This window comes from Pseudomonas sp. 273 (genome assembly GCF_029201425.1).
In the GTDB taxonomy this organism is placed as follows: Bacteria; Pseudomonadota; Gammaproteobacteria; order Pseudomonadales; family Pseudomonadaceae; genus Pseudomonas; species Pseudomonas delhiensis.
The window spans coordinates 3,600,391-3,658,061 of the sequence record NZ_CP116775.1; the positions used below are offsets into that span (position 1 = coordinate 3,600,391).

Here is a 57,671-nt window from a genome sequence, read left to right on the forward strand (position 1 = left end):
AAGAGAACACCATCCTCAATGGCCAAGTCCCGGCCGCCAGCGATGTCGACGGCACCATTGCCAGCTACCAGCTGACTACCGATGTCGGCACCGGCAACGGCACACTGACCTTCAACTCCAATGGTGGCTATACCTTCGATCCGGGCCACGACTTCGACAGCCTGCCTGCCGGTGTCAGCCGCGACGTCACCTTCACCTACCAGGCCAAGGACGACAGCGGCGCACTGAGTGCCCCGCAGACCATCACCATTACCGTCACCGGCACCAACGATGCGCCGGTAGCTCAGGCGGCCACTGCAGTGGTCAACGAGGACAGCCAGATCAACGGCCAGTTGCAGGCCACCGATGCCGACCAAGGAGCCCAACTGCAATTCGGCTCGGACAGCCCGCTTCCCGCCGGCTTCACCCTGGATCAGGACGGCAAATGGACCTTCGACGCCAGCAATCCCGCCTACCAGCACCTGGCTGAGGGAAAAACCCAGGTCATCAGCATTCCGGTGGTCGTCACCGATGACCAGGGCGCTACCAGTGGCAGCACCCTGACCATCACCGTCACCGGCACCAACGACGCCCCTGTCGCCCAAGCCGCCAGCGCAGCGGTCGACGAAGACCAGGTGAGCACCGGCCAACTGACGGCCACCGACGCCGATGACGGCGCGGTCCTGACCTTCAGCATCGACGGCAATGCGCCCGCAGGCTTCACCCTGCAATCCGACGGCAGCTGGACCTTCGATGGCAAGGACCCGGCCTACCAGCACCTGGCCAATGACGAAACCCAGGTCATCAGCATCCCAGTAATCGTCACCGACGATCAGGGCGCCACCAGCTCCAGCACCCTGACTCTGACCATTACCGGTACCAACGACGCACCGGTCGCCCAGGCTGGCAGCGCTACGACTGAAGAGAACACCATCCTCAACGGGCAGGTCCCGGCCGCGAGCGATGTCGACGGCACCATCGCCAGCTACCAACTGACTACCGATGTCGGCACCGGCAACGGCACGCTGACCTTCAACCCCAATGGCAGCTATACCTTCGATCCGGGCCAGGATTTCGACAGCCTGCCGGCCGGTGTCAGCCGCGACGTCACCTTCACCTACCAGGCCAAGGACGACAGCGGCGCGCTAAGTGCTGCGCAGACCATCACCATTACCGTCACCGGTACCAACGACGCGCCAGTGGCCCAGGCCGGTGCCGCCACCACCGAAGAAAACACCGTCCTCAACGGCCAGGTACCGGCTGCCAGCGATGTCGATGGCATCATCGCCAGTTACCAGCTGACCAGCGACGTCGGCACCGGCAACGGCACCCTCACCTTCAACGCCGATGGCAGCTACCGCTTCGATCCGGGCCAGGACTTCGACAGCCTGCCGGCCAACGTCAGCCGCGATGTCACCTTCACCTACCAGGCCAAGGATGACAGCGGTGCGCTGAGCCCCCCGCAAACCATCACCATCACTGTCACAGGCACCAACGACGCCGCCGTCATCACCGGCGCCCAGGTCAGCGTCAACGAGACCGACACCCCGGTCAGCACCGGCGGCCAACTGAGCATCACCGACGTCGACAGCCCGGCCACCTTCGTCGAGCAAACCAACGTCGCCGGCCAGTACGGCCACTTCACCCTGACCGCCGACGGTACCTGGAGCTACACCGCCGATTCGGCCTATAACGAACTCAGCGCCAGCCAGTCCCTGACCGACACCTTCACCGTGACGAGCGCCGACGGCACTACCTCCAGCGTCACCGTGACCATCCAGGGCACCAACGACGCCGCCGTCATCACCGGCGCCCAGGTCAACGTCAACGAGACCGACACCCCGGTCAGCACCGGCGGCCAACTGACCGTCACCGACGTCGACAGCCCGGCCACCTTCGTCGAGCAGACCAACGTCGCCGGCCAGTACGGCCACTTCAGCCTGGCTGCCGACGGCACCTGGAGCTACACCGCCGATTCGGCCTACAACCAGCTGAACGTCGGCCAGTCGCTGACTGACACCTTCACCGTGACGAGCGCCGACGGCACCACCTCCAGCGTCAGCGTAACCATCGACGGCACCAACGACGCCGCCGTCATCACCGGCGCCCAGGTCAACGTCAACGAGACCGACACCCCGGTCAGCACCGGCGGCCAACTGACCATCACCGACGTCGACAGCCCGGCCACCTTCGTCGAGCAGACCAACGTCGCCGGCCAGTACGGCCACTTCAGCCTGGCTGCCGACGGCACCTGGAGCTACACCGCCGACTCGGCCTACAACGAGCTCAAGCAGGGCGAGACACTCACCGACACCTTCAGCGTCCAGAGCGCGGACGGCACGCCGTCCAGCGTCACCGTCAACATCGTCGGCAGCAACGACGCGCCGGTGGCCCAGGCCGCCAGCGCCAGCGCCGTGGAAGGCGGCAGCCTGCAGCCGGGCGCCGTCGCCAATGCCACCGACGGCTCGGCGCTGACCCTGACCATCACCACCACGCAGCCGGGCGAGACCATCGGTTTCAACTGGACGTTCAGCACCCAGGACTACGCGCCCTTCAACGACTTCGCCTTCGTGCAGGTCAACGGCCAGGTCGTCACCCTGCTGAGCAGCGTCGCCGCGGTGGGCGACTACGGCACTTCGGGCCCGCAGGCCTTCAGCCATACCTTCGACCAGCCGGGCACCTATACCCTGGTGATCGGCGTGGCGGACAGCGGCGACAGCTCCGTCGACTCCACCCTGGTGCTGAGCAACCTGCCGCCGCAAGCCAGCGTCGTCGGCACGGTCGGCCAGGCGGTGCAAGGCGGCACCGGCTGGACCCTCACCAGCAACGGTGCGAACAACCAGGCGCTGGTGAACCAGCTCAAGCCGGTCAGCGAGATCACCGGCCAGCTGCAGGCCAGCGACGTCGACCATGGCGCCCAGCTGAGCTACTCCGTCGACGGTACCGCGCCGGCCGGCTTCACCCTGCGCAGCGACGGCAGCTGGGTGTTCGACGCCAAGGACCCGGCCTACGACAGCCTGGCCGCGAACCAGGTGAAGGTGCTGCAGATCGGCTACACGGTGACCGATGAATACGGCGCCACCGGCAGCAGCACCCTCACTCTGACCATTACCGGCACCAACGACGCACCGGTGGCCAACGCCGACCAGGCGCAGACCCCGATCAACGTGGCGCTGCCGAGCATCGACGTGCTCGGCAACGACACCGACGTCGACGGCGATACGCTCAGCGTCAGCAAGGCGGTGCTCGCCGACCCCAGCCAGGGCAGCGTCAGCATCAATCCCGACGGCACCCTGAACTTCGTGCCCGGCCAGAACGTCAGCGGCAGCGTGGTGATCCACTACGAGATCAGCGACAGCCATGGCGGCAGCGCCAGCGGCAGCCTGACCGTGGAGGTGGGCGGCAACACCCCGCCGCAGGGCGCCGACCGCACCGACAGCATCGCCGAGGACAGCAGCCGCAGCTTCAGTGCCGCCGACTTCGGTTTCAACGACGCCGATGCCGGCCAGCACCTGCAGGCTGTGCGCATCGACAGCCTGCCGGGCGCCGGCAGCCTGACCTTCGACGGCGTCGCCGTCGTCCAGGGCCAGGTGATCGCCGCCGCCGACCTCGGCAAGCTGCTGTTCACCCCCGACGCCAACGGCAATGGCGCACCCTACGCCAGCTTCGGCTTCAGCGTGCAGGACAGCGCCGGCGCCTTCGACAGCACTCCGCACACCTTCACCCTGGACGTCACCCCGGTGGACGATCCCTCGGTACTGGCGCCGAACTACGCGAGCCTGGACGAGGACAGCGGCAGCGTGAGCGGCAACGTGCTGACCAACGACGTCGACATCGACGACATCCTGAGCGTGAGCAGCTACAGCGTCGCTGGCTTCAGCGGCAGCATCGCCGCCGGCACCAGCACCACCATCGTCGGCGTCGGCAGCCTCGTCATCAACGCCGACGGCAGCTACAGCTTCACCCCGGACGCCAACTACCACGGCGCCGTACCGCAGATCACCTACACCACCAACACCGGCTCCAGCTCGACGCTGGACATCACCGTGAACTCGGTGAACGACGTGCCGCTGGCCGATAACGGCAGCAAGACCACGCTGGAGGACACGCCGGTTTCCGGCCAGGTCGTGGCCAGCGACGTCGATGGCGACACTCTCACCTACACCCTGAAGTCGGGCGGTGAGCCGGCACACGGCACCCTAGTCCTGGATCCTGCGACAGGCAACTACACCTATACGCCGAACGCGAACTACCACGGCGACGACAGCTTCATCGTCGTGGTCGACGATGGCCACAACGGCACCACCGAATCCGTCGTCAACATCACCGTCACCTCGGTGAACGACAACCCGACGACCAGCGATGACAGCAAGACCACCGCCGAGGACACCCCAGTTTCCGGTCAGGTCGTGGCCAGCGACGTCGATGGCGACACTCTCACCTACACCCTGAAGTCGGGCGGCGAGCCGGCACACGGCACCCTGGTCCTGGATCCTGCGACAGGCAACTACACCTATACGCCGAACGCGAACTACCACGGTCCGGATAGCTTCACCGTGGTGGTCGATGACGGCCATAACGGCACCACCGAGTCCACCGTCACTCTCACTGTTACCTCAGTGAACGATGACCCGGTGACCAGCGACGACAGCAAGACCACCGCTGAAGACACTCCGGTCTCCGGCCAAGTCGTGGCTAGCGATGTCGACGGCGATGCCCTCACCTACACCCTGAAATCCGGCGGTGAGCCGGCCCACGGCACCCTGGTGCTGGATCCTGCGACCGGCAGCTACACCTATACGCCAAACCTGAACTACAACGGCGACGACAGCTTCACCGTCGTAGTCAGCGATGGCCACAACGGCACTACCGAATCTACCGTCACCCTCACCGTTACCTCGGTGAACGATGTCCCGGTAACCAGCGACGACAGCAAGACCACCGCTGAAGACACCCCGGTTTCCGGCCAGGTCGTAGCTACCGACGTCGACGGTGACGCTCTCACCTACACCCTGAAGTCGGGCGGTGAACCGGCACACGGCACCCTGGTGCTGGATCCTGCGACCGGCAGCTACACCTATACGCCGAACGCGAACTACCACGGTCCGGATAGCTTCACCGTGGTGATCGATGACGGCCATAACGGCACCACCGAGTCCACTGTCACCCTCACCATTACCTCAGTGAACGATGATCCTGTGACCAGCGATGACAGCAAGACCACCGCTGAAGACACTCCGGTCTCCGGCCAGGTCGTGGCCAGTGATGTCGATGGTGATGCCCTTACCTACACCCTGAAATCCGGTGGTGAGCCGGCTCACGGCACCCTGGTGCTGGATACCGCGACCGGCAGCTACACCTATACGCCGAACCTGAACTACCACGGTCCGGATAGCTTCACCGTAGTGATCGATGACGGTCACAACGGCACCACCGAGTCCACCGTCACCCTCACCGTCACCTCGGTGAACGACGCCCCGACGACCAGTAACGACAGCAAAACCACCGCTGAAGACACTCCGGTCTCCGGCCAAGTCGTGGCTACCGACGTCGATGGAGACATCCTGAGCTACACCGTCAAATCCGGCGGTGAACCGGCCCACGGCACCCTGGTGCTGGATACCGCGACCGGCAGCTACACCTATACCCCGAACCTGAACTATCACGGTCCGGACAGCTTCACCGTAGTGATCGATGACGGCCATAACGGCACCACCGAATCCACCGTCACCCTCACCGTCACCTCAGTGAACGATGTCCCGGTGGCCAGCGATGACAGCAAGACCACCGCCGAAGACACCCCGGTTTCCGGCCAGGTCGTGGCTAGCGATGTCGACGGAGACATCCTGAGTTACACCGTCAAATCCGGCGGTGAGCCGACCCACGGCACCCTGGTGCTGGATCCTGCGACAGGCAGCTACACCTATACCCCGAACCTGAACTACAACGGCCCGGACAGCTTCACCGTCGTAGTCAGCGACGGCCACAACGGCACCACCGAATCTACCGTCACCCTCACCGTCACCCCGGTGAACGACGCCCCGGTCGCCGCCAACGACAGCAAGACCACCGGCGAAAACAGCGTGCTCAGCGACCATGTACCGGCCGCCAGCGACGTCGACAGCACGGTCAACCCCAACGGCTACACCCTGGTCAGCGGGCCCGGCGCCGGCAACGGCCACCTGACCTTCAACGCCGACGGCACCTACGTGTTCAACCCGGGCAGCGACTTCGACAGCCTGGCCCCGAGCGAAAGCCGCCAGGTCAGTTTCACCTACACCGCCAAGGACACCGAAGGCGCCACCAGCGCCCCGGCCACAGTGACCATCACCGTGACCGGCGCCAACGACGCGCCCACCGGCACCGACGCTACCATCACCCTGGACGAGGACAGCAGCCGCAGCTTCAGCGCCGCCGACTTCGGCTTCCAGGATGTCGACCACAACGACGCCCTCAGCGCCGTGCGCATCGACAGCCTGCCCGGCGCCGGCAAGCTGACCCTCAACGGCGTGGCGGTCAGCGCCGGCCAGGTGATAGCCGCGGCCGACCTGGGCAAGCTGGCGTACACCCCGGCGGCCAACGCCAACGGCGACAACTACGCCAGCTTCACCTTCTCGGTGAAGGACAGCAACGGCGCCTTCGACAGCACGCCGAACAAGCTCACCGTCAACGTCACCCCGGTCAACGACGACCCCGTGGCGGTCAACGACAACTACCTGGTCGGCGGCCTGCAGGGCAACTACTGGGGCTACCGCGAAGGCACCGACGGCAGCAACCTGACCAGCCTGAGCATGATCAGCGCCTTCATCGCCAAGACCGCCCCCAGCGCCACCTTCACCGCCACGGCGCTCAACTACGGCAACGGCGTGAGCAGCGACCTGGGCGGCGACCAGCAGTTGCAGAAGTTCCTCGGCAGCGACGCCACCTCGCTCAGCACCGACCCGGCCAATACCTCCGACGCCATCGTCCAGCTCACCGGGCTGGTCAACCTCGCCGCCGGTAACTACACGTTCAGGGTGACGGCGGACGACGGCTTCAGCATCCGCATCGACGGCGTGGAGGTGTTCAAGTACGACGCCAACCAGAGCCCGACGGCCCGCGTGTCGGACAGCTTCACCATCGCCCAGGGCGGCAACCACCAGATCGAGATCCTCTACTGGGACCAGGGCGGCAACGCCCAGCTGAAGGTCGAGCTGGCCCCCGCTGGCGGCAGCTACAGCGTGCTCGGCGGCAGCAGCCTGAGCCACCCGCTGGCCGAACTGGTGACCAACGAGGACACCGCCCTGACCATCGCCGCCAAGACCCTGCTGGGCAACGACAGCGACGTCGACGACGACAGCCTGTCCATCCTCAGCGTGCAGGGCGCGGTCAACGGCACGGTGAAGCTGGAGAACGGCAATGTCGTCTTCACCCCGGCCAAGGACGTCAACGGCACCGGCAGCTTCACCTACACCGTCAGCGACGGCCACGGCGGTACCGCCACCGCCAGCGTGACCGTCGGCATCAACGCGGTGAACGATGCGCCGGTGGCCAAGGCCGACAGCGCCTCGACCCAGGAAGACAAGCCCGTCACCCTCAACGTGCTGGCCAACGACAGCGACGTCGACGGCGACACCCTGAGCGTCACCAGCGCCTCCGCGACCAATGGCAGCGTGACGCTGAACAGCGACGGCACCCTGACCTACACGCCCAAGGCCAACTTCAGCGGCAGCGACACCATCAGCTACACCATCAGCGATGGCCACGGCGGCACCGCCAGCTCGACTGTGGCGGTCAGCGTCACGCCGGTGGCCGACGTGCCGCTGCTCAACAGCGGCAGCATCTTCGCCCTCAACCCCGGCGCCACCAGCATCAGCACCACCCAGGCGATCAGCCAGGCCAACCTGGAGACCGAGACCGGCCTGAGCTCCGGGGCCCTGGACGGCATGAACCCACCCAGCGGCGCCCTCACCCATACTGGCAACGTCAACGTCATCGACGGTTCGCTGACCAGCTCGGATTACTCGCTCAAGGCCGGCACGCAGGTCAGCTTCGCCTGGACCTTCACCAACGGTGAAAACTCCAGCAGCGAGATCAGCAACGGCTTCAACGACATAGTCGCGCTGGTGGTCACAGGCCCCGACGGTGTCCGCCAACTGATCCAGGTGACCTCCTCCGAGCAGCGCGGCGCCAGCGTCAACGGCAGTGGCGTACAGACCTACACCGCCACCAGCAGCGGCGACTACCACTTCGACTGGCTGGTGCTCAACGGCGGCGACGCCGACAAGGACTCAAGCCTGAGCCTCAGTGCTCCCACCTTCACCCTGGGCGGCAAGACCTACGGCGCGCCGATCGACGTCGGCATCAACGCCGCCCTGAGCGACACCGACGGCTCGGAAAGCCTCTCGGTGAAGATCACCGGCGTGCCCAACGACGCCACCTTCACCAGCGGCACCCACAACGCCGACGGCAGCTGGAGCTTCACCGAGGCGCAACTGCACGACCTGCAGCTGCTGCCGGCCAGCGGCTACAACGGCACCCTGACCCTGGGCGTCACCGCCACCGCCACCGAGTCCGACGGCAGCACGGCCAGCGCCACGCAGACGCTCAGCATCACGGTCGCCTCGACCACCACCAACTCGTTCTCCGGCACCACCGGCAACGACCTGATGCACGGCTACGGCAGCACCGACACCCTCAACGGCGGCGACGGCCACGACATCCTCTACGGTGGTGCGGGCAACAGCACCCTCAATGGTGGCAGTGGCAACGACACCCTGTACGGCGGCCTGGGCAACGACACCCTCGACGGTGGTACCGGCAACGACCTGCTGATCGGCGGCAAGGGCAACGACACCCTGACCGGCGGCACAGGCGCCGACACCTTCCTCTGGCGCGCCGGCGATACCGGTAACGACACCATCACCGACTTCAAGCCCGGCGATGGCGACCGCATCGACCTGGTGGACCTGCTGCCGGATGCCGCGCACAACGACATCCTCAGCTACCTGAAGGTGGACACCGCGACCTCGACCCTGCAGATCAGCACCACCGGCCAGGTGAACAGCTCGACCGACGTGACCATCAAGCTCACCGGCGTCGACCTCAAGACCTACGGGGCGACCTCGGCGGACATCATCAAGTCGCTGGTGGCCGGCGCCGACCCGCTGGTGAAGACCGAGCACCACTGAGCCCGCGCGGCGGCGCCCCTCCGGAGCCGCCGCGTCCCCCACCCCCTGATGGAGACGAGGCGATGCCTTACATCCAGCGTGACGCCGAAGGCCGGCTGATACGCGTCGAGAGCGCCGCCTTCGCCGGCATGAGCGGCAGCCTGGCCGACGGCGACGAGGAAGTGCGCGCCTGGCGCGAGGCCGAATCCAGCCTGCACCAGCTGCAGCAGAGCGACCTGGAGATGATCCGGGTGCTGGAGGACCTGATCTCGGTGCTGATGGCCAAGGGCGTCATCCGCATCACCGACCTGCCCGAGGCGGCGCGCTCCAAGCTGCTCAGCCGCACCCAGGCACGCGAGGCGCTGGGCGGCCTGCACCGGCTGATCGACGAGGACGAGGATGGCGGGTTGATCTGACGCGCGAAATCGCGGACGGAGTCTGCTCCTACGACGGTGTGTCCTGGAACCGTAGGAGCGGACCTTGTCCGCGATTTGGCGGATAACGCCGCAGGCGTTATGCGCCCTACGGGGAACCCGGGAGCCTCGTGGTTCCGCATCGCGCCGGAGGGTCGCGGGAATGACGGAGGTGTGAGGATGACGCCGGCCTTTCCTCTCGCAGAGGACAGCCCCCTCTCCCGCTTGCGGGAGAGGGTTGGGGTGAGGGCGCTCTTGAGCCCAACGCCTATGTCATAGGATGGCCTGGGCGCCGGCCTTGCCGGCGAAATCGCGGATAAGATCCGCTCCTACAGGTTGCCGGGAAACACGTACGCGTAGGGCGAATAACCGTTCGCGGTTATCCGCCGTTGGCCGTAACACCGGAGCCCGGATAATGGCGGATAACGCCGTAGGCGTTATGCGCCCTACGGGTGCCGATACGCCGTGCCCTTGCAGGAGGCACGTACGCGGAGGGCGCATAACCGTTCGCGGTTATCCGCCGCCGGCCATAACACCGGGCTCACCCCTTCCCCCACGGCCTCGGCGCGCCGAACAGTTGCCCCTGCACGCCCTGGATGCCCATCCCCCGCAGCACGCGGAACTCCGCCTCGGTCTCGACGCGCTCGGCGATCAGCGGCAGGTCGATGCTGTGCGCCGCATGCTGCATGGCTTCGATGAACAGGCGCTTGTCGTTCTCCACGTCGATGGCGCGGATGTGGCTGCCGTCGACCTTCAGGTAGGCCAGGCCCAGGCGCGCCAGGTTGCCGATCATGCTGAAGCGGCCGCCGAAGTGCTGCAGCGCCAGGCCGTAGCCCAGCTCGCGCAGGCGCCGGGTCAGCGCCTCCAGGGCGGCCTGGTCGGGCAGTTGGTCTTCTTCCAGCTCCAGCACCAGGCGGCCGCCGTACTGCGGGTGCTGGCGCAGGCGTTCGAAGGCCCGGGCCAGGGCGCGTTCGTCGCGCAGCAGCGCGCCCGAGAGGTTCAGCGCCAGCACCTGGTCGTGGCCGGCCAGGTGCGCCAGGGTCAGGTCGAGCATCAGCAGGTCCAGCTGCGCCGACCAGCCGAAGCGCTCCAGCCAGGGCAGGAAGCGCCCCGCCGCCAGGCTGCCGCCCTGCCCGTCCGGCAGGCGCGAGAGCACCTTGTGGTGCAACACCAGCTCGGCGTCCTCGCAGGCCACCACCGGCTGGAAGTACAGCTCGAAGCGCTTCTCGCGCAGCGCCCGCTCCAGCAGCTGGTGCCAGCTGTGGCGCGCATCGGCCAGTGGCGTCGGCTCACCGTCCAGCCGCGCCCAGGCGCAGTGCTGCTGGCGCTCGGCCTGGGCCAGGGCCTGGTCGGCGCCCTGCATCAGGTTCGCCGGCGCCTCGCCGGGGTGGAACGGCACCAGGCCGATGGCCGCGACCCGCGGCTGGTCGCTGGCGCCGGTGCTGGCCAGGCTGGCGAGCATGCCTTCCAGGCGCGTGGCCAGTTGCTCGGCCTCCTCTTCCAGCAGCCCCGGTGCCAGCAGGGCGAACTCGCCGCCGCGGGTGCGCGCCAGGGTGCGCCCGGCGCCCAGGCCCTGGCTGGCGCGCTGCAGCTGCTCGGCCACCGCCTTGAGCAGGGCGTCGGTGCGCTGGCCGCCCAGGCGCTGGTTGAGCCCGGCGAGGTCGAGCACCCGCAGCAACAGCAGGTAGCCGCTGCTGACCTGGTCCTCGGCGCTCAGCCGCGCCTGCAGCTGCAGGTCGAAGAAGCGCCGGTTGCCCAGCCCGGTCAAGCTGTCCTGGTAGGCCTCGTCGCGCAGCCGCTCGCTGCGCTCGGCCTGCTCCTGGAACAGCGCCTTGAGCTTCTCCACCATCTGGTTCATCGCCTGCACCAGGCGGCGCAGCTCCGGGGTACGCGGCAGTTCCGGCAGGCTGAGGAATTCGCGGCGGGCGATGGCATGGGACTGCGCCACCATGTAGTCCAGCGGGCGCAACTGGCGGCGCAGCAGCCAGGCGCCGAGCAGCGCGCTGGCCACCCCGCACAGCAGCAGCCAGCCGAGGCTGCCCAGGGCGCTCTGCCAGAGCTTGGCGATGGCGAACATCGGGTGGCTCACCACCTCCACCCGCGCCGCCTGGGTCCAGCCGCGGCTGACCACGGCGTCGCCGCCGGCCGCGGGCAGGCCGATCAGCGCAACGAACCACTGCGGCGCGCCCGAGGCCACGGCGTCCGGCACGCCCTGGCGCTCCACCATCACCTTGCCGGTGGCCAGGTCGACCACGCGGATGCGCTCGAAGTAGCCGCTGTCGAAGATCGAGCTGACCATCAGCTCGACCATCGCCGGGTCGTCGATGTGCGGAGTGAGCGACAGCCCCAGCGCCGTGGCGGCGTCCTGGGCGTGGGAGCGCAGCTGGTTGACGTACTGCTCGCGGGAGCTTTCCAGGCCGACCATGAAGCTGCCGCCGAAGGCCACCACCAGGAACAGGCAGATGGCGACCAGGAGTTGTTTGAACAGGGACATCTCGACTCCGCTACTCGCGCGAGGGGAACCCCTCGGCCTCCATTTTCCGCAACAGGTCCTGCCAGCGCGACAGCCGCTTGCTGTCGCCCACCTGCTTGTCCGCGCCGGCGTTGGCCAGCCACAGCCCCTCGCCGTTGAAGGCGTACACCGGCTGCAGGTCGTCGCGCTGCGAGGCCGGCAGGATGCTGCCGATCAGATTGTCCAGCACCAGCGGCACCGCTTGCGGCCGCGGGTAGTAGGTCAGCACCATGTGCGCCTGGTTCAGGCGCAGCGCCTTGACGTAGGTGATGCGCAATTTCTGCGCCGGCACGCCGAGGTGGCGCAGGCTCACGTACTTGGCGATGGCGAAGTCCTCGCAATCGCCGGCCCCCTTGGACAGGGCCTCCACCGGCGTGGCCCAGTAGTCCACCTGGTGCCACAGGCCGAGGTCGTCGGTGAAGCGCAACTGGCGGTTGAAGAAGTCGTTGACCGCCCGCAGTTGCTGTTGCTCGTCGGCCCCCGCCTCGTCGGCCAGCATGCGCTGCCAGGCCTCGATGCGTGCCCGGCCGGGCCCCAGGGGGCCATACAGCGCCTCGGCGCGGCGGGCGATCAGGGTGAAGTCCCAATCCGCCGCAAGCCACCCCGGGAGCCATGCGAAGGTACCGCTCACGATCATGGCGGCCAGCCACGGCAACCGCCGCCGCAAGCCCCCCATTCGCCCGTTCGACAACATCGTCACTTCCTGCCAGCGGACCATCCGGCGCCCCATGGGGGGCCGGCGCCGCATGGTGCGGGCTGGCGCGGGAAAAGGCAATGGCAATATGAAATCATCCGTTCCCCGGAGCGTTCGCGCCAATGCCTGAAGAGCATGTTCGAGCCGCACCTGTAACAGCCCGGACAATACTTGTCGCCAAATGAAAACAGTCAGGCCGAGGCAACTTCCAAAGCCCTGTCCGCCCGACAGGAAAGCCCGTCCTAGAGGCCGCGGAGCAACATGACCATTCGGTCATGAAATACTTCCGCAAGCACTCATTCATCTAATGCATATACCTCAGAAACTTCCTTAAGGAATTGATGTAACAAATCTGAGCAACTTCACGATTCCTGACTAGGCTAAGGGCCAGGAAATGCTCGCGTTAGAAGTCCGGGCGTTGTTTTCGATCGCTGACGATTTCCGATGTGGGTATTCGTATGGACATGCCGAAACCGAGCCGCCCGGCTGCCGCTTTCCGTCCCCGTGGCCAGGCCCTGGCGCTGGAGCCCAGGATCCTCTTCGATGGCGCCGCCGCATCCGCCGCCGACCAGCAACACCACGACACCGACCCGGCCGGCCAGGCCGACGCCAGCCACACGCCCAGCACCCCGGACGCCCAGGCCGCAGCAGCCAAGGCCCCGGGCCAGTCGCGCACCCTGGTGGTGCTGGACAGCCGGGTGGAGAACCGCGAACAGCTAACCGCCAACCTCGCCGCCAACGTCACCACCCTGGTGGTGGACGCCGGCCAGGACGCCCTGGCTGCCATCAGCGCCACCCTGGCGCAGCTGGGCAAGGTCGACTCGATCCAGATCTTCTCCCACGGCGCCTCCGGCCAGTTCACCCTGGGCAACCAGACCTTCACCGCGGCCAACCTCGACCAGTTCGGCAGCACCCTGAGCGGCTGGCGTGGCGAGCTGCAGGCCGGCGCGGACATCCAGCTCTATGGCTGCGCCGTGGGCGCGGGCTCCGCCGGCCAGGCCCTGGTCGACCGCCTGGCGCAATGGACCGGCGCCGACGTCGGCGCCTCCAGCAACGCCACCGGGGCGGGCTCGGCCGGCGGCGACTGGAACCTGGAGGTACGCCACGGCGACCTGGACAAGAGCATCGCCCTGTCCGCCAGCACCCTGGCCAGCTTCCAGGGCCTGCTGGCCGACGCCGCGCCGACGGTGAGCATCGGCATGCCCGACAGCGACGTGCTGATCGGCGACCAGTTCACCTTCACCGTCGACCTGAGCAACGCCTCCAGCCAGGTCGGCTATGCCCCCTACGTCGACCTGTTCCTGCCGGCCACCGGCAAGGACGGCGACGACGGCATCAGCTTCGTCAGCGCCACCTACCTGGGGCAGCCGGTGAAATCCTTTGTCGTCACCTTCGACGCCAACGGCAACGCCACCCACCCGCTGGCCAAGGGCGCGGATGGCAACCCGCTGGTGATCACCGCCGCCAGCGTCGGCATGCGTCCGGGCGACCAGATGGTGGTGCTGCAGGTGCCCTACGCCAGCGTGTCCCAGGACCAGCCGACCATCTCCCTGCAGATCACCGCGCGGCTGAGCAACCTGGCCGACACCAGCCTCACCGGCGGCAACCCGGACCTGACCATCAGCGCCCGCGGCGGCTTCGAGTACGGCAACGACTCGCTGAACAACCCCACGGTCGACCCCAGCCTGGTGGAGGCCACCCTGCACCCGCTGCTGGTCCACCCGACCCTGGTCGACCTCACCCAGAGCATCGACATGACCGAGGGCGAGACCGCCACCGGCCCCAACTTCACCCACAACCAGACGGTCACCGTCACCCCGGCCAGCGGCCAGACGCTGCACAACGTGGTCATTACCCAGAGCGTGCCGGGCGACGTCCAGGTCACCGCCATCACCCCCGGCGCCGGCGGCACCCTGACCTCCATCACCCTGCTCGACGGCACGGTGCTGACCAACCCGGCGGCGATCGCCGCGGCCATCGCCAGCGACAGCATCTTCATCACCTCCTACAGCATCACCTACGCGACCCTGAGCGCACCGACCACCTCCACCGTCACCTTCTACGTGCCGGAAGTGGGCGCCGACGGCAACGCCGTGCTCGACCCCGCCACCGGCAACCCGGTGACCATCGACTTCGGTGCCCCCAGCGCCAGCGGCAAGTGGACGCCGCTGGACCCGCGCGACCTGACGCCACCGGCCACCGACGTGGACTTCAGCGCCACCGGCGACGGCACCGGCGGCGAGTTCGTCGCCAAGGCCATCACCCTGCAGAAGCAGGCGGTGCTGCAGACCGACGTCGGCACCACCGGCCTGAGCCCGGGCGACACCCTGCGCTACGTGCTCAACGTGGCCCTGTCGGACTACTTCGCCTTCGGCGAGAACATCCTCCGCGAAGGCCAGTTCACCATCACCGACACCCTCGCCGACGGCCAGACGCTGACCGGCCCGCTGACCATGGCCGTCAGCCAGAACGGCGCCACCGGCACCATCAACCTGCTCTACACCGCCACCGCCAACGCCGACGGCACCACCACCATCGTCATCGACATCGGCGAGTCGTTGCGCCAGGCCTCGGAGCTGCTCGGCGCGCTGTTCGGCGACCTGGCCTTCGACGACGTGCAGACCGCCGCCACCACCGCGGTGATCAGCTACAACGTCTTCATCAACCAGGCCTACACCTCGACCTACCCGCAGAGCGAGATCAACGAAGGCGACAGCTTCGGCAACAACGCCACCGTCACCGCCACCGTGCTCGAGGACGTGGTCAACATCGGCGGCGACCAGAGCGACGGCTCCAGCACCAGCAGCACCATCGCCACCAGCCAGGTGGACATCGACATCGTCCAGGTCAACGGTGGCACCCCGCCGGCCTCCGGCGAACTGCGCCCGGGCGACCTGGTGACCTTCCAGCTGTCCTACGACCTGGTCACCGGCGACTACGAGAACTTCCAGCTCACCGCCTACCTGCCGCTGCCGCTGCTGGACGTGAGCAGCCTTGGCACCCTGGTCCAGGGCAATGGCGTCAACCAGTGGAACTTCGGCGCCGGCGACAGCGACCCGGGACGGGCGGTCACGGTGTCCGTCGGCCCCGGCAACTCCATCGTGTTCGACTTCGGCGACTACCAGATCAGCCAGATCGCCGGCGGCAAGATCGTCGTCACCTTCACCCTGCGCGTCGGCGACCAGCCCTTCGCCGACCAGCGCTCGCTGGACGTGCTGGCGCAGTCCAGCCAGACCACCACCATCGACCAGACCCCGCTGCTGTCCTCGGACGTCGAGGAAGTGGTATCCATCGCCGAGCCGGTGCTGGACATCAAGCACGGCGTGGTCTCCAGCAGCAACGGCACGGTCACCGGCACCAGCGGCACCTGGACCGCGCCGGGCACCGGCGGCAAGCCCTTCAGCGGCAACGTCACCGACCTTGCGGCGATCAACGGCGACGTCAGCGGCATCGACGCCGGCGACACCCTGCGCCTGGCCACCGCCATCGAGAACAGCGGCGGCGGCGGCGCCTTCGACGTGGTCACCAGCATCACCCTGCCGCCGGACCTGGCCTTCGTCGGCGGCAGCCTGGCCGCGGCCAACCTGCAGATCTACCGCGGCGACGGCACCCTGCTGCAGTTGAACGTGGACTACAGCGTCTCGGGCAACACCATCACCTTCCTCGACGCCGGGGCCGTGGCCACGCTGCTGCCCGGGCGGTCCGGCACCGCCGCCGACAACAGCGGGCAGAACATCGTCGTCATCACCTACGACGTCACCGTCAACACCTCGGTGGCCGCCAGCCGCACCCTGCAGAGCACGGCGAGCCTGTCCCATTACGCCAGCGTCGAGGGCGGCAGCGACTTCCTCCCCGGCGCCGACCTCACCGAGCTGGCCAACCAGCAGGTGGCCGCGCCGGTGATCAGCAAGGTCTTCGCCGGCGGCAGCCTGGACGACGGCGACTCCAGCGCCAGCCACACCACCGGCAGCAACCTGGTGGTCGGCGAGAGCATGCTCTACGACATCGTCGTGCGCCTGCCCGAGGGCAGCACCAGCAACCTCAGCATCGACGACCTGATCCCGCCGGGCATGCGCCTGGACACCAGCTTCAACGGCGGCCTGGGCTACCAGCTGATCCTCACCGCCGCGGGCAGCGGAGGCAGCCTGGCCCAGGACTTCGCCGGCAACGTGGTGATCAGCGGCATCGCCGGCGTCGGCGGCACCCTGGGCGCCGACGGCGTCGACGCGCGCTTCAGCTTCAGTGCCTTCGCCACCAGCGCGGACAACAACACCGGCAACAACACCTTCGTCATCCGCGTGCAGCTGGTGGCCAGCAACGTCATCGGCAACCAGGCCAACAAGTCGCTGCAGAACAGCGCCAACCTGCACTACCAGGACCCCGACGGCGACACGCCCAACGGCGCCACGCCGCTGGACCGCCAGGTCGACCTCAGCGGCGGCGCGCCGACCGTCACCCTGCGCGAGCCCACCCTGCAGGTCACCCAGACCGTCGACACCACGCCCGACTTCGGCGGCTTCGACGAAGGCGACGTGGTGGACTTCACCATCACCATTCGCAACGGCAGTGGCGCCAACGACTATGCCGCCTTCGACATCAGCCTGCTGGACACCCTGCCCAGCGAGCTGGACGGCGTGACCATCACCGGTGTCATCTACTCGGGCGCCACCAACAACGGCGGCGTCGACTTCGTCATCCAGGGTGGCCAGCTGGTCACCGCCAGCGGCGCCAACATCGACATTTCCAAGGGCGGCAGCATCGTCCTGCACCTGCGCGGCACGGTGAACGCCAGCGCCGCCGGCCAGGCGGTGTTCAGCAACGTCGCCCAGGTGCAGTGGACCAGCCTCGACGGCGCCAACGCCGGCGAACGCACCGGCGCCGACGGCGTGCTCGATGGCGGCACCCTGAACGACTACCGGCTGAACTCCATCCTGCCCTTCCCGGTCAGCAACGGCATCCGCATCTCCCACGTCGGCGGCATGCAGGACACCCCGCCGCCCACCAACGGCAGCGGCGCAACCGACACCTCCGGGATCACCGAGACGGTGGCCGTGGGCGAGGTGATCCGCTACCGCGTGGCGGTGCTGGTGCCCACCGGCGACAACCCCAACTACCAGATCCGCATCGAGCTGGCCGCCGGGCTGGAGTTCATCCCGGCCGACCTGAACAACATCCTCATCGCCCTGGTGTCGAGCAACCTCAACGGGCTGTCCAGCGACGCCACCCTGGTCACCGGCGGCAGCATCTGGATGCAGGGCAACCAGAACAGCGCCGTGGCCCAGCCGCTCAACGCCGACCTCAGCGGCGTGGTGCCCAGCGGCCTGTTCGACGGCAGCCGCGTGACCATCGTGACCAACCCCGACGGCAGCCAGACGGCGACCTTCAACCTGGGCAACCTGACCAACACCGAGACCAGCGACGCCGACATCGAAGGCGTGGTGCTGGAGTTCAACGTGCGCGTCACCAACGTGGCCAGCAACCAGAGCAGCGCCAGCCTCGGGGTGCAGGCCTTCGAGCACGTCGGCCTGCCCGGCGAGGACGTCGACCGCGGCAAGAGCGACATCCTCTTCGAGCGCGTGGTGGAGCCGGGCTTCACCGGCCTGGACAAGCAGGTCATCGACATCCTGCCGGGCGTCGGCACCACGACCACCACGGTCTCGGTGAGCTTCACCCAGAACGGCGAGATACCGGCCTACAACGTGCACCTGCAGGACCAGTTCCCCAACGGCAGCAACTACCAGGTGCAGAGCATCCTGATCAACGGCGCGGCGCTGAACCTGGCCAGCCTGCCGGCGGGGGTCAGCGTCAGCGCCAACGGCGCCATCGCCATCGACTTCGACCGCCTGGCGGTGGGCGACAAGGTGCAGGTGATCTACACCGTCACCGTGCCCAACACCGTGGTCCCGGACAACGCGGCCAGCGCCGCGGTGCTGACCTGGACCAGCCTGCCGACCGCCTTCGAGACCGGCGGCTGGGGTGGCTCGCTGCCCGGCACCGGCGGCAGCGCCGACGGCGAACGCACCGGCCAGGACGGCACGGCCGGGCTGAACAACTACGTGCTCAGCGAAGGCGCCGGCCTGGGCCTGGTGCAGGGCACCCTGTGGGACGACACCCCGTCGGCGGACAACAGCACCACGCCCGACGGCACCGGCTTCGCCGGGCTGACCGTGCAGCTGACCTGGGCCGGCGCCGACGGTATCTTCGGCAATGGCGACGACCGCGTGTTCAGCACCCTCACCGACGCCAACGGCCACTACGAGTTCGCCCTGCTGCCGGCCGGCAACTACCTGATCGTGGTGCCGCAGAACTTCCAGCTCAGCGCCACCAACCGCTTCCACGTGCGCATCGATACCGACACCGGCACCAGCGCCAGCGGCCTGGGCAGCGTCAACGTTGCCCTGGGCGAAGGCGCCAGCGGCACCGCCGACGCCGGCTACGTGCACATCAACGAGGCACCGATCAATACCCTCGCCGGGCAGCACGGCCAGGAAGACACGGTGCTGCACCTGGGCGGCCTGGCCGTGGCCGACTCCGACGCCGGCAGCGGCATCCTCAGCATCACCCTCACGGTGCAGCACGGCGTGCTCTGGCAGAGCGCCACGACGCCGGCGCCGAACGCCACGCCGCCCGGCGGCGCCAGCAACACCCTGGTGCTCACCGGCACCCTGCAGCAGCTGAACGTGCTGCTGTCGCAGGTCTATTACAAGGGCAACCAGGACTTCAACACCTTCCGCGACGGCGAGACCCTGACCATGGAAACCCATGACCAGGGCAACTTCGGCGACGCCGACAACGATGGCATTCCCGGGCAGCCGGGGGACGACCTGGTCGACATCGACACGGTGCAGATCATCGTCGACCCGGTCAACGACGCGCCTGTCGCCAACCCCGACACGGCCGACGCCATCGAGGCCGGCGGCACCAACAACGGCACCCCCGGCAGCAACCCCAGCGGCAACGTGCTGACCAACGACACCGACGTCGACATCGCCACCAACAACGACGTGCTGCGGGTGATCAGCGCCGGGCCCCAGGGCGGCAACCAGCAGAGCGTGCCGGCCAACGCCTTCACCCTGGTCGGCGGCACCTACGGGACGCTGGTCATTTCCGCCGCCGGCGGCACCACCTACATCGTCGACAACAACAACCCGGCAGTGCAGGCACTCAGGCTGTCCGGGCAGACGCTGACGGAAACCTTCACCTACACCATCAGCGACATCGCCGGCGCCACGGCCACCTCGACCATCACCATCACCATCCACGGCGCCAACGACACCCCGGTGGGCGTCAACGACGACGCCACCGCGGTGGAGGCCGGCGGGGTGGACAACGGCAGCGGGGGCGTGAACCCCAGCGGCAACGTGCTGACCAACGACACCGACGTCGACAGCCCGGCCAACGGCGAGACCAAGGCCGTCACCGGCATCCGCAACCTGCGCGAGTCGGCCTCCGGCGGCATCACCGACGTCGTCGACGGCACCCCGACGGTCATCGCCGGTACCTACGGCACCCTGACCATCAACGCCGACGGCAGCTACACCTACGTGGTGGACAACGGCAACACCGCGGTGCAGCGGCTGGTGCCAGGCGACCAGCTGTTCGAATACTTCACCTACCGCGTCACCGACGCCGGCGGCCTGAGCGACCTGGCCGAGCTGCGCATCACCCTCAACGGCGACTACGACAACCCGGTGGCCAGCGACGACCAGGCCTCGGCCCAGGCCGCCGCCACCAACGACCCCACGCTGGAAAGCAACCCCAGCGGCAACGTCATCCTCTTCCCCAGCCGCCCGGGACCGGCCACCCAGCCCGGCGGCAACGGCGTGGACAGCGACGTCGACCGCGTCGACCGGCCCAACACCAACCTGCACGTCACCGGCATCAGCTCGGCCACCGAGCTGTCCAACCCCGGCATGACACTGGTGGCCGCGGACAGCACCTCCACCAGCAACGGCACCGTGATCCAGGCCACCTACGCCGAGCAGAACGGCGCCCAGGTCACCGACCCGGACTCCTTCGGCGCCCTCACCATAGGCGCCGACGGCTCCTTCACCTTCGACGTCAACAGCGACAACATCACCATCCGAAACCTGCCCGCCGGGCAGACCATCCAGGTCATCTACACCTACGAGATCACCGACACCGAGGGCCTCACCGACCGCGCCCAGCTGGTCATCACCATCCGCGGGGTGAACGACCCGCCGGTGGCCCAGGTGGTGGTGGCCACCGCCGTGGAAAAAGGCGGGGTGAACAACACCTCCCCCGGCAGCGACCCCAGCGGCGACATCACCCTCAACGCCACCGACCCGGATGGCGACCCGATCAGCGTGGCCACGGTGAACGGCACCCCGCTGTCGAGCACCGGCCCCACCATCATCGACGGCACCTACGGCACCCTGACCATCAACGTCGATGGCACCTACAGCTACGCCCTGAACAACGCCAACCCCGACGTCGAGGCGCTGCGGCTGGACACCGACCGCCTGTTCGAGGGCTTCACCTACACCCTCACCGACGGCGAGGGCGGCTTCTCCGAGCCGTCCTTCCTGCTGATCGTCATCCACGGCCAGAACGACAACCCCGTGGCCCGCGACGACAGCGCCGCCGCGGTGGAGGCCGGCGGCATCAACAACAACCAGCCGGGCGTCGACCCCACCGGCAACGTGCTGCTCACCGACCCGGCCGGGCCGGGCAACGACAGCGACGTCGACTCCCCGGCCAACGGCGAGACCACCAGCGTCAGCGCCGTGCGCACCGGCGCCGAGTCCGGCAGCGGCAGCGCCGGCAGCCTGGGCGTGGAGCTGCGCGGCCAGTACGGCTGGCTGACGCTCAACGCCGACGGCAGCTACCGCTACCGCCTGGACAACAGCGACCCAAGGGTGCAGGCCCTGCGCAGCAGCGCCGACCAGTTGGTCGACACCTTCACCTACACGGTGATCGACACCGCCCAGGCCACCGACCAGGCCACCCTCACCATCACCATCAGCGGCGCCAACGACACCCCGGTGGCGCAGAACGACAGCGCCACCGCCATCGAGGCCGGCGGCCTGAACAACGGCACGCCCGGCAGCAACCCCAGCGGCAACGTGCTGGGCAACGACAGCGACGTGGACGCCGGCGACGTGCTCAGCGTGGCCGGCTTCCGCCAGGGCGTCAGCATCGGCACCGTGGGCAGCGCCTTCGCCGCCACCTACGGCACCCTGACGCTCAACGCCGACGGCAGCTTCAGCTACGTGCTGAACAACGCCGACCCGCGGGTGCAGGCCCTGCGCACCGCCGGCGACACCCTGCAGGAAGTCTTCACCTACACCCTGCGCGACCTGGCCGGCGCCACCACCACCGCCACCCTGACCATCACCATCCAGGGTCGCGACGACAACCCCCTGGCGCTGGACGACAGCGCCGAGGCCGTCGAGGCCGGCGGGGTGAACAACGGCACCCCGGGCAGCAACCCCAGCGGCAACGTGCTGACCAACGACACCGACGTGGACGCCGGCGACAGCAAGACGGTCGACGGCATCCGCACCGGCACCGAGGCCGCCAACGGCACCTTCACCGCGGTCAACGGCAGCCAGGTGATCGCCGGCCAGTACGGCGTGCTGACCCTCGGCGCCAACGGCGCCTTCAGCTACGTGCTGAACAACCAGGACGCCCGGGTACAGGCGCTCAAGGCCGGCGAGACGCTGGTGGAAACCTTCAGCTACCGCATGCACGACACCGCCGGGGCCACCGACATCGCCCAGCTCACCCTCACCATCCGCGGCGCCTACGACACCCCGGTGGCCAACGACGACCTGGACCTCGCCCTGGCCGCCAAGCCGGACATCAGCGACGGCTTCGACCCCAGCGGCAACGTGCTGGACAACGACACCGACGTGGACGCCGGCGACAGCAAGAACGTCAGCGGCATCCGCAGCGGCCAGGAAAGCGCCGGCGGCACCCTGCAGGCGGTGAGCGCCGGCACCAGCAACGCCAACGGCACCATCGTCAACGGCCTCTACGGGCAACTGATCATCGGCGCCGACGGCACCTACACCTACCACGTCGACAACAGCAACCCGGCCGTGCAAGAGCTGGGCCTGCTGGAAACCCTCAGCGACTACTTCACCTACGAAGTGCGCGACGGCGGCGGCCTGGTGGACCTGGCGCAACTGCACATCGTGGTGTTCGGCCTCAACTCGCCACCGGTGGCCAACCCCGACAGCGGCGACGCCACCGAGGCCGGCGGCCTGAACAACAACGTCCCCGGCGTGGACCCCGGCGGCAACGTGCTGAGCAACGACACCGACCTGGAGAACGACCCGCTGACCGTCACCGAGGTACGCACCGGCACCGACACCGGCACCCCGCCCGACGGCGTGGTGGGCGTGCCGCTACAGGGCCGCTACGGCACCCTCACGCTCAACGCCGACGGCAGCTGGAGCTACCGGGTGGACAACGCCAACCCCGAGGTGCAGGCCCTGCGCATCGCCGGCCAGACATTGTCCGACGTGTTCACCTACACCATCGCCGACCGCTGGTTCACCACCAGCAGCACCCAGCTGGTGATCGTCATCCACGGCGCCAACGACACCCCCATCGCCCGGGACGACAGCGCCATCGCCGTGGAGGCCGGCGGGGTGAACAACGGCACCCCGGGGGTGAACCCCACCGGCAACGTGCTGGACAACGACCAGGACGTCGACGGCGTGGCCAACGGCGAGACGCGCCAGGTACTCACGGTGAGCAGCGAAACCGGCGCCGCGGCGAATGCCGGCAGCGTGCTGCAGGGCCGCTACGGCACCCTGCTGCTCAACACCGACGGCAGCTACCGCTACGAGGTGAACAACGCCGACCCCGTGGTGCAGGCCCTGCGCACCGCAGGCCAGACGCTGCGCGAGGTCTTCACCTACCGCATGCGCGACACTGCCGGCGCCACTTCCGATGCGCGCCTGACCGTGGTCATCCAGGGCGCCGACGACAACCCGGTGGCGCGCGACGACGGCAACGTCGCCAGCGACCAGGTGGTGGCGCCCCAGGCCAGCGGCAACGTGCTGCCCAACGACAGCGACGTGGACGGCGGCGACGCCCTCACCGTGGTCGGCGTGCGCGCCGGCGCGGAAAACGGCAGCGGCAGCGCCGGCGCCATCGGCCAGGTACTCGCCGGGCGCTACGGCTTCCTCACCCTCAATGCCGACGGCAGCTACACCTACAGCATCGACATGACCAACCCCGAGGTGCTCGCCGCCGCCGGCCTGGGCCAGGTGCTGCAGGACATCTTCACCTACACCGTCGCCGACCTCACCGGCGCCACCGACCAGGCCCAGCTGGTCCTCACCCTGGACATCGCCTCGCCGTACATCCAGCCACCGGCCGGCCCCTACTTCGGCGGGCGCTCCGGCGACCGCGCGCCGCCGCCCGTCAACCTCGACCTGCAGCCGGCGATCTTCGTGCTGCCGGAGGTCGAGCGCATCGAGCAGCGCCTCATGCAATCCATGTGGCACGTGGATGGCAACCGCGCCGACCTCTTCCTCACACCCGAGGTCGAGTCGCAGTCGGTCGGCGCGGGCCTTGGCCTGGTGCCCGGCCAGTACGTGGCCCAGGCAGTAGCCGAAAGCCGCAAGGCCAGCGAGCAGGAAATGGCCTGGATACTCGGCCGCCACGGCCGGGCCAACCTCAGCGCCGACGGCCTGCTCAGCGAGCCTTCGCTGTGGGCGCCGCGCGCCAGCGACCTGGTGCCGGCCGAGAAGCCCGCGCAGACCGCCCGCGGCTTCCGCGAGCAGCTACGCCAGGCCGCGCAACGCCGGGGCAGCGCCAACTGAATCAGGACCGACAGAGAAAACCACGCATGGATCAAGGAACGCTTATGCCGGGACATCGCCTCAAGGCCTTGAGTGCCATCATCGCCGTCAGCACTGCGCTCGCCGCCTGCTCCTCGCTGATGGAGTCCAAACCCTACGACGAACAGGAAATGCGCCAGCGCGTCATCGACGACCAGGCGCGCATGTACCGCGAGCAGGAAGCGGTGACCGCCCCCATCACCTTCTACGAGGCCGCCGCGCGGGCCCTGAAATACAACCTCGACTACCGCCTGAAGCTGCTGGAAAGCGCCCTGGCCGCCGACCTGCGCGACGTCACCGCCCACGAGATGCTGCCGCGCCTGGTGGCCTCTGCCGGCTACGCCGGGCGCAACAACGACTCCGGCGGCACCTCCATCGGCATCCAGGACCGCCAGGTCTCCCTGCGCCCGTCCACCTCCGAGGAGCGCTACCGCGACATCGACAGCCTGGGCCTGTCCTGGAGCCTGCTGGACTTCGGCGTGGCCTACTACCGCACCCAGCAGAAGGCCGACCAGATCCTCATGGCCGAGGAACGCCGCGAGCGCGTCGCCCAGAACGTCCTGCAGGACGTGCGCAACGCCTACTGGCGGGCCCTGGGCGCCCAGCGCCTGCTGCCGGAGGTGGACAACCTCTTGATGCGCACCCACCGCGCCCTGACCGCCGCCCGCGAGGCCGAGAACCAGGGCCTGCTGCCGCGCCAGGACATCCTCGCCTACCAGCGCGCCCTGCTCGACTCGGTGTACATGCTCACCGTGCGCCGCCAGGACCTGGAGTTCGCCCGCGCCGAGCTGGCCGCGCTGATGTCGCTGCCGCCGAACTCGAAGATGGTCCTGGCCGACACCCGCGAGCAGCCGCTGCCCATGGTCACCGGCAACGTCGAGAAGCTGGAGCAGCTGTCGCTGCAGCACCGCCCGGAGATCATGGAGGAGTGGTACCGCAAGCGCGTCGACGAGAACGACCTGAAGATCGCCAAGGCCCAGCTGTGGCCCAACGTCAGCGTCAACTACGGCTACCAGTACGACTCCAACAAGTACCTGTACAACAACCACTGGAACGAGACCGGCGTGCAGGTCTCCATCAACCTGCTGCGCCTGCTGCAGTACCCGGCGCTGAAGACCGCCCAGCAAACCCAGGCCAAGACCGACGACATGCGCCGCACCGCGCTGTCCATGGCCATCCTCACCCAGGTCCGCGTCGGCCTGTTGCGCTACCAGCTGGCGCGCCAGGAGGTGGAGTTCGCCGACGACAGCCTGCGCGTCGACAAGAGCCTGCTGGACTACGCCCAGAAGGCCCGCAGCGCCGCCCTGGGCACGGAGCTCGAGCTGATCCGCGCCGAGGGCCGCTACCTGCTCTCGCGCTACCAGCGCGAGGCCGCCTACTCCGACGCCCAGGCCGCCTGGGGCCGGCTGTACAACTCGGTGGGCTTCTCGGTGCTGCCGGACAAGGTGGAGAACCACGACGTGAAGACCCTGGCCCGGGAAATCCAGCGCACCCTGGAGCAGGAGACCGGCAGCAACCTGCTGACCGCCAGCAACGGCACGGGCAACAGCACCCTCTCCAGCAGCAACGAAGGAAGCGCCAATGCCGCACAGCCGTAAGCCGTACCTGTCGTTCCTGCCCTGCCTGTTCCTCGCCCTGCTGCCGTCGGCGTTCGCCGCCGACGGCGACCCCGCCCTCCCGCCGCCGGCCGCCGGCGACGAACCCAACGCCATCCGCGTGCTGCTGGTGTCGGACCTGGAGACCACCCTGTCCAGCCAGATGAACGGCACCCTCGGCGAGCTCAAGGCCAGCCTTGGCCAGAAGGTCGCCAAGCAGGCCCTGCTGGCCCAGCTCGAATGCGTAGAGGTGCAGGCCCGCGCCAAGGTCGCCAGCGCCGAGCTGGGCATGGCCCGGCAGAACCTGGCGGCCAAGCGCAACCTGCAGAAGCTCGACGCCGCCGGCGAACTGGAAGTGGCCATGGCCACCACCGAGGTGAGCAAGGCCGAGGGCGCCCTCACCCTGGCCCGCGCCCAGGCCGGCTACTGCCAGATCCAGGCGCCCTTCGCCGGGCGCGTGGCCAAGGTCTACGTCAAGCCGTACCAGACCGTGCAGGCCGGCGCGCCGCTGTTCGACCTGGTCAGCGACGGCGCCCTCAAGGTGCGCCTGAACGTGCCCTCTACCCTGCTGCCGCGGCTGAAGCCGGGCATGCCCGTGGAGGTGGAGATCCACGAGACCGGCAAGCGCTACCCGGCCAAGGTCAGCGCCATCAACGCGCGGGTCGACGCCGTGGCCCAGACCGTCGAGCTGGAGGCGCGCCTGGATGCGGCCTATCCTGAACTGATCGCGGGGATGAGCGGTACCGCGCGCTTCCCCGATGCGCAAGAGTGAGCGGCCATGAGCGAGATGTTCCCGCCACCCCAGCTGCTGCTGAGCCTGGCCAACCTGCGCGACCGCGCCCTGGCCGCGGAGTCGCTGAACGCCCTGGCCTTCTCCATGGCCAACGACCTCTACGCCCTGCTGCGCTTCCACCAGGCGCTGGTGCTGGCCCAGCACGGCCAGCAGCTGGAGCTGCTGTGCATCTCGGGCCTGGCGCGGCCCACCGAGGACTCGCCCTACCTGGTCTGGCTGCGCCGCGCCGGGCGCTGGCTGAGCGGCCAGGTGCAGGACGCCGCGCCGCGCTGGCTGCCCCGCGAGGCCCTGGAGGTGCCCGAGGACATCGCCGAAGGCTGGGCCGAATGGTGGCCCGGCGGGCTCTGGGTCATCCCCCTGCATGACCGCCACGGCCAGCGCCTGGGGCTGCTGGTGTTCCTCCTCGACGAAGCCCCGGCGCCCTCGGTGGAGAGCCTGCTGCAGGGCGTCTTCCAGACCTGGGCGCACTGCTGGGCCGCCTTCGGCAAGCCGCGCTCGCTGCGTTTCTGGCGCCCCGGCAAGCGCCAGCTGCTGCTCGCCGCGGTGGTGCTGGCGGTGATGCTGCTGGTGCCGGTGCGGCAGACCGCGCTGGCCCCGGCCGAAGTGGTGTCGCGCAATGCCCAGGTGATCAGCTCGCCGATCGACGGGGTGATCGCCCGCATGCTGGTGCGGCCGAACCAGAGCGTCACGGTCGGCACCCCGCTGTTCGCCCTCGACGAGACCACCCTGCGCAGCCGCGCCGAAGTGCTGGCCAAGGAAGTCGCGGTGGCCGACGCCGAACTGCTGGCCGCCAGCCAGCGGGCCTTCGACAACCCGCAGAGCAAGGGCGAGCTGGCGGTGCTCAACGGCACCGCGCGGCAGCGCCGCGCCGAGCTGGCCGCGGTGCAGGCGCAACTGGCGCGCACCACGGTGCTCTCGCCGCGCGCGGGGGTGGCGGTGTACAGCGACCCCAACGACTGGCTGGGCAAGCCGGTGGTCACCGGCGAGCGCATCCTCCAGGTCGCCGACCCCAGCCAGCCGGGCATGCGCATCCAGCTGCCGGTGGCCGACGCCATCGCCCTGGACAGCGGCGCGCCGGTCACCCTGTTCCTCACCGCCTACCCGCTGTCGCCGCTGCACGGCGAAATCCTCGAGACCAGCTACGAGGCGCGCCCCGGCGAGGACGGCGTGGCCTCCTACCGCCTGCTGGCCAGCGTCGAGGGCGCCCCGCAGCACGCCCGCCTGGGCCTGCACGGCACCGCCAAGCTCTATGGCGAGCGCGTGCCGCTGGGCTACTACCTGCTGCGCCGGCCCCTGGCCGCCGCCCGCGCCTGGACGGGCTGGTGATGGACGCCGCCCTCGAGGACCTGCCCACGCCGCCGCTGCGCGACGACCTCGACATCGCCGAGGCCGGCACCAACAGCGACGGCGAACCGGCCTGGGTGATCCACGACAACGTCACCAACCGCTTCTTCCGCATCGGCTGGCTGGAGTTCGAATGCCTGCTGCGCTGGGAGCAGACGCCGCGGCGCATCGCCGAGGAGATCGCCGAGCAGACCGCGCTCAAGCCCGACGCCGAGCAGGTCCTGGGCTTTCGCGCGTTCCTCGAGCGCCACCAGCTGGTGCGCCCCGGCGCCCAGGCCCTGGAGCGCCTGCGCGAGGCCAGCGAGGGCAACCAGTGGTTGACCTGGAAGTGGTGGCTGCACCACTACCTGTTCTTCCGCATCCCGCTGCTGCACCCGCAGCGCCACCTGCGGCGCCTGGCCGGCGCCCTGGGCTGGCTGTTCCATCCCTTCACCGGCGTGCTGGTGGTGGGCCTGGGCCTGCTCGGCATCGTCCTGGTGGCGCACCAGTGGGACAGCTTCCGCCACGACGTGGTGGAATCCTTCTCCACCGAGGGCCTGCTCAGCTTCGCCCTGGCCCTGGTGGTGGCCAAGACCCTCCACGAGCTGGGCCACGCCCTGGTGGCCACGCGCCTGGGGCTGAAGGTGGCGCACATGGGCATCGCCTTCGTGGTGATGTGGCCGATGCTCTACACCGACACCGGCGAAAGCTGGAAGCTGCGCAGCTCGCGGCAGCGCCTGGCCATCGCCAGCGCCGGCATCCTCACCGAACTGGGCCTGGCCGGGCTCGCCACCCTGGGCTGGGCGCTGAGCGACCCGGGCCCGCTGCGCAACGCCCTGTTGTACCTGGCCACCACCAGCTGGGCACTGTCCCTGGCGCTGAACGCCAGCCCCTTCATGCGCTTCGACGGCTACTTCATCCTCTCCGACCTGCTCGACTTCCCCAACCTGCACGAGCGCGCCACGGCCCTGGCCAAGGTCACCCTGCGGCGCAACCTGCTGGGGCTCGAGGAGGCCTGGCCGGAAGCCTTCCCGGCGCGCCAGCGGCGCCTGCTGGTGGCCTTCGCCATGGTCACCTGGGTGTACCGCCTGGTGCTGTTCCTCGGCATCGCGGTGACCGTCTACCTGTTCTTCTTCAAACTGCTCGGGATCTTTCTGTTCGCCGTGGAAATCTCCTGGTTCATCGTGCAGCCGATCTGGCGCGAACTGAAACACTGGTGGCAGCACCGCGGCGAAGTGCGCCGCGGCCGCCGCCATCTCTTCCTGGTTCTGCTGGCGGCCATCCTGCTGCTGGTGGCCATCCCCTGGCGCAGCCAGATCCACGCCGTGGGCCTGGCCCGCGCCGAGCACCAGGTGCGCCTCTACGCGCCCTTCCCGGCGCTGCTGCAGGAAGTGCGCAAGGCCGGCCAGGTGCAGGCCGGGCAGACCCTGGTGGTGCTCGACCAGCCGGACATCACCCTGCGCCTGGCCGGCAACGAGGCCAGCATGCAGGGCTACCGCGCCCGCCTGGCCGGCCTGCTGGCCGACCCCGCGGGCCTGGCCGAGGAAGCCGCCACCCGCCAGCGCTACGGCGTGCAGTTCCAGGAAGCCCGCGCCGCCCGCTCGGAAATCGCCCGGCTGAACCTGCAGGCGCCCTTCGCCGGCCAGTGGCTGGACCTCAACCCGGACTGGCATAGCGGCCAGTGGATCGGCACCCGCGAGCCCCTGGGCGTGCTCATCGACCCACGCAGCTGGCAGGTGGACGCCTACGTCGGCCCCGACGAGATCCAGCGCCTGGGCGAAGGCAGCCCGGTGCGCTTCTACCCCGAAGGCGTGCCCCGGGCGATCCCCGGCAAGGTCCTGCAGATAGGCACCACGCGCATCGGCCAACTCGGCCAGCCGGCCCTGGCCTCCCGCCACGGCGGCCCCCTGGCGGTGCAGCCCCACGGCGACCAGCTGGTGCCCAGCAGCCCGCTGTTCCACGTGCTGGTGCAGCTCGACGAAGCCCCGCCGAACCTCCACGAGACCCGCGGCCACCTGCAGATCGAAGGCCAGCGCCGCAGCCTGCTGGCCGACGGCCTGATGCACCTGGCGGCGGTCTTCATGCGCGAAAGCGGGTTCTGAGCCGCTTTCGCTTCTCGCAGGAGCGAGGGGGACACTGTGCTCCTATCTCCCCATCGTCATTCCCGCGAACACGGGAAACCAGTGGATTGGGGATTGGTGTAGCGCGCCGCTCCGAGTGCGTTGATATCTCTCGTTTCGCCCCCTCGGGCGAGTCACTTCTTTCAAACGCCAAAGAAGTAACCAAGGAGGCTTGCCCCGCATACGGGCCCGATGGAGCCGGGCTACCCTCACGAATTCCCCCGCCACGGAGGCCCGCCCCGACAGCACGTCCCTGTGCTGATCGGGGCTCTCGCGACATCCATGTCGCATGACCTCCTGAGCGCCGGTTTCGCTCGGCCTTCTGAAGGGGCGCTCCGGTGCGCGCGGAGGTTTCTCTGGAAACCCGTAGGGCGCATAACGCCTACGGCGTTATCCGCCATCGTCGTCGGGCATCGGTGTTTGGGCTAACGGCGGATAACCGCGAACGGTTATTCGCCCTACGGACTTGCCGGCTGACGCTGCGTTATCCGTGCACGCCGAACGGCCCCCTCTCCCTTCAGGGAGAGGGTTGGGGAGAGGGTGACGGACTTCGCCCACGCACCTCTGCCAACCCTGACGCCGCACCCCCTCCCTAACCCTCTCCCACTTGCGGGGGAGGGTTAGGGAGAGGGGCTCTTGAACCCGACGCCCACGGCCGCCGACGGCCCCCTCCACAACATATTGCAACGCCTTCGCTTCGGCGGCGGCCACCCCCTTCGGTTACCCTCCTCCATTCCCACGACGAAAAAGGATGCCGCTCGCCACCTTCCGCGAGCAGGACAACGCACGTGATGAGGAAAGCCCCGTGACCCAAGCCCGCTACACCCCCGCCCAGATCACCCTGCACTGGCTCAGCGCCCTGCTGGTGCTGGCCATCATCGCCCTGCCCTACGGCAAGGACCTGTTCGCCGGCCTGCTCGGCGGCGCCGGCGGGGTGTTCACCCTGCACAAGTCCCTGGGCCTTTCGGTCCTGCTGCTGACCGTCGCGCGGCTGCTGGTGCGTGCCCGCCATGGCGCGCCACAGCTGCTGCCGGCCAGCGAGCGGCTCAACCTGCTGGCCGCCAAGGCCGGCCATGCCCTGCTCTATGCGCTGCTGATCCTGATGCCGCTCAGCGGCCTGCTGTTCGGCAAGCGCCCGGTGAGCCTGTTCTGGCTGGTGGAAATCCCGCCGCTGCCGCTTGCCGATGCCGTGCGCGAGGCGGCCAAGGCCTTCCATGTCACCGCCCAGTACCTGCTCTTCGCCCTGATCCTCGGCCATGCCGCCGCGGCCATCTGGCACCACCACGTGCGCCGCGACGACGTGCTGCGCGCCATGCTGCCGGCCCGCGAGCAGGCCTGAGGCACCACCCGGGGCCGGCTCGCCACGCGCCGCCCCCATCATCCCATTCATCATCCTGATCGCACTTCCGGGCGATATCGCCCCGCCACCCCGCTGCCTATCCTCGCCTGGCCGGCCCCGCCCCTCGACGTGCCCCCTGACCCGACCTGGGGCGGTGGCCGGCACCTCCCGACAGCATTCCCGGAGCAGCCCATGTCCACACCCGCCCCCTTCGACCTCAGCGGCAAGGTCGCCTTCGTCTCCGGCGCCAGCCGCGGCATCGGCGAGGCCATCGCCCACCTGCTGGCCCGCCAGGGCGCCCAGGTCATCGTCTCCAGCCGCAGGCTGGAGGGCTGCCAGGCGGTGGCCGAGGCCATCCAGGCCGCCGGCGGCAAGGCCTCTGCCGTGGCCTGCCACATCGGCGAGCCGGAGCAGGTCCGGGCCACCTTCGACTGGATCCGCGAGCGTTTCGGGCGCCTCGACATCCTGGTCAACAACGCCGCCACCAACCCGCAGTACGGCAACGTGCTGGACACCGACGTCGCCGCCTTCCAGAAGACCGTGGACGTCAACATCCGCGGCTAATTCTACATGTCGGTGGAAGCCGGCAGGCTGATGCAGGAACAGGGAGGCGGCAGCATCGTCAACGTCGCCTCGGTGAACGGCGTCAGCCCCGGCGAGCTGCAGGGCATCTACTCGGTGACCAAGGCCGCGGTGATCAGCATGACCAAGGTCTTCGCCCGCGAGTGCGCGCCCTTTGGCGTGCGCTGCAACGCGCTGCTGCCAGGGCCCACCGACACCAGGTTCGCCGCCGCCCTGGTGCAGAACCCGGCGGTGCTCGACGGCATCCTGCAGCGGGTACCGCTCAAGCGCGTGGCCAACCCCGAGGAGATGGCCGGCGCCGTGCTCTACCTGGCCAGCGACGCCTCCAGCTACACCACCGGCATCAGCCTGGCGGTGGACGGCGGCTATCTCATCTGATCCGCGCGCCCGCGGCGCCCTCCTGACCTCCGAACGCACCGGGCACTGGCCCGGTGCGCGCGTTGCCATGGGTGAATTCCTTCGGACAATTCTCACGTCTGACCGGGCCAGTGAATGAAGGACCATTCATCGCATTGCTGAACCCCGCTGAAACCCGCGCCACAGCACGACTCATACCTTCTTCCGACACGCCACTCGTACTTTCGCGCGCTTATCCGCGCCCGGCGCTCCACATAGGTTGTGCCTGCAGTCTTCCAACCGAGCACCGGAGCGCTACATGAAAACAATAACAAGACCTGGCTTCTTCCAACCGCAGCTGCTGGCCCTGGCGGTGGCCCTGGGCGTCGCGGCCCCGGCCAAGGCCGTCAACTTCAGCATCGGCGAGATCGAGGGGCAGTTCGACTCCTCCCTGTCGATCGGCGCCAGCTGGAGTACCCAGAGCCCCCACCAGGACTTCATCGGCTACAACAACGGCGGCAACACCGCCACCCACACCACCGACGACGGCCGCCTGAACTTCAAGAAGGGCGAGACCTTCTCCAAGCTGTTCAAGGGCATCCACGACCTGGAGCTGAAGTACGGCGACACCGGCCTGTTCGTCCGCGGCAAGTACTGGTACGACTTCGAACTCAAGGACGAGAGCCGGCCGTTCAAGGACATCAGCGACGAGGGCCGCGACAAGGGTGCCCGCTCCTCCGGCGCACAGCTGCTCGATGCCTTCGTCTACCACAACTACGACATTTCCAACCTGCCGGGCAGCGTGCGCCTGGGCAAGCAGGTGGTGAGCTGGGGCGAGAGCACCTTCATCCCCAACAGCATCAACAGCATCAACCCCATCGACGTTTCCGCCATCCGCCGCCCCGGCGCCGAGATCAAGGAAGCGCTGCTGCCGGTGAACATGTTCTACCTGTCGCAGAGCATCACCGACAGTTTCTCCGCCGAAGGCTTCTACCAACTGGGCTGGGACAAGACGGTGCTGGACAACTGCGGCACCTTCTTCGGCGGCGACGTGGTACCCCACGGCTGCAACCTGAACAACGCCAACAACGCCGCGCCCGGCTTCGGCGCGCTGATGGCGCGGTTCGAGCCGATCGCCGCGGCCAACGGCCAGGGCTTCATCGCCAACGACGAAGGGGTGATCCTGCCCCGCGGCGGCGACCGCGACCCGCGCGACAGCGGCCAGTGGGGCCTGGCCCTGCGCTTCATGACCGACGACGTGGAGTACGGCGCCTATGCGATGAACTACCACAGCCGCAACCCCTACTACAGCAGCCAGACCGCCGGCGCCGACACCCTGGCCTCGCTGGGGCGCATCCTGGCCGCCACCGGCGCTGCCTGCGGCGGCCGCCCGGGCTGCTCCTCGGTGGTCCAGAGCATGGCCCTGAGCACCGTGCTGGGCAACAGCAACTACTTCATCGAGTACCCCGAGGACATCCGCCTCTACGGCCTGAGCTTCGCCACCACGCTGCCCACCGGCACCGCCTGGCAGGGCGAGGTCAGCTACCGGCCGAACATGCCGCTGCAGATCAACACCCCGGACATCTCCCTGGCGGTGCTCAACCCCATCGCGCCGACCACCTCGCCGACCATGCCCACCGCCCCCGGTGCCGACAACCATGGTTACGAGCGCAAGCCGATGACCCAGTTGCAGACCACCTTCACCCACTTCTTCGAACAGGTGATGGGCGCCGACCGCCTGACCCTGGTGGGCGAACTGGGCCTGACCCACCTGAGCGACCTGGAACCCACCAGTTCCATGCGCTACGGCCGCACCCCCGAGTACGGCCAGTGGGCGCCGGGCAACACCCACGGCTTCTACACCAACACCTCCTGGGGCTACCGCACCCGCGCCATCCTCGACTACGGCAACGCCATCGCCGGCATCAACCTCAAGCCGAACATCGCCTGGTCCCACGACGTGGAAGGCTACGGCCCGACCTTCAACGAAGGCGCCAAGGCCATCAGCCTGGGACTGGATGCCGACTACCGCAGCACCTACACCGCCAGCCTGTCGTACACCAACTTCTTCGGTGGCGACTACAACACCCTGATCGATCGCGATTTCCTCGCGTTCAGCGTCGGCGTGAACTTCTAATCCGCGAGGACTCAACGATGAACAAAGCACTACGAGTGATCGGCGTCTTCACCCTGTCCCTGCTGGCCGGCAGCGTACTGGCCGCGGTCTCCCCGGACGAGGCCGCCAAGCTGGGCGCCAGCCTCACCCCGCTGGGCGCCGAGAAGGCCGGCAACGCCGACGGCAGCATCCCCGCCTGGACCGGCGGCCTGGCCCAGAACGCCGCCCCGGTGGACGCCAAGGGCTTCCCCGGCAACCCCTTCGCCGGCGAGAAGCCGCTGTTCACCATCACCGCGCAGAACCTCGAGCAGTACAAGGCGAAGCTGTCCGAGGGCCAGCTGGCGCTGTTCAAGCGCTACCCGGACTACAAGATGAACGTCTACCCGAGCCACCGCACCACCGTGGTCCCGGAGTTCATCAACCAGGCCGCCAAAACCAGCGCCCTGAAGACCAGCCTGGTGGAAGGCGGCAACGGCCTGCAGGGCTTCGCCGACAGCCGCTGGGTGGCCTTCCCGATCCCGAAGGACGGCCTGGAGGTGGTGTGGAACCACATCACCCGCTTCCGCGGCGTGAACATCCTGCGCTCCTCGGTCACCGCGGCGCCGCAGACCAACGGCGCCTTCACCGCCATCCGCTACGAGGAGGACCTGGCGGTGCCCAAGGGCATGGCCGACCTGGACGCCAAGGACGCGGAAAACCTCCTGTACTACTACAAGTCGCGCGTCACCGAGCCGGCACGCCTGGCCGGCAACGTGCTGCTGGTGCACGACTCCCTGGACCAGGTGAAGGAACCGCGCATGGCCTGGCAGTACAACGCCGGCCAGCGCCGCGTGCGCCGCGCCCCGCAGGTGGCCTATGACAGCCCGACCACGGAAGTCGACGGCCTGCGCACCTCCGACGGCCTGGACATGTACAACGGCGCGCCCAACCGCTACGACTGGAAGCTGGTGGGCAAGAAGGAAATCTACATCCCCTACAACAACTACGAGCTGGCCTCGCCGAAGCACAAGTACGAGGACCTCCTCAAGGCCGGCCACGTCAACCAGGACCTGGCGCGCTACGAGCTGCACCGCGTCTGGGTGGTGGAAGCGAGCCTGAAGCCGGGCGAGCGGCACATCTACGCCAAGCGCCGCTTCTACGTCGACGAGGACTCCTGGAGCATCGCCCTGTCCGACCAGTACGACGGCCGCGGCCAGCTGTGGCGCGTGGGCGAGGCCATGCTGACCCAGGACTACAGGCAGCAGGTGCCCTGGTATGCCCTGGAAAGCCTGTACGACCTGATCTCCGGCCGTTACGCGGTCAGCGGCATGATGAACGAGGAGAAGAGCTGGATCCGCTTCGGCGAACCCTCCTCCGCCGCCAAATTCACCCCCGCGGCCTTGCGCAGCGACGGGGTGCGCTGAGCAGCAGCACCTGTGGTTTTGGGCGACCTTCGGGTCGCCATTTTTTTGCGCGCCCCGCGCGAACGGTTATCCGCCCTACGAGTTTGCCGGCTGACGCTGCGTTATCCGACAGCTCGGGACAGCCCCCTCTCCCTTCAGGGAGAGGGCTGGGGAGAGGGGACGGACTTCGCCCAGGCACCTCTGCCAAACCTTGACTCCGTACCCCCTCCCTAACCCTCCCCCGCAAGCGGGAGAGGGGACCGTTCGGCGCGATGCGAAACCGCGAAGCTCCCGGGCTCCCCGTAGGGCGCATAACGCCTACGGCGTTATCCGCCGTTTGCGTCGTGTATCGGCGCATCGGCCAACGGCGGATAACCGCGAACGGTTATCCGCCCTACGAGTTTGCCGGCTGACGCTGCGCTATCCGCTTGCTCGGGACAGCCCCCTCTCCCTTCAGGGAGAGGGTTGGGGAGAGGGTGACGGACTTCGCCCACGCACCTCTGCCAAACCCTGACTCCGCACCCCCTCCCTAACCCTCCCCCGCAAGCGGGAGAGGGGACCGTTCGGTGTGGTGCGGACCCACGAAGCTCGGGCTCCCCGTAGGGCGCATAACGCCTACGGCGTTATCCGCCAAATCGCGGACAGAGTCCGCCCCTACGGTTCCGGGAAGCACCGACGTAGGAGCGGACTCCGTCCGCGATTGGCATCCGCCACGCCGGACGCTCCGGTGGCACGACCAGCGGCGGATAACCGCGAACGGTTATCCGCCCTACCCAATCGTCTGGTCCCTGCTCCGCTACTGGACGCGGCTCACCTGCGGCAGCGCGTAGCGGCCGTCGAGGATCGCGGCGTCCGGCTGGTACAGGCGCAGCAGCAGGTAGAAAGCGCCCTTGGGCGCCGGCAGCCAGTTGGCCTTGTCTTCGCTCCTGGGCTGGTCGTGCTGGATCGGGATGCTGATGGAACCATCCGCCGCCACCTGCAGGCCGGGGGTGTCCGAGCCGATCTTGTAGCGGCCGATGGGGTTGTCCACCAGCATCTTGTCGCCGGCGTTGTAGAGCGTCAGCGACCAGAAGGCCCCGACCGGCGGCGCCTTGGCGAAGGTCAGGCGGTACGGGTGCTGGCCGTCGAGCGGCCTGCCGCGGTCGTCCGTGAAGCGGATCGGGTAGACCGCCTCCTCCGCCAGGTTGCCACCCAGGTAGGCGCCGGCCATGACCGAGCGCCCGGGGTAGTCGTAGCCGAACTCGTTGACCATGGCCACGTTCCAGCCGTTGCGCAGCACGGTGGAGGTCATGGTGGCCTTGCCGGCCACCAGCGGGCCGTCCGCCAGGGCGCGCTTGAGCCCGCGCAGTTGCTCGGCGGTGAGTCTGGAACGGTCGAAGCCGTGTTCCGCGCTCAGCCCGATGCGCTGCAGTTGCCCCGCCAGCGCCGCGTCCACGGTCTTGATGCGGTTGTGCTGCATGGCGTACCCCAGGTGCGTGAAGAAGCCCAGGTCGTCGCCCTCGATCGACGGCAACGGCGGCAGCTCTTCCTTCGGCGCCTGGTAGCCGGCCTTGCCCAGCTGGCTCAGCGGGCGCAGGTCGAACCCTTCCTGCAGCGCCAGTACCGGCGCCAGGTCCTCGCCCTGGCGGATGTGCAGGCGCCCCCACAGCCAGAGCTTGTCGGTGCTCACCGGCAGGGCCTTGACGCCCTCGGGCAGGGTCCCCTGCCAGCCCGGCGGTACCAGGGCGAAGCGCCCCGCGCCGGTGCCGGTGGCGCGGCGGCCGATGTAGTGCTCCAGGTCGTGGTACATGTCGAAGACGTTGATCACGTAGTAGCGGTCGGCGGTGTCCGGCACGCTCAGCACGTAGGGCTCGTCCAGCCTGACCACCGCGCTCATGTACAGGGTGTCGTTGTTGGCCGTGGGCATGTCCTTGTCCGCCGGGGTGGACAGCGCCGTGGCCCAGCCGATGCGGTTCAGCGGCGCGCGGTAGCTGGTCGGCGGCTTGTTCGCCGGTACGTCGATGTACTCACGCAGGATCCGCTCCAGGCGCACCAGCGGGTAGCCCCAGGTGTAGGCCATCACCCCCAGGGTGTAGGCGTCGATCTCCTGAGCCTGGGCGACCTTCTGCGGCGTCATCACCAGGCTGACCTGCGGGTCGGCATAGCTCGGCGCGGCCAGGCAGTGGCCGGCGGCCAGGGCGACGGCCACGCTCAGCGCGGACAACATCGTGCGTGTGGCTTTCATCATGAACTCCTTGCTCTGGATTGGAACTGGTGCGGCCCCCACCCGCGCGTCAGAACGAAGACAGGGGCACGGAAAGCGTCAGGTAGGCGGCGTGGCCTTCCAGGCGGTTGTAGGCGCCCTGCTCCTTGAAGGCCTTCAGCCGCAGCGACCAGGGCCGCGCGCCGGGGAAGTTCCAGGCCAGGGTCGCGCCCAGGGCCCGCGTGCGCCCGCGGAACGGCCCGAGGCTGGCGCCGCGGCCGCTGTCATCGCTGACCTGGCGGTAGTGGTAGCCGAGCAGGCCGGCGGAAAAGCGCGGGCCGAAGTGCTGTTCGGCGCTCCATTCCAGGTGCGCCTCGTTGCCGCTGCGGTAATCGGTGGCCGGGTTGGCGGCGTTGAAGGTCACGCCGGCGGCCACGGACAGGTCCAGGCCGATGGCCGGGTCGAACCAGGTCAGCGCGGCGAAGGGGTCGGCGCCCCAGTGGTGGAAGGCGACGTTGGCCAGGGCGTCTTCGTCGTAGTCACCCGCCGGTACGTTCAGCGCCACCCCGCCCTGCCAGTGGAAGTTGCCGCGGTGCCAGCCGAGCATCGCCGCCAGCACCGGGTCGCCGTAGGTGTAGTTCGAGGCATGCACGTCGGTGCCCAGACGCTGGACATGGGGCCCGGTCAGCTCGGCGTCGACGTCCAGGGCCGGGCCGCCCAGGGGCTGGCTCCAGGACAGCCCCAGGTTGCCGCCCGCCAGTTGCCAGGGCATGGACCAGAGCAGGGTCGGCATCGCCAGCCGGGTTTCGAGCTGGATGCCGGCCACCACCCGGCCGCCGACGGGGAAGTCCTTGGCCGCCCCGGCACTGCCCGCATAGCGGTAGAGGTCGTTCTGCAGGTACAGCCCCGGCGGCGGCAGCGCGCCGGCCATGGGGCCGCGGGAGCCCAGCAGGTAGAAGCCTACGCCGTTCTCCGCGGCCTGCGCCTGGCTGGCCGCCAGCAACAGGCAGCCGGCCAGGAGCTTGCGCCCGCCACGGTTCATGGCAGCAGGTGGCTGCCCATGGCCAGGCCCGCCGGTATGACGCCCGGCTGGCCGAGGCTAGCCGCGGCGGGCTCGTCCACCCGCTCGAAGTCGGGCATCTTGAAGCGCTTGTCGAACAGCGCGTCGGTGGCGCCATAGAAGCGCAGGGCCGGCAGCGGGCGCTTGCCGCCGGTGGGAATCCAGTTGGCTTCCAGGCCCTTGGGCGCCTGCGGGCCGACGTAGAGGGTGACGCTGCCGTCGGCGTTCTTCTTCATCTTGTCCAGGCCGTAGGAGTCCAGCGTGGTGCGCCCCTCCCGGGTGTAGATGAAGGCCATGGTGGCGCGGTCGTAGAGGGTCAGCGACCAGAACTGCTTCACCGGCATGTCCGCCGGCACCACCAGCTTGTAGGTGGCCCCCGCCTCCAGCGGCCGCCCCTGGTTGTCCGCCATGGCCATCAGGTAGTAGGCCGCGGGCCGCTCGGGCACCTGCCGGGGCACCAGGGTGCACCAGAAGAACGCCAGGGCGCGGCCATCGATGTCGATGCGCCCGGGGTATTCGAAGCTGAAGCCGCGGTTGGCGTCGGGCAGCAGCAGCGGCACGTACTGGCGGTCGGGCCAGTAGTAGTAATCCCTGGGCAGCTGGTCGAAGCGCTGCTGCAGGTAGAACCAGACGTCCACCACCGCCTGGCGCATGGCCCGGCGGGTCTTCTCGTCCGGCTGGTAGGGCTTGCCCTGCTCGATGCCCAGCGAAGCCAGCAGGCCGAGCATGTGCCTGTCCTGGGGGCGCGCCGGCTCGTAGGCGATGGTGTCGTGGAGCAGCCGGAAGTAGCGCTCGTCCTGGGGCAGCAGTGACGAGAAGCGCTGATCCACGGCGTCGACGAAGCGCTGCTGTGGTGGGTTGGCCGCCTGCGACAGGTAGTACATCTTCAGGCGCTTCGAGTAGGCATAGGCGTCCGCGGCGCTCTTGCCCGGCGCGCGCACCGAGCGGAAGGCGAAGACGATCCGCCGGGTCGGCGACACCACCTGGCGGTAGCCGGCCGGCACCGTGCCCTTGAAGTCGGGGCCGGTGAGCAGCAGCTTGCCGCCCTTGCCGGCGTCGATGCCCGAAGGCCCGATGTCGGCGATGGTCATCTGCCAGGCGTCCGTCACCTGGCCGTAGAGGCTGCCGTCGGGCCCTGCCGGCGGCACCTCCAGCACCACCGGCTCGCGCGCCAGGTCCGAGTAGGCGAAGACGTAGGGCGTGGAGCTGTTGGCGGTCCAGGTCTCGAACTTGGGCGTGGCCGGGCCGGACATGGCGACTATATCGTTGTCCCTGGCGCCCAGGCCGCCGAGGGTGGCCTCGCGGCCGCTCTGGGCCTGCACCGAGGGCAGCGACCAGAGCACCGCCTCGAAGGCGCGCTGGTACTTCACCTGGTAGTCGAAGTCGCTCACCGAGGGCCGCGCCCCCGCGGCGGGCTGCCCGCCGACCGGCTCCGCCGTGGCCGACTCCGCGGCCTGGCTCTGCAGCGCCATCGCCAGCAGCAACGGCATCATCAGTGTTCTACGTGGCATACGGGTCTCCCATGCAAATGCCTGTCGGTTTGCCGGCCGCGAGTCCCGCCGCAGCCGGCGCGGGTTCAGCGGCGCTCGGCGCGCAGCGCCTTGGCGAGGGTCTGGTCGGTGATCCAGCGCAACAGGCCGCTGGTCTTGCGCGCCATCGCCCGCAGCAGCCTGGCCCGTAGGCCCGGGGTGATCATGAACTGGCGCCGGCGCAGGCCATCGAGGATGCCGGCCACCGCCTCCTCCACCGTCAGCACCCCGGCGGTGGCATTGAGCGCCTCGGTGACCTTGCTGCCATGCTGGCGCTCGTAGGTCAGCAGGGGCGTGGCGATCTCCCCGGGGCACACCACCGACACGTCGATGCCGCGCGGCTTCTGCTCCAGGCGCAGGACCTCGGCCAGGCCCACCACGCCGAACTTGGAGGCGCTGTAGGCGGCCTGGGTGTAGCCGCCGATGATCCCGGCCAGCGAAGCCACCAGCACCAGGTGGCCGCCGCGGGGCATGTGCCGCAGCACGCCGGCGGCGAAGTTGCGGCTGCCGATCAGGTTGATGCGCACCACCAGCTCGAAGGTTTCCGCCGGCAGCTCGGTGAACAGCGCGGTGCGCAGGATGCCCGCCGAGTTGAAGGCGAAGTCCGGCACGCCCAGCCTGGCCACGGCGGCCTCCACCGCCGTGTCGACCTCCACGGCCTGGGTGATGTCGACGACGAACGTCTCCACCTGCTGCTGCGGCTGCCGGCACAGGGCGCGCAGCTCGTCGAGCACCCGCGGCTCCAGGCGCAGGTCGAACAGCGCCAGGCTCGCGCCCTCGGCCGCCAGGGCCTTGGCGATCTGCAGGCCGATGCCGCTGCCGGCGCCGGAGACGAAGGCGACCCGCGGGGCGCCGTGGTTCCACTGACTCATGCTCGACTCTCCAGCCTTGCCGTTGCGCTTGCGGCACCCGCCGGCGCCTGTTGCTGTGTGCGGAAGTGTTCGGCCAGCTCGGCCATGGCCGCCTCGAAGCTCACCGGCGGCCGGTAGCCCAGCAGGCGCCTGGCCTTGTCGGTGGCGAACTCGTTGGGCCCGCCCATCAGGCGGAAGGTCTGGCGCGTCAGGTGCGGGCGCTGCGCCTGCTTGCGCAGGTGCCCCCACCATTCCAGGGCGCTGGCCATGAAGCGCGCCAGCCAGTTCGGCAGGCTTTTCGGCGGCGGCGTGCCGGCGGCCCTGGCCAGGGCCTCCAGGTAGGTCTTCCAGGTCACGCCGAAGCCGTCGGCGGCGATGAACACCTCGCCGTGCACGTACTCCGAGCGCGCGCAAGCGAGCAGGATCTCCACCAGGTTGTCGACGTGCACCAGGCCGGCGTCCCACTTGCCGGAGCCCAGCAGGCAGGGCGCGCCTTCGCGCAGCACCTGCACCAGCGAATTCACCCAGGGCAGGCTGCCGACGCCGAAGACGTTGGCCGGCCGCACGATGGTGGCCTTGAGCCCGCGCCTGACGCCCTCGCGGGTGACGCGCTCCTGCTCCTGCTTGCAGAACTCGTAGGCCGACGAGGGCACGCCCACCGGGCTGTCCTCGTCCAGCCGGCCCCTGGCCAGGGCGCTGGCGAAGGCGCAGACGCTGGTGGTCACCACGAAGTGCGCGCCCCAGCCCAGGGCCAGCTCGATGGCATGCTCGGTGCCCTTGACGGTCACCTCCACGTGGGACTGGGTGCTACCCCAGTCGCTGACCACCGCGGCCAGGTGGAAGACGGCATCCACCGGCCCGATCTGCTCGCGCAGCGCCAGCAGCCGGCGCACGTCGCCGACCACCACCCGCACCCTGTCGCCCCACTCCGCCGGCACCGGCTCGCCCGGCATCATCAGGGCGACCACGGCGACCTGCTCGGCCAGCAGCCGGCGCACCAGGTGGCGGCCGATGAAGCCGCCGGCGCCGGTCACGAACGCACTGTTCAGCGCTGCCATGTCACTCACCGAGGACGATCAGCTTGTCGCAGCTCTTGCCCTCGGCCGCGCACAGGGCGCGGTAGACGGTCAGGGCCGTCTTGGCGTCGAGGATGCGTACCACGTCGCCCTTCTCGTCGATGTCGACGTTGCTGCCGAAGATGGCGAACCAGACGTCGGCGACCTCGGTGGCGTCCTCGGCCACGCACAGGGTGTGCAGCGAGTGCGCCGGCTCGTAGAGGTAGGAGCCGGCCTTGTTCACCTTGTCCGGGTATTCCCGGTAGAACCATTCGCCCTGCAGGGTGACCGCGAACACCGGGCCGGTGTGGTAGTGGGTGTCGACGCCGAAGCCGGGGCTCATGCGGGTGCGGTTGATCCACAGGTTCTGGTTCAGGTCCACGTGCAGCAGCTGGATGGTGGAACCGTCGGGCAGGCTGACCCAGGGCAGGTCGTCCTCCAGCAGCAGGATCGCCTCGCGGGCATGGTCGCGGGACACCACGGGGGCGTTCTGCATGGCGGCGAAGACCTGCATCGCGGCGGGGCTGAGCTGACTCATCGGGAAACTCCAATCTTGTTGTTCTGGGCGCGGCGGGCGCGCGGGGGATGCGGCGGCCGGGCGTCCGGCCGCCGCAGGGTTCACTTCTCGGCCTGTCTGAGGATCTGTTCCTTGAGCTGGTCGAAGCTCAGCGACACGCCCTTCTGCGCCGGCGGGAAGTCCTTGAAGGTCCGCAGGTGCGCGACTATCGCGTCGGTCATCTGGTGGAACACGTAGCTCTTCTTCTGCAGCAGGTTGGCGCGCGGGCCCGGCGCCTGTTCGTAGCTCTCGAAGGGGTCCTGGCGGATGTTGAACAGCCAGGGCATCTCCAGGGTGGTGGTGGCGCCGTAGTAGCCGTCGCGGGTGTAGAAGTGGGCCTTCCACTGGTTCAGGCGCACGGCCTGCAGGCGGCTCTCGGCGTAGTAGAAGATTTCGTGGCGCGCCGACTGCCCGGCCTTGCCTTCCCAGTAGGCCAGGTTGTCGACGCCGTCGATGTAGTTCTTCTTCACCACGCCGGTGCCGAAGTCGTCGCCCTTGGCCAGGCGCTCGCGCACGTCGGTGGCGCCGGCGGCCACCGCCAGGGTGGTGAACAGGTCCTCGTGGGACTGGATGCCGTTGAGCTCCTCGCCCGCCGGGATGTGCCCCGGCCAGCGGACCATCATCGGCACGCGCACGCCGCCTTCCCAGGTGGTCATCTTGGTGCTGCGGTACGGCGTGGTGGCGCCGAAGGGATAGGTCTCGTGCTCCGGGCCGTTGTCGGTGGTGTAGATGACGATGGTGTCGTCGGCGATGCCCAGGTCGTCGAGCTTCTTCAGCACGCTGCCGACGTCCTCGTCGTGCTGCAGCATGCCGGCGCAGTGCTCGTCCTCGCCGCTGGTGAACTGCTTGCACTGCTGCAGGTATTTGTCGGGCGTGTGGGTGAACACGTGCATGCGCGTGGTGTTGATCCAGGCGAAGAACGGCTTCTTCTCGGCCACGGCCTTGTCCATGAACCTGAACGAGGCCTGGATCAGCTCCTGGTCGACGGTCTCCATGCGCTTGCGCGTCAGCGGGCCGGTGTCCTCGCAGCGCTGCCGGCCCCACTTGCCGAAGCGCGGGTCGTCGCCGGGCTGCTCGGCGTCGGTGGCAAAGCAGTGCAGCACGCCGCGCGGGCCATAGCGCTTCTTGAAGTCGGGGTCGGCGGGGTAGTCGATGTCCTCCGGCTCTTCCTCGGTGTTGAGGTGGTAGAGGTTGCCGAAGAACTCGTCGAAACCGTGCACCGTCGGCAGGTGTTCGTTGCGGTCGCCCAGGTGGTTCTTGCCGAACTGGCCACTGGTGTAGCCCTGGGGCTTGAGCACCTCGGCCAGGGTCACGGTCTGCGGCTTCAGGCCGAGCATGCCGCCGGGCTGGCCGACCGTGGTCATCCCCGAGCGGATCGGCAGCTGGCCGGTGATGAAGGCCGCGCGCCCGGCGGTGCAACTGGGCTGGGCGTAGTGGTCGCTGAAGATGGCGCCACCCTTGGCGATGCTGTCGATGTTCGGCGTGCGGTAACCCATGGCGCCGCGGCTGTAGGCGCTGAGGTTCCACAGGCCGACGTCGTCGCCGAAGATCACCACGATGTTCGGCTTGTCCGCCGCGGCCGCCGGCAGTGCAGGCAGCAGAGCAGACAGCGCCAGGCCCAGCAGGGCCCGCATCAGCGGGCGACGGCGCCTGGCCGGGGACGAGGGCGCGGCACCGTGCTGCGGGCGAGTAGGCATCTCGGTCATTGTTTGATTCTCGTTATATGATCGGGCGATCGACGGCGCCGCGTCTCGGCACGGCTCTGTCGGGCACATGAAACGGCAACAGGGGCCAGGCGAGACATGTCCGAAAGGGACAAAAATCAGACAAAAGTGGCCAGCGCCGCCGTCCGCAAACGCCACCGCGGCGCCATGGGCCGGGTGCTGGCGCGCTTCCTCGGCGAGCAATGCGACGTGCTGGAATTCGACCTGCCCGGGCTGGAGCAGCTGTGGGAGCGCGCGAGCCGCGTCGACCCGGCCATCGGCCTGCACCTGTTCGGCCGGTTCGCCCCCGGCGATCGCTTCGTGCTGGTCCACCTCGCCCTGTGCAGCGCCACCGTCGGCGAGGCCCTGCGCCACTGGCAGCGTTTCGCCCGGCTGGGCTCGGACCTGGACCGCCTGCACATCCGCGAGGAAGACGGCCAACTGATCCTCGAAGTGCGCATCGAGGGCTCCGAACGCCTGCGCCGGCCCTACTGCGAGCACGCGCTGGTGATGACCATGACGCAGCTGCGCGAAGGCTGCGTGGAGCCGGTGCTGCCGCTACGCGCCGAGTTCGACTACCCGCGGCCGCCCTACCACGCCGAGTACCGCGAGTGGTTCGGGCCCCACCTGCGCTTCGCCAGCGAGCACAGCCGCCTGGTGTTCGACAGGCGCGTGCTCGACATCCCCATGCGCGGCCACCACCCGGTGGTGGCGGAGCTGATCGTCAGCGGCCTGGAACAGCGCCTGGCGCGCCTGCAGCAGTTCAGCGGGCCCGCCGCCAGGGTCGCGCAGCACATCCGCCACGAGCTGGAAAGCGGCATGCCGCCCAGCCTGGAAAGCGCCGCCGCGGCCCTGCACCTGACCCCGCGGACCCTGCGCCGGCACCTGCAGGAACAGGACCTGGGCTACCGCCAGGTGCTGGCCGCGGTGCGCCTGGAACAGGAGCAGTACCTGGAGTTGCAGGGCCTGGGCCGCGAACAGATCGCCGAGCACCTGGGCTACGCCGACAGCGCCGCCTACCTGCGCGCGCGCAAGCGCTGGCAGGAACACAAGGGCAGCTGAGGCCCCGCCACCTCGCCCCTGCCCGCCGGGCGGCGGCGCACCGATCGCCCAGCGTCCAGGGGGTTGGCCAGCGGCCCCTGGAGCGGCCTTCCCGATACCCCGAAAGGGGTAGCCACGCCTGCCTCTTCCGCGCCTTCGCAGCGCAAATCCCGGACAGTCCCCCACGACATCCCGCTCCACCATCTTCCGTGATCGTGACGTGAGCCGGCGCCGCGCGAACGCCTTCGCAGCGGCCACGGGCAGCACCGAAACGAAAGGGAAGCGACAGAACAAGAATAAGCAGGAGTCCTGATGAACGCCCCTCTACCCCACCAGAGCGTCACGCTCGACGACAAGTTCGAAACCCGGGAAGGCTGGATCTACCTCACCGGCACCCAGGCCCTGGCCCGCCTGCCATTGCAGCAGCGCTGGCGCGACCAGGCCGCGGGCCTGAACACCGGCGGCTTCATCTCCGGCTACCGCGGCTCGCCGCTGGGCCGCTACGACATGGAGCTGTGGGCCCAGCAGGCACGCCTGGAAGCCAACAACATCCACTTCATGCCGGGGGTCAACGAGGACCTGGCGGCCACCGCGGTCTGGGGCTCGCAGTACGTGGGCCTGCTGCCCGGCTCGAAGGTGGACGGGGTGTTCGGCATCTGGTACGGCAAGGGGCCGGGCACCGACCGCAGCGCCGACGCCATGCGTCACCTGGGCAGCGCAGGCACCAACAGGCACGGCGGCGTGCTGGCCATCGCCGGCGACGACCACGGTGTCAAGTCCTCGTCGGTGATCAACTTCTCCGACCCGATCTTCATCGCCGCCGGCCTGCCGATACTCTACCCGTCCAACACCCAGGAGCTGCTCGACCTGGGCCTGCACGGCTTCGCCATGAGCCGCTTCTGCGGCTGCGCCGTGGGCTTCAAGGTGCACAACGACGTGGTCGAGGGCGGCGGCTCGGTGCGCGTCGGCCCCGACTCGCCGCGCATCGTCCTGCCCGAGCTGCAGGTCGCCCCGCACCTGGGGCCCCAGGGCCTGAACATCCGCACCTTCGACATCCCGCTGATGGGCGAGGAGCGCCTGGTCAACCACCGGCTGCCGGCGGCCGTGGCCTACGCCCGCGCCAACCGGCTCAACCATCTGCTGCAGGAGGTGCCCGGCGCCCGGCTCGGCGTGCTGTCGGCCGGCAAGTCGTACCAGGACGTGCTGCAGGCCCTGGCCGGGATGGGCCTGGACGAGGCGCGCCAGCGCGAACTGGGCCTGCGCATCGGCAAGGCCGGGCTGATCTGGCCGCTGGACCCGCAGTTCGTGCGCGAATTCGCCGACGGGCTGGACGCCATCCTGGTGGTCGAGGAAAAGCGCGGCATCCTCGAAGACCAGGTCAAGGGCATCCTCTACGACCTGGCGCTGCCCAACCACCCGCGCGTGGCCGGCAAGTACGAGGCGGCCCAGGCCTTCGCGCCCGGGCATGGCGAGGCGGTGCTGCAGGGCTGGGGCGAGCTGTCGCCGACGCAGATCATGCACGCCATCCACGCCCGGCTGCGCAAGCTGCACCCCGACCTTCCCGATATGGCGCTGCCGCCGGCCACCCACAAGCTGCCGGGCCTGCCCGAGCCGGCCTCGCCCAACCGCAACCCCGGCTTCTGCTCGGGCTGCCCGCACAACCGCTCGACCCAGGTGCCTGACGGCTCGCGGGCCATGGTCGGCATCGGCTGCCACGCCATGGCCGTGCTGCACGACCCGCTCAAGACGCCGCCGATGTTCACCCAGATGGGCGGCGAAGGCATGCACTGGCTCGGCCAGCACCGCTTCACCGGGGAGAAGCACGTATTCGTCAACATCGGCGACGGCACCTACTTCCACTCGGGCTTCCTGGCCATCCGCCAGGCCATCGCGGCCAAGGCCAACATGACCTACAAGGTGCTGTTCAACGGCTTCGTCTCCATGACCGGCGGCCAGCCCATCGACGGCGAGCTGTCGGTGCCGCAGGTGGTCACCGAGCTGATGGCCGAGGGCGTCCGGCACATCTTCGTGCTGACCGACGACCTGGCCAAGCACCCCGCCGGCAGCCTGCCAGCCGGCGTGCCGCTGCTGCCGCGCACCGAGCTCGACGCGGTGATGCTGCGCTGCCGCGGCATCGAAGGGGTGTCGGTGATCGTCTACGACCAGCCCTGCGCCACCGAGCGCCGGCGCCTGCGCAAACGCGGCAAGTGGGCCGACCCGGACAAGCGCACTTTCATCAACGCGGCCGTATGCGAGGGCTGCGGCGACTGCTCCAGGGCCTCCAACTGCCTGTCCATCGAACCGCTGGAAACCCCCTTCGGGCGCAAGCGCAGGATCAACCAGAGCTCGTGCAACAAGGATTACTCCTGCGTCGAGGGCTTCTGCCCGAGCTTCGTCACCGTGCACGGCGGCAAGCTGCGCAAGGCCAGGACCTCGGGCGTGGGCGCGGCGGACTTCCCGGCCATCCCGGACCCGGCGCTGCCGGCGCTCACCCGTGATTTCTCGCTGCTGATCACCGGCGTCGGCGGCACCGGCGTGGTCACCATCGGCCAGGTGCTCGGCATGGCCGCGCATATAGAGGGGCTGGCGGTCTCGGTGCTGGATGTCACGGGGCTGGCGCAGAAGTACGGCGCCGTGATGTCCCACGTGCGCATCGCCACCGATGCGCAGCGGCTGCATGCCACCCGCATCGCCACCGCCGAGGCCGACACCATTGTGGGCTGCGACCTGGTGGTGACCGCCGGCGACGAGGCGCTGCTGCGCATACGCCCGGGCCGCACGCGGGTGATAGTGGCGAGCGACCTGGTGCCCACCAGCGACTTCGCGCGCAACCCCGACTGGCAGATGGATGCCGGCGCGCTGCTCGAACGCATCCGCCAGCGCTGTGGCGACGGCCAGCTGCTCGCCATGGAAGGCCTGCGCATCGCCGCGCAGCTGATGGGCGACAGCATCGCCGCCAACATGTTCATGCTCGGCGCGGCCTGGCAGCTGGGCAGCGTGCCGCTGTCCCACGCGGCCATCCTGCGCGCGCTGGAACTCAACGCCGTGCAGGTCGACTTCAACAAGGCGAGCTTCCTCTGGGGCCGCCGCGCGGCGGTCGACCTGCAGGCGGTGGAAAAGACCGCCTGCGCCGGCAGCCCGGTTGCGCCCGCGCCACGCATCGACATGTCGCTCGAAGCCATCGTCCAGCGCTCCATGGCCTACCTGGCCGACTACCAGAACCAGGCCTATGCCCGCCGCTACAAGGCACTGGTGGACCGGGCCCGCGCCGCCGAGCGCGAGCGCAACCTGGGCGAGCGCTTCAGCACGGCGGTGGCGCGCTACTACTTCAAGCTGCTGGCGATCAAGGACGAATTCGAAGTCGCGCGCCTGTACGCATCCGGCAGCTTCAGGCAGGAACTCGATGCGGTGTTCGAAGGCGACTACAAGGTCCACTTCAACGTCGGCGCCTGGCCCTTCGGCGGCCTGGACAAGGACGGCAAGCCGTACAAGAAGGAAGTCGGGCCCTGGCTGCTGAAGGCCTTCGGCCTGCTCAAGCACTGCAAGGGCCTGCGCGGCACCCTTCTCGACCCCTTCCGCAACGGCGCCGAACGCCGGCTGGCGTTGCGCCTGCTGGCCGAGTACGAGCGGGAGATCGACGGGCTGATCGCCAGGCTCGACGCCGGCAACCTCGACGCCGCGGTCGCCCTGGCCTCGCTGCCGGAGAAGATCCGTGGCTATGGCCACGTGCGCCAGCGCCACGTCGAGCAGGTGGAAAAGGAACGCGCGCAGCTCGAGGCCTCGCTGCGCGACATCGCCCGAGCGCCAGCCGCTCCCCGCTAGCAGAGGATTGCATATGGACCCCATCGTCGAGGCGCTGCGCGCCATCGTCGGCGACAACGGCGTGCTCTGCGCGGCCGATCTCGCCAGCCGTTCAGCCGGCGCCTTGCGCGCCGACAACCTGCGGGCGCGGGCGCTGGTGCGCCCGGCCAGCACCGAGGAAGTCGCCGCCGTGCTGCGCTGGTGCCACCAGCGACGCCTGCCGGTGGTGCCCCAGGGTGGCCTGACCGGCCTGGTGCGCGGCGCCGATGCCGGGCCCGGCGAGATCATCCTGTCGCTGGAGCGCATGCGCGCCATCGAGGCCATCGACCCGCAACAGCGCACCGCCACGGTACAGGCCGGCGTCACCCTGCAGGCCCTGCAGGAAGCCGTGGAGGCACAGGGCCTGGTCTATCCGCTGGACCTTGGGGCGCGCGGCAGCGCCACGCTGGGCGGCACCGCTGCCACCAACGCCGGCGGCACCCGTGTGCTGCGCTACGGCATGACCCGCGACATGGTGCTGGGGCTGGAGGCCGTGCTGGCCGACGGCACCGTGGTGTCCGCCCTGCACCCGCTGATCAAGAACAACACCGGCTACGACCTCAAGCAGCTGTTCATCGGCAGCGAAGGCACCCTGGGGGTGATCACCCGCCTGGTGCTGCGCCTGCGCGAGAAGCCGCTGGCCACTCACACCGCGCTGCTGGCGGCGCCGGGCTTCGACGCCGTGGCCGGCCTGCTGCGCCACCTGGACCGCGCGCTGGGCGGCGCGCTGTCGTCGTTCGAGGTGATGTGGCAGTCCTTCTACCGGCTGGTGACCACGCCGCCGGCCAGGAGCCTGCCGCCGCTGGGCCAGGAACATCCCTTCTACGTGCTGGTCGAGGCCCAGGGGGCCCACCGCGAAGCCGATGGCCAGCGCTTCGAGGCCGCGCTCGAGACGGCCCTGGCGCAAGGGCTGCTGAGCGACGCGGTGCTCGCCCGCTCCGATGCCGACGCGCAGGCCTTCTGGGCGCTGCGCGACGACGTGGAACAGGTGATGCAGCACGGCACGCCGCTGGGCTTCGACATCTCGCTGCCGATCGCCGCGATGGACGGCTACGTGCGCCAGGTGCAGCAGCTGCTGCTCGCGGAAACCAGGGCGCAGCTCTACGTGTTCGGCCACCTGGGCGACGGCAACCTGCACCTGGTCGTCACCCTGCCCCACGCCGACCTGGCGCGGCTCAAGCCGCGCATCGAGGCGCTGGTCTATGCGGAACTGCGGGCGCGCGGCGGCTCGGTGTCGGCCGAGCACGGCATCGGGCTGGAGAAGAAACCCTGGCTGTCGATCACCCGCAGCCCGCAGGAACGCGCGCTGATGGGCGCGATCAAGCGCACGCTGGACCCCAGCGGCATCCTCAACCCGGGCAAGCTGCTCGATGGCGGTGCGCCATGACCTGCATCACCTGCATCGAGGACCTGCGTGCCCTGGCGCAGCGCCGCGTGCCGCGCATGTTCTACGACTACGCCGACTCGGGCTCGTGGACCGAGAGCACCTACCGCGCCAACGAGGCCGACCTGCGGCAGTTGCTGCTGCGCCAGCGCGTGGCCATCGACATCGACCGGCGCAGCACCGCCACCACGCTGCTCGGCCAGCGCCTGTCCATGCCGGTCGCGCTCGCCCCGGTGGGCGCGCTGGGCATGCAGCACGCCGACGGCGAAATCCTCGCGGCCCGTGCGGCACGCGCCTTCGGCGTGCCCTTCACGCTGTCCACCATGGGCATCTGCTCCATCGAGGACGTGGCCGAGCAGGTCGGCCAGGGCTTCTGGTTCCAGCTCTACGTGATGCGCGACCGCGCCTTCGCCCGGCGCCTGGTCGAACGCGCCCGGGCCGCCGGCTGCACGGCGCTGGTGCTGACCCTGGACCTGTCGCTGGTGGGGCAGCGCCACAAGGACCTGAAGAATGGCCTGACCGACCCCTCGCGCATGAACCTGCGCCAGTTGCTCGACGTGGCCATGCACCCGCGCTGGGCGCTGGGCATGGCCGGCACGCCGCGGCGGGCGTTCGGCAACGTGGTCGGCCACGCGCCCGGCATCGACAGCATGGCCGACATGGCGCGCTGGCGCGGCGGCGAACTCGACCCATCGCTGAACTGGGCCGACGTCGCCGAAATCCGTCGCTGGTGGGATGGCCCGCTGCTGCTCAAGGGCATCCAGGACGTGGACGACGCCCGCAGCGCCGTGGCCCACGGCGCCGACGCCATCGTGGTCAGCAACCACGGCGGACGCCAGCTCGACGGCACCCAGTCGAGCATCCGCGCGCTGCCGCCCATCGTCGAAGCGGTGGGCACGCAGACTGAGGTATGGATGGACGGCGGCATCCGCAGCGGCCAGGACGTGCTCCGCGCGCGTGCCCTGGGCGCGCGCGGCTGCCTGCTCGGCCGCGCCTTCGTCTACGGCCTGGGCGCGCTCGGCGAGGCCGGCGTGACCCGCGCGCTGGAGATCATCCACAACGAACTGAGCCTGAGCATGGCCTTCTGCGGCCATACCGACATCGAATCCGTCGGCCCGAGCATATTGCTGCCCCCCTTCCCCTGGCCGGGGGCCAGCGCCCATCCGCACGGCCCGGTCCGTCCAGGGCGGGACGCGCGGCTACCCACTGGAGACCTATCATGAACACGCAAACCCCCATCCAGCGCCTGGAGCGCCTGTTCGCGCTGCAGAAGGCGGCCTTCGCCCAGGACATGTTCCCCAGCGCCGAGACGCGCATCGAGCGCATGTCGCGCATCGTGCCAATGCTGTACCAGTACCGCGCCAGGATCCACGAGGCGCTGGCGGCGGACTTCGGCAGCCATCCGGGCGCGGCGGCGGACCTCACCGAAATCCTGCCGATGATCGAGCGCGTGCGCTTCGACTGCGCCCACGTCCATGAATGGATGAAGCCCATCGCCAAGCCCGTCGACCCCGCCACCCAGGGCGAGTCGCTGGCCTACGTGCAGTACAGCCCCAAGGGCGTGGTCTGCAACATGGCGGCGTGGAACTTCCCGTTCGATGTCGGCATCGGCCCGCTCGTCGACATGCTGGGCGCCGGCAACCGGGTGATCCTCAAGCCCTCGGACCTCACGCCCCACAGCGGCGCCCTGCTGCAGGAAATGTTCGCGGCCTACTTCGCCGAGGACGAGGTCGCCGTGGTCAACGGCGACCTGGCGCTGGCCCGGCACTGCGCCACGCTGCCCTGGGACCACCTGCTGTTCACCGGCGGCACGGCGGTGGGCCGCGAGATCATGAAGCGCTGCGCCGAGAACCTGGTGCCGGTCACCCTCGAACTGGGCGGGCGCAACCCCACCATCGTCGGCCGCGACAAGCTCGACGACGCGCAGACGCTGGCGACCATCGCCGGCATCAAGGCCATCAAGCGCGGCCAGCTGTGCATCACCGTCGACCACCTGCTGGTGCCCGAGGACGGCCTGCAGGACTTCGTGAACGCCCTTGGCGAGGCGATGCACAACAGCTTCGGCCACGACAACGGCGCCAGCAGCGCCAGCGGCATCATCAGCCAGCGCCACGTCGAGCGCCTGCAACGCCTGCTGGAGGACGCGCAGGGCAAGAGCGACCGGGTGATCCGCATTGGCCGCGAGATGGATGCCGGCGCCCGCGACATGCCCTTCCACATCGTGGTCAACCCGCGCGACGACGCCCAGGTGGTGCGCGAGGAAATCTTCGGCCCGATCCTGCCGGTGCAGACCTACAGGGACACCGACGACCTGGTCGCGCGCATCAACCGGGGCGACACGCCGCTGGGCATCTACCTGTTCAGCGACGACCCGGCGCTGCGCCAGGCGATCGCCACGCGCACCCGCTCCGGCGGCGTGTGCTTCAACATCGCCGTGATGCAGGGCGCGCTGGCTTCCATGGGCTTCGGCGGGGTGGGCGCCAGCGGCATGGGCCGGCACCACGGCGAGGAAGGCTTCCGCGAGTTCTCCAACCCACGCGGCTTCTACGAGCGCCGCGTGGGCGGCAGCTTCGAGCTGATCACACCGCCCTACGGCGCCGCCACGCGCCAGTTGATCGACACGGTGGCCTACCCGCAGGTGGCGGCCGCGCTGGGGCTCGAACCCTGACCCGCGCTTCGCGCCCTGCCTGACGGCCGGTGCCCTGGCGGCCTGCCGCCGGGGCACTGTCCTGCATGGCGAGCCTCGCCCGAAACGCGCCGCCAATGGCGGCACCATGGGGAACCAACCATGAAAGCACCTTGGAATACCGGGGCTGTGCTCCTGCTGCTCGCGGCGCCGCTGGCCTGGCCGGCCGGCCCGGCGGCGGTCGACGCCCGGCGCCTGAATGCCGCCGACAGCGAGCCCGGCAACTGGATGAGCACCGGCCGCACCTACGGCGAGCAGCGCTATTCGCCGCTGGAGCAGGTCAACGAGGGGAACGTGGGGCAGCTCGGCCTGGCCTGGGACTACGGCTTCGGGCTGGACCGCGTCGTCGAGGCCACGCCCCTCGTGGTGGACGGCGTGATGTACACCACCAGCGCCTACAGCATCGTCCACGCGCTGGACGCGCGCACCGGCGAGCTGCTGTGGAAGTACGACCCCGGGGTCTATCGCGGCATCCAGGGCTCGGGTTGCTGCGACGCGGCCAACCGCGGCGTGGCGGTGTGGAGCGGCAAGGTCTACGTGGGCGTGTACGACGGCCGGCTGGAGGCCCTGGACGCCCGCGACGGGCAACGCCTGTGGTCGGTGGACACCGTGCTCGACCACGGGCGCAACTACACCATCACCGGCGCCCCGCGCATCATCAAGGGCAAGGTGGTGATCGGCAACGGCGGCGGCGAGTTCGGCGTGCGCGGCTACGTCACCGCCTACGATGCCGAGACCGGCGCGCAGGCCTGGCGCTTCTTCACCGTGCCGGGCGACCCGGCCAAGGGCGACGAGACCGACACCATCGGCATGATCCGCAAGACCTGGTTCGGCGACCAGTACTGGAAACAGGGCGGCGGCGGCACCGTGTGGGACTCGATGGCCTACGACGCCGAGCTCGACCTGCTCTACCTCGGCGTCGGCAACGGCGCCTTCTGGAACTATGGCCAGCGCTCCCAGGGCAAGGGCGACAACCTGTTCCTCTCCTCCATCGTCGCGGTCCGCCCCGACAGCGGGCGCTACGTCTGGCACTACCAGACCACGCCGGGCGACGCCTGGGACTATACCGCCACGCAACACATCGTCGTCGCCACCCTGCCCATCGACGGCAAGCCGCGCAAGGTGGTGATGCAGGCGCCGAAGAACGGCTTCTTCTACGTGCTGGACGCGGCCACGGGCAAGCTGCTCTCGGCCGCCCAGTACGCCCCCAGGGTCAACTGGGCCAAGGGCGTGGACAAGGACAGCGGCCGGCCGATCATCGACCTGGAGGCGGCCGACTACTGGAGCAAGGGCGAGGCCAGGCTGGTGTTCCCCGGCTCCCAGGGCGGGCACAACTGGCAGCCGATGAGCTACAGCCCGAAGACCGGCCTGGTCTACATCCCCACGCAATCGACGGCCGACATCCATCACCCGAAGGCGAAGCTGGATACGCCCGCCAAGGGCCGGTGGAACACCGGCCTGGAGTTCCCGCCGATGCCCAGGGACAGCAGGAGCATCGACGAATTCGCACGGATCTACACCGGCAAGCTGCAGGCCTGGGACCCCGTGCGGCAGCGGGAAGCCTGGTCGGTGCCCTACGCGCAGATCGCCAACGGCGGCACCCTGGCCACCGCCGGCAACCTGGTGTTCCAGGGCACCCACGATGGCCGCCTGCTGGCCTACGCGGCCGATAGCGGCAAGCTGCTGTGGCAGCGCGAGGTCAGCAGCGGCGTGGTGGCCGCGCCTGTCACCTACAGCGTGGACGGCGAGCAGTACGTGACCTTCAGCAGCGGCTGGGGCGGCTCCTACCCGATCACCTTCGGCGCCCTGTCCGAACGCACGCGCACCGTGCCCGACGCCCGGGTGTTCACCTTCAGGCTCGGCGGCACCGCGCCCATGCCCCAGGTCAGGCGGCGCGCCATACAGCTGCCCGAGCCACCGCCGATGACCGCCGACGCGGCCACGGTGGCGGCCGGCGACCAGCTGTTCCGCGAACACTGCGGGGTGTGCCACGGCCTGGGCGCCTTCAGTGCGAACGTCATTCCCGACCTGCGCTACATGACGGCGCAGACGCACGAGGACTTCCAGGGCATCGTCGCCGGCGCACGGGCCGGCCGGGGAATGCCGCCGTTCGCCGGCCGGCTGACGCCGGAGCAGGTGGAGCAGATCCGCGCCTACCTGATCGAGCGCGCCCACGACCGGCGCGCCGAACTGCAGGCCGCGGGCCAGCCGCCCTCGGGCACCTAGGCTTGGTGGGCTAGCGGTCCGGCCGCTCCTGGGTCAGGGTTTGCAGGGCGTCCGGGCGCAGCAGCAGGAGCTGGCCATAGCGCTGCCGGATCAGGCCCTGCTGCTCCCACTGCTTGAGCACCTGGTTGACACGCTGGCGGGTGGCGCCGATGAGCTGCGCCATGGACTCCTGGGATAGCCGCAGGTCCAGGCTCACCCCCTCCTCCGCCTTCGCCCCGAAGGCTTCGCTCAGGCCCAGCAGGCGCCCGGCCAGGCGCTGCTCCAGCGACTGCGTGGAAAAGGCGGAGAAGGCCACCAGCATGGTGCGCAGGCGCGACACCTCCAGGTCCAGCAGCATGCGCACCAGCGCCGGGTGGCGGTCGCACAGCTCACCCAGGGCCAGCGGGCTGATGTGCAGCACCTGGGAGGGTACGTGGGCATGGGCGTCGTGCAGGCGCGTGCTGTGGTCGAGCATCGACACCTCGCCCAGCCAGCTGCCCGGTTCGTAGAAGTTCAGCACCGCCTCCTGGCCGTCGCGGGTGGTGTTGCTGAGCCGGATGATGCCCTGCAGCACGATGTACAGGCCGTCCGGCGGCTCGCCGCAGCGGAACAGCTGCTGCCCGCTGTTCAGCGCGCGGACGCCGGCGCGGGCCAGCATGTCGTCGCGCACTGGCGCCGGCAGGCCGCCGAACCAGGGGCTGGCCATCAGCACGGCCAGATGCGACTCGGACAACATCGAGGGAAGGTCACGCCTGCAGGCTCCATGGATACGGGACGGTGCCGCTCATTATTCGGCCGCCCGGCGAGCCGCACAAGGCGTGCCGGCAGCTTCCCCCGTCGACGAGTGCCTGCGGGCTAACGCCACCGTCCAGGCGTCAAATTCAGGACAGTTGCCGGGCCGCGCCAGGACGTAGCCTGCGGTGCTCCACCACAACACCGACAAGAAGGAAGCACCATGCCCCACGAACTCGCCCTCCCCCATGTGCGCGACCAGGTGAGCGACGAAGAATGGCGACTGCGCGTCGACCTGGCCGCCTGCTACCGGCTGGTGGCGCTGTACGGCTGGACCGACCTGGTCTTCACCCACATCAGCGCGCGCATCCCCGGCCCCGAGCATCACTTCCTGATCAACCCCTACGGCCTGCTGTTCGACGAGATCACCGCCTCCAACCTGGTGAAGATCGACCAGAACGGCGACAAGGTCATCGACGGCCCCTACAACGCCAACCGCGCCGGCTTCGTCATCCATAGCGCCATCCACGCCGCGCGCCATGACATCCAGTGCGTGCTGCACACCCACACCAGGGCCGGCGTGGCGGTCAGCACCCAGGAATGCGGCATCCTGCCGATCAGCCAGCAGTCCACCTTCGTGCTCTCCTCGCTGGGCTACCACGACTACGAGGGCGTGGCCCTGCGCGACGACGAGA

27 protein-coding genes and 1 pseudogene (2 of these 28 only partly in view) are annotated in these 57,671 nt (G+C 69.2%); 18 read left to right on the top strand and 10 right to left on the bottom strand.

What is annotated here, in order from left to right; all coding sequences use genetic code 11:
- Both PKO50_RS16555 and PKO50_RS16560 read left to right on the top strand, forming a co-directional pair.
- Positions 1 to 9,149: the 3' portion of an Ig-like domain-containing protein gene (locus tag PKO50_RS16555; RefSeq protein WP_275630489.1), read on the top strand. It extends 4,192 nt beyond the left edge of the window; 9,149 of the gene's 13,341 nt are visible here — the last part of the coding sequence; the start codon falls outside the window, past its left edge; the stop codon is at positions 9,147 to 9,149.
- A 62-nt stretch (positions 9,150 to 9,211) separates the two neighbouring features.
- Positions 9,212 to 9,544, top strand: coding sequence for a tryptophan synthase subunit beta (locus PKO50_RS16560; RefSeq protein WP_109932240.1), 333 nt, complete (start codon positions 9,212 to 9,214; stop codon positions 9,542 to 9,544).
- A gap of 538 nt (positions 9,545 to 10,082) precedes the next feature.
- On the opposite strand, the gene lapD is transcribed toward PKO50_RS16560, so the two are convergent.
- Both lapD and lapG read right to left on the bottom strand, forming a co-directional pair.
- Positions 10,083 to 12,035, bottom strand: coding sequence for a cyclic di-GMP receptor LapD (lapD, locus tag PKO50_RS16565; RefSeq protein ID WP_275630341.1), 1,953 nt, complete (start codon positions 12,033 to 12,035; stop codon positions 10,083 to 10,085).
- Between the two features lie 10 nt (positions 12,036 to 12,045).
- Positions 12,046 to 12,690, bottom strand: coding sequence for a cysteine protease LapG (lapG, locus tag PKO50_RS16570; RefSeq protein ID WP_275630342.1), 645 nt, complete (start codon positions 12,688 to 12,690; stop codon positions 12,046 to 12,048).
- A gap of 515 nt (positions 12,691 to 13,205) precedes the next feature.
- Between lapG and PKO50_RS16575 the strand changes: the two genes are divergently transcribed.
- The 9 genes and pseudogenes from PKO50_RS16575 (at position 13,206) to PKO50_RS16615 (ending at position 36,173) form a co-directional block, all read left to right on the top strand.
- Positions 13,206 to 24,548 (top strand): VCBS domain-containing protein, encoded by an 11,343-nt coding sequence (locus PKO50_RS16575; RefSeq protein ID WP_275630343.1) that lies wholly within the window; start codon positions 13,206 to 13,208, stop codon positions 24,546 to 24,548.
- A 44-nt stretch (positions 24,549 to 24,592) separates the two neighbouring features.
- Entirely contained in the window at positions 24,593 to 26,164 is a 1,572-nt protein-coding gene (locus tag PKO50_RS16580) for a TolC family protein (protein WP_109932246.1), read from the top strand.
- Complete coding sequence (locus PKO50_RS16585; RefSeq protein ID WP_109932248.1) at positions 26,148 to 26,933, top strand: efflux RND transporter periplasmic adaptor subunit; 786 nt, start codon at positions 26,148 to 26,150, stop codon at positions 26,931 to 26,933. Before PKO50_RS16580 ends, PKO50_RS16585 begins: the two co-directional genes overlap by 17 nt.
- 6 nt (positions 26,934 to 26,939) lie before the next feature.
- The gene (locus tag PKO50_RS16590; RefSeq protein ID WP_109932250.1) at positions 26,940 to 28,280 is read left to right on the top strand and encodes an HlyD family efflux transporter periplasmic adaptor subunit; all 1,341 of its coding nucleotides are present in this window, start codon (positions 26,940 to 26,942) and stop codon (positions 28,278 to 28,280) included.
- Positions 28,280 to 30,379, top strand: coding sequence for an HlyD family efflux transporter periplasmic adaptor subunit (locus tag PKO50_RS16595; RefSeq protein WP_275630344.1), 2,100 nt, complete (start codon positions 28,280 to 28,282; stop codon positions 30,377 to 30,379). The genes PKO50_RS16590 and PKO50_RS16595 overlap by 1 nt, the downstream gene beginning before the upstream one ends.
- A gap of 823 nt (positions 30,380 to 31,202) precedes the next feature.
- On the top strand, positions 31,203 to 31,736 hold the full coding sequence (locus PKO50_RS16600; RefSeq protein WP_275630345.1) for a cytochrome b: 534 nt from the start codon (positions 31,203 to 31,205) through the stop codon (positions 31,734 to 31,736).
- Positions 31,737 to 31,928: 192 nt separating this feature from the next.
- Positions 31,929 to 32,696, top strand: a pseudogene (locus PKO50_RS16605) (SDR family oxidoreductase).
- A gap of 277 nt (positions 32,697 to 32,973) precedes the next feature.
- The gene (locus PKO50_RS16610) at positions 32,974 to 34,791 is read left to right on the top strand and encodes a DUF1302 domain-containing protein (protein ID WP_275630346.1); all 1,818 of its coding nucleotides are present in this window, start codon (positions 32,974 to 32,976) and stop codon (positions 34,789 to 34,791) included.
- 17 nt (positions 34,792 to 34,808) lie between these two features.
- Positions 34,809 to 36,173 carry a DUF1329 domain-containing protein gene (locus PKO50_RS16615; protein WP_109932430.1) on the top strand — a complete coding sequence of 455 codons (1,365 nt, stop codon included), beginning with the start codon at positions 34,809 to 34,811 and terminating at the stop codon, positions 36,171 to 36,173.
- 775 nt (positions 36,174 to 36,948) lie between these two features.
- Here PKO50_RS16615 and PKO50_RS16620 read toward each other — a convergent pair.
- The 7 genes from PKO50_RS16620 to PKO50_RS16650 all read right to left on the bottom strand — a co-directional run bounded on the left by PKO50_RS16620 (position 36,949) and on the right by PKO50_RS16650 (position 45,091).
- Positions 36,949 to 38,376, bottom strand: coding sequence for a DUF1214 domain-containing protein (locus PKO50_RS16620; protein ID WP_275630347.1), 1,428 nt, complete (start codon positions 38,374 to 38,376; stop codon positions 36,949 to 36,951).
- 49 nt (positions 38,377 to 38,425) lie between these two features.
- Complete coding sequence (locus tag PKO50_RS16625) at positions 38,426 to 39,376, bottom strand: transporter (protein ID WP_275630348.1); 951 nt, start codon at positions 39,374 to 39,376, stop codon at positions 38,426 to 38,428.
- On the bottom strand, positions 39,373 to 40,905 hold the full coding sequence (locus PKO50_RS16630) for a DUF1214 domain-containing protein (protein WP_275630349.1): 1,533 nt from the start codon (positions 40,903 to 40,905) through the stop codon (positions 39,373 to 39,375). Before PKO50_RS16630 ends, PKO50_RS16625 begins: the two co-directional genes overlap by 4 nt.
- A 65-nt stretch (positions 40,906 to 40,970) precedes the next feature.
- Entirely contained in the window at positions 40,971 to 41,795 is an 825-nt protein-coding gene (locus tag PKO50_RS16635; RefSeq protein ID WP_275630350.1) for an SDR family NAD(P)-dependent oxidoreductase, read from the bottom strand.
- Positions 41,792 to 42,832, bottom strand: a complete 1,041-nt coding sequence (locus tag PKO50_RS16640) for an NAD-dependent epimerase/dehydratase family protein (protein WP_089394175.1) — start codon at positions 42,830 to 42,832, stop codon at positions 41,792 to 41,794. Before PKO50_RS16640 ends, PKO50_RS16635 begins: the two co-directional genes overlap by 4 nt.
- A 1-nt stretch (position 42,833) precedes the next feature.
- Positions 42,834 to 43,367, bottom strand: coding sequence for a 2,4'-dihydroxyacetophenone dioxygenase family protein (locus PKO50_RS16645; protein ID WP_275630351.1), 534 nt, complete (start codon positions 43,365 to 43,367; stop codon positions 42,834 to 42,836).
- Between the two features lie 80 nt (positions 43,368 to 43,447).
- On the bottom strand, positions 43,448 to 45,091 hold the full coding sequence (locus tag PKO50_RS16650) for an arylsulfatase (protein ID WP_275630352.1): 1,644 nt from the start codon (positions 45,089 to 45,091) through the stop codon (positions 43,448 to 43,450).
- A 126-nt stretch (positions 45,092 to 45,217) separates the two neighbouring features.
- Here PKO50_RS16650 and PKO50_RS16655 point away from each other — a divergent pair, with 126 nt between their 5' ends.
- From PKO50_RS16655 to PKO50_RS16680, 6 genes are all read left to right on the top strand, one after another.
- Positions 45,218 to 46,150 (top strand): AraC family transcriptional regulator ligand-binding domain-containing protein, encoded by a 933-nt coding sequence (locus PKO50_RS16655; protein WP_275630353.1) that lies wholly within the window; start codon positions 45,218 to 45,220, stop codon positions 46,148 to 46,150.
- Between the two features lie 291 nt (positions 46,151 to 46,441).
- The gene (locus PKO50_RS16660) at positions 46,442 to 49,951 is read left to right on the top strand and encodes an indolepyruvate ferredoxin oxidoreductase family protein (protein WP_275630354.1); all 3,510 of its coding nucleotides are present in this window, start codon (positions 46,442 to 46,444) and stop codon (positions 49,949 to 49,951) included.
- 13 nt (positions 49,952 to 49,964) lie between these two features.
- The gene (locus PKO50_RS16665) at positions 49,965 to 51,356 is read left to right on the top strand and encodes an FAD-binding oxidoreductase (RefSeq protein ID WP_275630355.1); all 1,392 of its coding nucleotides are present in this window, start codon (positions 49,965 to 49,967) and stop codon (positions 51,354 to 51,356) included.
- Positions 51,353 to 52,576 (top strand): alpha-hydroxy acid oxidase, encoded by a 1,224-nt coding sequence (locus tag PKO50_RS16670; RefSeq protein WP_275630356.1) that lies wholly within the window; start codon positions 51,353 to 51,355, stop codon positions 52,574 to 52,576. The genes PKO50_RS16665 and PKO50_RS16670 overlap by 4 nt, the downstream gene beginning before the upstream one ends.
- A complete protein-coding gene (locus tag PKO50_RS16675) occupies positions 52,573 to 54,021 on the top strand; it encodes an aldehyde dehydrogenase family protein (RefSeq protein ID WP_275630357.1) in 1,449 nt (482 codons plus the stop codon). Before PKO50_RS16670 ends, PKO50_RS16675 begins: the two co-directional genes overlap by 4 nt.
- A 120-nt stretch (positions 54,022 to 54,141) precedes the next feature.
- Entirely contained in the window at positions 54,142 to 56,265 is a 2,124-nt protein-coding gene (locus PKO50_RS16680) for a PQQ-dependent dehydrogenase, methanol/ethanol family (RefSeq protein ID WP_275630358.1), read from the top strand.
- A gap of 10 nt (positions 56,266 to 56,275) precedes the next feature.
- Here PKO50_RS16680 and PKO50_RS16685 read toward each other — a convergent pair whose 3' ends face one another.
- Positions 56,276 to 56,980, bottom strand: a complete 705-nt coding sequence (locus PKO50_RS16685) for a Crp/Fnr family transcriptional regulator (RefSeq protein WP_275630359.1) — start codon at positions 56,978 to 56,980, stop codon at positions 56,276 to 56,278.
- A gap of 219 nt (positions 56,981 to 57,199) precedes the next feature.
- Between PKO50_RS16685 and PKO50_RS16690 the strand changes: the two genes are divergently transcribed.
- Positions 57,200 to 57,671 carry the 5' portion of a class II aldolase/adducin family protein gene (locus PKO50_RS16690; RefSeq protein ID WP_275630360.1) on the top strand. The gene runs 296 nt beyond the window's last position, so the window shows 472 of its 768 coding nt (coding positions 1-472); its start codon is at positions 57,200 to 57,202; the stop codon falls past the right edge of the window.

Excerpts from the sequence above, each read along its gene's own strand:
- PKO50_RS16560 (WP_109932240.1), top strand. The coding sequence starts at position 9,212 with ATGCCTTACATCCAGCGTGACGCCGAAGGCCGGCTGATACGCGTCGAG.
- lapD (WP_275630341.1), bottom strand. The coding sequence starts at position 12,035 with ATGTCCCTGTTCAAACAACTCCTGGTCGCCATCTGCCTGTTCCTGGTG.
- lapG (WP_275630342.1), bottom strand. The coding sequence starts at position 12,690 with ATGATCGTGAGCGGTACCTTCGCATGGCTCCCGGGGTGGCTTGCGGCG.
- PKO50_RS16575 (WP_275630343.1), top strand. The coding sequence starts at position 13,206 with ATGGACATGCCGAAACCGAGCCGCCCGGCTGCCGCTTTCCGTCCCCGT.
- PKO50_RS16580 (WP_109932246.1), top strand. The coding sequence starts at position 24,593 with ATGCCGGGACATCGCCTCAAGGCCTTGAGTGCCATCATCGCCGTCAGC.
- PKO50_RS16585 (WP_109932248.1), top strand. The coding sequence starts at position 26,148 with ATGCCGCACAGCCGTAAGCCGTACCTGTCGTTCCTGCCCTGCCTGTTC.
- PKO50_RS16590 (WP_109932250.1), top strand. The coding sequence starts at position 26,940 with ATGAGCGAGATGTTCCCGCCACCCCAGCTGCTGCTGAGCCTGGCCAAC.
- PKO50_RS16595 (WP_275630344.1), top strand. The coding sequence starts at position 28,280 with ATGGACGCCGCCCTCGAGGACCTGCCCACGCCGCCGCTGCGCGACGAC.
- PKO50_RS16610 (WP_275630346.1), top strand. The coding sequence starts at position 32,974 with ATGAAAACAATAACAAGACCTGGCTTCTTCCAACCGCAGCTGCTGGCC.
- PKO50_RS16615 (WP_109932430.1), top strand. The coding sequence starts at position 34,809 with ATGAACAAAGCACTACGAGTGATCGGCGTCTTCACCCTGTCCCTGCTG.
- PKO50_RS16620 (WP_275630347.1), bottom strand. The coding sequence starts at position 38,376 with ATGAAAGCCACACGCACGATGTTGTCCGCGCTGAGCGTGGCCGTCGCC.
- PKO50_RS16625 (WP_275630348.1), bottom strand. The coding sequence starts at position 39,376 with ATGAACCGTGGCGGGCGCAAGCTCCTGGCCGGCTGCCTGTTGCTGGCG.
- PKO50_RS16630 (WP_275630349.1), bottom strand. The coding sequence starts at position 40,905 with ATGCCACGTAGAACACTGATGATGCCGTTGCTGCTGGCGATGGCGCTG.
- PKO50_RS16635 (WP_275630350.1), bottom strand. The coding sequence starts at position 41,795 with ATGAGTCAGTGGAACCACGGCGCCCCGCGGGTCGCCTTCGTCTCCGGC.
- PKO50_RS16640 (WP_089394175.1), bottom strand. The coding sequence starts at position 42,832 with ATGGCAGCGCTGAACAGTGCGTTCGTGACCGGCGCCGGCGGCTTCATC.
- PKO50_RS16645 (WP_275630351.1), bottom strand. The coding sequence starts at position 43,367 with ATGAGTCAGCTCAGCCCCGCCGCGATGCAGGTCTTCGCCGCCATGCAG.
- PKO50_RS16650 (WP_275630352.1), bottom strand. The coding sequence starts at position 45,091 with ATGACCGAGATGCCTACTCGCCCGCAGCACGGTGCCGCGCCCTCGTCC.
- PKO50_RS16660 (WP_275630354.1), top strand. The coding sequence starts at position 46,442 with ATGAACGCCCCTCTACCCCACCAGAGCGTCACGCTCGACGACAAGTTC.
- PKO50_RS16665 (WP_275630355.1), top strand. The coding sequence starts at position 49,965 with ATGGACCCCATCGTCGAGGCGCTGCGCGCCATCGTCGGCGACAACGGC.
- PKO50_RS16670 (WP_275630356.1), top strand. The coding sequence starts at position 51,353 with ATGACCTGCATCACCTGCATCGAGGACCTGCGTGCCCTGGCGCAGCGC.
- PKO50_RS16675 (WP_275630357.1), top strand. The coding sequence starts at position 52,573 with ATGAACACGCAAACCCCCATCCAGCGCCTGGAGCGCCTGTTCGCGCTG.
- PKO50_RS16680 (WP_275630358.1), top strand. The coding sequence starts at position 54,142 with ATGAAAGCACCTTGGAATACCGGGGCTGTGCTCCTGCTGCTCGCGGCG.
- PKO50_RS16685 (WP_275630359.1), bottom strand. The coding sequence starts at position 56,980 with ATGTTGTCCGAGTCGCATCTGGCCGTGCTGATGGCCAGCCCCTGGTTC.